The sequence below is a fragment of the Brevundimonas sp. FV2ps16 genome, assembly GCF_058681075.1.
In genome coordinates, this window is sequence record NZ_CM178728.1 from 2,072,318 (window position 1) to 2,129,802 (window position 57,485).

A 57,485-nucleotide genomic window follows, 5' to 3' on the forward strand; every position below is an offset into this window, starting at 1 on the left:
AGGGCGGCGAGGATGTCCGACATCCAGCCGTTCAGGGCGCTGGGCAGGGCGGGATCGATTCCCTGTCGGCCGCCCAGGGCGGCGCAGCCGGCCAGCAGAGGATCGGCGGCGCGAGTCTCATCGTCCAGGGTGTCGAACAACAGACCCTCGCGCACGCCCCAGGCGGACATCTCGATCCGCTTCAGGTTCAGATGCTTGATCAGGCCTTCCAGCACCAGGCCGGCGTAGGGCAGGGTCTCGGCGCGCTTCTTGGACACGCCGGGCAGTTTCGCCAGACCGGCCGCCGACTGATGCGCCACCAGACGCGCGGTCTCCAGCGCCTCGTCCGCCGTCATCTCGTACTGGTGGACGACCTTCAGCGGATAGGATTTCAGCGCCATATGGACCTGGGCCAGGGTGCGCCAGGCGCCGCCGACGGCGTAGAGGCGGTCGGTCTGGAACCGGTCCGCGACCGGTTCCAGCCGCTCGTCGATGCGAGCCTTGATCCGGTCAGCGTCGAAACCCTTGCCCTCGGCCAGGGCGAAGGGGCCGAGCGGCAGGGTCAGGCCGTGTTCGACCCCATCACCGCTCAGGCGCGTCAGCTCCAGACTGGCGCCGCCCATGTCGGCCGAGACGCCGCGGGCGTCGGGCGCGCCGGCGAGCACGCCCATGGCGGCGTATTTCGCCTCTTCTTCGCCCGAGAGGACACGGATCTGCAGGCCGGTTTCCGCCGCGACCCGCTGGCAGAACTCAGGCCCGTCCTCGGCCTCGCGCACGGCGGCGGTGGCGGCGATCAGGGTGGCGTCGGGACGGACCCCTTCCAGCACGGCGGCAAAGCGACGCAGCGCCGTCATGGCCATGACCACGCCTTCCGCGGACAGTTTGTTGGTCGTCGGCAGGTCGCGGCCCAGGCCGGCCAGGACCTTTTCGTTGAACACGGTCCAGATGGCGCGGCCTTCCAGCCGGTAGAGCACCAGACGGACCGAGTTCGAGCCGATATCGATGGCCGCGACGTCGCGGCCGATGAGCGCCAGATCCGGCATCAGCGGCCGGGACGCTCGTAGCTGAGAACGGATGGCAGGGTCTTCACCTTGCGTCCACGGCCCGACAGGCTGGGATTGGTCATGAAATATTTGTGGGCCGAGAACGGCCGCTCCGGATCGGCGGGGATGACGCGGGTATAGCGCCCTTCGGCGTCCAGCACCCAGCTTTGTGCGTCGTCCTTCAGATTGGCGACCATGATCTGGTCCAGCACCTGGTCGTGGACGGTGGCGTTGCGGATCGGGGTCATCAGCTCGACGCGGCGGTCCAGGTTGCGCGTCATCCAGTCGGCCGAGGAGATGAAGAGCTTGGCCTTGTCATGCGGCAGGTCCTTGCCGTTGGCGAAACAGACGATGCGGCTGTGCTCCAGGAAGCGACCGACGATGGATTTGACACGGATGTTCTCGGACAGGCCCGTCACGCCCGGCCGCAGGCAGCAGATGCCGCGCACGACCAGGTCGATGCGGACGCCCCACTGGCTGGCGCGGTACAGGGCGTCGATGATCTCGGGATCGACCAGCGAGTTCAGCTTGACCCAAATGGCGGCCGGCTTGCCCATGGCTGCGGCCGACATCTCCTTGCCGATCAGTTCGATCAGGGTGGACTTCATGTTCAGCGGCGAGACCACCAGGGCTTCAAGCTCGTCCGGGGTGGCGTAGCCGGTGATGTAGTTGAACACCCGGCTGGCGTCGCGGCCCAGGACCGGGTCGCACGAGAACAGCGACAGGTCGGTGTAAATCTTGGCCGTCACCGGGTGATAATTGCCGGTGCCGAAATGGCAGTAGGTGCGCAGGGCCTCGCCCTCGCGGCGCACCACGACGCTCAGCTTGGCGTGGGTCTTGTATTCGACGAAGCCGAAGACGACGTGGACCCCAGCCCGCTCCATCGCCCGGGCCCAGCGCAGATTGGCCTCCTCGTCGAACCGGGCCTTAAGCTCGACCAGGGCGGTGACGTTCTTGCCGTTCTCGGCCGCCTCGATCAGGGCGGCGACGATGGGGCTGTCCTTGGAGGTGCGATACAGGGTCTGTTTGATGGCGATGACGTTTGGATCCCGCGCCGCCTGACGCAGGAACTGCACCACCACGTCGAAGCTCTCGAACGGGTGGTGGATCAGCATGTCCTTCTCGCGGATGGCGGCGAAGATGTCGCCGCCGTTGTCGCGGACCCGCTCGGGATAGCGCGGCTCATAGCCCTTGAACTTCAGGTCCGGATGGCCGCCGGGGATCAGATCCGACAGTTGGGCCAGGCCCAGCATGCCATCGACCAGCACCACGTCCTGGGGCGCCGCCTCCAGTTCGCCGACGATGAAATCGCGCAAGTCGGTCGGCATCGAGGCCTCGATCTTGACCCGCACGACTGAGCCCAGGCGACGCTGTTTCAGCGCCTCCTCGAACTCGAGCACCAGGTCTTCGGCCTCTTCCTCGATCTCGATGTCGCTGTCGCGGATCAGGCGCAGCAGGCCCTTCTCCAGAACCTCGCAGCCGGGGAACAGATGGTCGATGAACAGCAGGAGCACGTTTTCCAGCGTGATGAACCGCTTGCGGCCCGGCGCCGAACGGCCGTCGGTCGGCAACTCCCAGAAACGCCGCACCTGGGTCGGCACCGGCACTAGGGCGTAGAAGGTCTTGGTCTCGCCCTTGCGCTTCAGCTTCAACGCCAGGGAGAAGCCCAGGTTGGGCAGGAAGGGGAAGGGATGGGCCGGGTCGATGGCCAGAGGGGTCAGGACGGCGAACAACTGGTTCAGGAACTCGGGCTCCAGCCGGTCCTTCTCGGTCTTGGTCAGACGGTTACGGTCGACCACTTCGATGCCCGCTGTGACCAGTTCCTTCTTTAATTGGCGCCAGCGGACCTGTTGTTCGGCCATCAGTTCGCCGGCCGAGATGTTGATCCGCTCAAGCTGTTCGGCGGGGGTCAAACCGTCGGCCGACAGGACCCGGACACGTTCGCGCAATTGGCCCTTAAGTCCCGCCACGCGGGTCATAAAGAACTCATCGAGGTTATTGGCCGAGATGGAAACGAACCGCAGCCGCTCGAGCAGGGGATGGTTCGGATTGGCCGCTTCTTCCAGCACGCGCTCGTTGAAAGCCAGCCAGGATATCTCTCGATTGAAGAACCGGGTGGGCGAGGCCATCAGCTCCTCATTCAGCGCCAACTGAGGGGCGCGGGAGGCGGGGACTTCTTCACCCCGTGTGGCGTCGTGGATCGCGGCGTCGGTCATGACCCGGTTCTCGCGCGCCACTGTGACGGCCGCAAGCGGGCTTTGACATTTTCATCAACTACCCTTCGCAGATGCGAAAGAGCTTCTCGCACTTGCGAAGTTGTGGTTAAGATTCAGGCTCCCGTAAGTAGATCGACGTGGAGGCCTTAGTGGCGTTTTTGTTCATAGCCTTGGTCGTCGGAACGGCGGCTATTGTGATTGGCTGGGACATGTTGGGACAGCCGACTCCGAAGCGGATTTACCGCAGATTGAAGCGCCGCCTGCGGCGTGGGATCTGACGGATATCTCAGTCGGTCTCGGCTTCAGCGTCCATCTGGTCCAGCGCCTGCCGAGCCAGGACCCGGGTCACGGGACCGTGCAGGGCGTCCAGGCGGGCGACGACGGTCGCGGCTGTGTCGGCCGAGCGGTCCAGGCGGCGCACCAGATAATCGATCACATCCTCGGACGGGGTGATGCTGCGCTCGGCGAAACGGGCGCGCAGTATGGCGGACAGAACCACGTCGTCGGGCGCTTCGATGGCGACAGTGCGGACCGCGTCGAGGCGCGAGCGCAGGTCGGGCAAGTCCGCCGACCAGGTCCTGGGCGGCGCGCGATCCACCAGCAGCAGTGCGCCCCCGCCGGCCTGGGCCAGGTTGATCAGGTGGAACAGGCTTTCGTCGTCGGCGTCGCGTGCGCAATCCAGCAGTATGGGCCGGCCCTCCAGCTCCAGCGGATCGACCAGGGCGGCTTCGACGCCGTTCAGCGGCACGCCGCCGACCCGTTCGGCCCAGTCGGCCGCGATCCGGCTCTTGCCCGAGCCCGCAGGGCCGTAAAGGGCCAGGACCGGTCCGGCGCCGTCCGGCCAGCGGGACAGGACACGCACGGCCTCGGCGTTGCTGTCTGACGCGACAAGGGCTTCGCCCACGAGCGGGCGTTCCAGCGGCAGGCGCAACTGTTCGGCGTTCGGTCGGATCAGAGCGCTCTGCGCGGACATGGGTCTGTCATAGCAGAGGCCCGGACGAACCGCGTCACGCTGGACCTGTTGGTAGCGGGGAGGGACAGTCCCCACTGTGGATGAAATCAGGCGAATTCGGCCAGGGCGGGGTTCAGCTTGCCCGCCTTGAACTCGGTGACCACGTAGTCGGCCAGGCCGTGGACCTGGAAGGGATCGTCCTTCAGCAGGGTCTCCAGCGCTTCCTTCGTGCCGCCGCTACGCACGACAAGGATGCCCCCGGTGCGCGGAACCATGGGACCGGCGGCGATGATCAGGCCGCTGGCGACATGAATGTCCAGCCACTCGCGATGCTCGACCGTCTTCGCCTCGATGGCCTCGATGGGCTGGGTGTAGGTGATGGTGACGATGAACATGGCGCGGCCTCGAACGGATGACTGAACCGCTATCGCGCGCGGAGGCGGGGTTTGCAACGGCTGAAACCTTGACTTTCCGGGGCGATGATGCGCCCTACGCCGCTTCGATTTCAGGCGCCTGAGGCGTCGGATTCCACCGCCAGATTTCCAGACGGTCTGTTCATGCACGCCTACCGCTCCCATACCTGCGGCGCCCTGCGCGCCTCCGACGCCGGTTCCACCGTCCGCCTGTCCGGCTGGGTGCACCGTAAGCGCGATCACGGCGGCCTGCTGTTCATCGATCTGCGCGACCACTACGGCCTGACCCAGCTGGTGCTGCACCCTGAGACGCCGGGCTTCGCGGCGGTCGAGCGTCTGCGCGCCGAGAGCGTGATCAAGATCGACGGCGAAGTCGTCGCCCGAGAGGCGGGGGTGGTGAACCCGAACCTGCCGACCGGCGAGGTCGAGGTCCGCGTCCAGGGCGTCGAGGTTCTTTCGGAAGCCGCCGAACTGCCGATGCCGGTCTTCGGCGAGCAGGAGTATCCAGAGGATATCCGCCTGGCCAACCGCTTCCTCGATCTGCGTCGCGAGCGGCTGCACAAGAACATCGTCCTGCGCTCCAGGGTCATCTCCTCGATCCGCCAGCGCATGGTCGCCCAGGGCTTCCTGGAATACCAGACGCCGATCCTGACCGCCTCGTCGCCGGAAGGCGCGCGCGACTTCCTGGTGCCGTCGCGTCTGCACCCGGGCAAGTTCTATGCGCTGCCGCAGGCGCCGCAGCAGTTCAAGCAACTGCTGATGGTCTCGGGCTTCGACCGCTATTTCCAGATCGCGCCGTGCTTCCGTGACGAGGACCTGCGCGCCGACCGTTCGCTGGAATTCTACCAGCTCGACGTCGAGATGAGCTTCGTGACCCAGGAAGACGTCTTCGCCGCCATCGAGCCGCTGATGCACGGCGTGTTCGAGGAGTTCGGCGAGGGCAAGCCGGTCTCGCCCATCGACGGCGTCCACACCTTCACCAACGACTTCGGTGAAACGTTCGAGCACAAGGGCTTCGAGCGCCTCACCTACGCCCAGTCGATGGCCTGGTATGGTTCGGACAAGCCGGACCTGCGCAACCCGATCAAGATGCAGGTTGTGTCCGACCACTTCCGCGACGGCGGCTTCGGCCTGTTCGCCAAGATCCTGGGCGCGGACGAGAAGAACGCCGTCTGGGCCATTCCGGCGCCGACCGGGGGATCGCGCGCCTTCTGTGACCGCATGAACTCGTGGGCTCAGGGCGAGGGCCAGCCGGGCCTGGGCTATATCTTCTGGTCGGACGACCAGGGCGCCTGGGGCGGTCCCATCGCCAAGAACCTGGGTCAGGAGCCGACCGAGGCCCTGATGTCGTCGCTGGGCCTGGGCAAGGGCGACGCCGCCTTCTTCACCGCCGGTCTTCCGTCGGTCTTCGCCAAGTTCGCCGGCCTGGCACGCAGCCGCGTGGGCACGGAGCTGAAGCTGGTCGATGAGAACCAGTTCAAATTCTGCTGGATCGTCGACTTCCCCATGTTCGAATGGTCGGAAGAAGAGAAGAAGGTCGACTTCAGCCACAACCCCTTCTCGATGCCGCAGGGCGGGCTGGAGGCGCTGGAGACCCAGGATCCGCTGACCATCCGCGCCTTCCAGTACGACATCGTCTGCAACGGCTACGAGCTGTGCTCGGGCGCGATCCGGAACCATAAGGCCGAGATCATGCTGAAGGCGTTCGAGATCGCCGGCTACGACGCGTCTGTGGTCGAGGCGCAGTTCGGCGGCATGCTGAACGCCTTCCGCTTCGGCGCGCCGCCGCACGGCGGTCTGGCCCCCGGCATTGACCGGATCGTCATGCTGCTGGCCGGCGAGACGGCCATCCGCGAGGTCATCGCCTTCCCGCTGAACCAGCAGGGCGAGGATCTGCTTATGAACGCCCCGACCGAGGCGGAAGAGCGCCAACTGAAGGACGTCCACATTCGCACGGCCGTGCCGATCAAGGTGTGATGGGCTGACATGGCCGAAGACGACAAAGGGGACGCCGCGAGGCGTCCCCTTTTTTGCGGTTCGCGTTCGGGTGCGGCTTAGTTGTCGGCGTTGACGATGTGGCGCACGGCAGGGGGAGCCGGCGGCGCGGGCGGGGTGCGGATCACCCGGATCGTCCCACGACAGGCCTGGGCCGTCAGGCGGCCGGGCAGGCGGGTGGAGCCGTCGCCGCAGGCTTCGCTGATCTGGTCCTGGGTCAGGTTGCGCGCCCCGGACAGGTCTGCGCCCCGGATGTCGGTGCGGCGCATCGAGGTGTCGCTGAAATCGGCCCTTGCGAAGGTTCCACCGGTCAGGCGCGCGCCGTCCAGGCTGGCGTCGCGGAAGGAAGAGTTCGAGAAGTCGCCGCCGGACAGGTTGGAAGCATTGATCTCGGCGTCGCTGAAGTCGGCCCCGACGGCGTGAACATTGGCCAGGGTCGCCCCGAACAGTTCGCTGCCCGAGAAGTCGGCGCCGGCCAGGGTCGCGCCGTTGAAGTTGACCCCGTGCAGCTCTCCTCCCGAAAGATTCGCACGCGTCAGGTTGGCGCGAACGAAGGACGAGCCCTGGGCCTCGGCCCCGTTCAACTGGGCGCCGGTGAAGTTGGCGGAGGTGAAGTTGGCGCCCACGATCTCGACGCCTTGCATATTTGCCCGGCTGAAATCGCTGCCGGTGAAGTTCGAACCGACCATTTCCGCGCCGCGCAGATTGGCCCCGACCAGGGTGGCGTTCATGAAGCTGGCGCCGGTGAAGGTGGCCCCTGTCAGGTTGCGGCCGGAGAGTTCGCAGCGGTTGCAGGACCCGCCCAGGGACACCGATCGGGCCACGTCGCGATCCTGCATCGACATCTCGACCCCGGCGAAGGCGGGGGTGGCGAGCATCAAACCGGCCGCCGCGATCAGGGCGGTTTTCAATCGGATGGGGGTGAGGCGGGCGATCTGTTTCACGCAGTCTGAATGCCCCGAAACGCTGGGCATACCTACTTAAATCGAGGTAATTTCGTTAAAACGAGGCAAGGTGAAAGGCAATCAACAGGCGGGAATACGTAGGTTTCCGGACAGAATCGTCGATGAGTCGCCGCAAGCGCGGTTAAGTTGACCCTGGGTCAGGCCTGTCGCCCGCGAAAGGTCCGCGCCGGACAGGTTGGTTCCAATCAGCTTGGCGCCCGAGAAGCTTGCGCCCCGCAGATAGGCCCCGACGAAACTGGCGTTGGTCAGGTCTGCGCCCGAGAAGTTGGAGCTGGAGAAGACCCCGCCATAGGCCTCGACGTCGCGCAGATCGGCGTTGGAGAAGCGGGTGCGGTTCATCACGCTGAGGCTGAGGTCCGCCTGGCGCAGGCGCGCCCCGGTCAGGTTCAGGCCGCGCGCCTCAAGCCCTGAGAAATCGCCCTGGAACAGGTTGCAGCCGGGGCAGGAGGCGCCGCGCTTCACGCCGGCGATCTGGCCGGCGTTCTGCGCCAGAACAGGGGTTGCCACGGTCGCCAACACAGCGATGGCGATGGACAGGGCGGTCAGGCGGGACATGGGGTCGCTCCAGCGAAAACGTCGCGTAGCGGCAGCCTAGAGCCCAGCCGTTAACTTAGCCCTGATCGCCGCCGTGAACCGCGCGCGCGTCGCCGCAGGTGTCGCAGACCCAGACGCCGCCGCGATTCTGCAGGCTGAAGTCGCCGCACGACGGGCAGGCGACGGCCTCGGTATTGGCGGCCACCTTCGGCTCGGGCTCTGCTTTCTTGCCGAAGGGCAGGACCACCAGATTGTCCGGCGCGGAGCCGCGGGCGAAACCCTTCGAGATGAACCGCGCGGCGGGAACCGCCTCTCCGCCCTCCGGCTTGCCGTGGCCCAGGCCGTCGGCGTTCAACTCGTCGGGGCCGGCGTTGGCCAGTTCGTGGCGGTCCAGATAGGAGACGCCCAGCTCGCGGAAGATATAGTCCAGGATCGAGGTGGCCGAGCGGATCGAGTCATTGCCCGTCACCCGTCCGGCGGGCTCGAACCGGGTGAAGACGAAGGCGTCCACAAACTCCTCCAGCGGCACCCCGTATTGCAGGCCTATCGAGATGGCGATGGCGAAATTGTTCATCAGGCTGCGGAAGGCGGCGCCTTCCTTGTGCATGTCGATGAAGATCTCGCCCAGTTCGCCGTCGTCGTATTCGCCGGTGTGGATATAGACCTTGTGCCCGCCGACAGCCGCCTTCTGGATATAGCCCTTGCGGCGGTCGGGCAGTTTGCGGCGGGCGCGGGCCCGTTCGACGACTCGTTCGACAACCCGTTCCGGCGGCGGGACAGGCGCGGGGCGGGGGGTGTCGAAGCGCGGCGTCGCCTCCGCCTTGGGCAGGGTCAGCAAGGGACCGGCCGGAGGTGCGGCGCGGCGTAGGCGAACGGCGCGGCGTCCGTCGCCGGCGGCCAGGCTGAGCCGGCGCGCGGCCTGGGCGGCCGTGGCGCGCCAGTCCAGGATTTCGACGGCGGCGTAGGGGACGTCGCTGAATGGCTCCAGCACTTGACGCAGCGCCGCCTCGGCGCCGGCGGGGTCGGTCAGGAGCGTGGCGACGGCGGGCGGCGCCTCGGCCCAGTCGCTCAGGTCGCCGTGGCCGAAGACCCAGCGCGCGGCCTCCGCCTCGGCCTCTTCCGGCACGCCCAGCAGGTTGAGCAGCGGGCCGTCGCCGTCTTCCAGGCCCAGGACGTCGCGGATGAAGCCCGGGTCCAGCACCGGGGCGGCGAACACCGCATCGAAGCTGTCGGCGTGGGCCAAGGCCTGTTCGACGGAGGCCAGTTCGATGTCGGTGAAGCCGAAGCCGCGCAGGGCGGCGTGATCGACCCCGGGCGCTTCGACCAGGGTGCGACGGCCGAACAGCCGGCGCTCGGCGGCCTGGACGTCGCCGCCCGCGTGAGCCAGAGCGGCCGCAAGCCCGGGCGCCAGACGGCGGCCGATCAAGCCGTCCGCCGTCTGGAACACATCGACGACGGACGGGGCGCCAAGGCCCAGACGCAGCCGGGCCTCAGGATCATCGACGAACAGGCCGATGGCCGCGTGACGGCGCGGCGTTCCGGGCTTGGCCATGGTCCTGGACGCGACGGCGGCCAACGGGTCCGGGTTGGCCTTCAGGCGCGTGCGGCGCAGCCTGTCTGCATCGGCCGCCTGGCTCTTGAGCCCGTCCCACTCGGCGCAGGCGCCGCGCAGTTGCGCCAGTTCGGCGGACATCTGGCCGGCGACGGCGGCCGTCAGACCGGCGACCGCTTCGGCCCGGATGGACAGATCCCCGCCGGTCGGCGCGAGCGCTGTTGAAAGACCTTCGAGACCCAGGACGATGGAGGCGTTTTCGGACTGGAGATCCAGGGCTATGGTCCACAGACGGACCAGATCGGGCAGGCGGTCGAAGGACCCGCCGTCGAGAGCGGCGACGGCGGACAGGTCGAGCATGGCGCGGCTGACGCCGCCCTCGGCCAGGACGTCGGCCTCGCGCGGATCGAAGGTCAGGATCAGGCCGCCGTCCAGCGCCGCCTCGGCCGCCATCAGGGTCTCGGGCGCGCCGGCGGCGGTCCGGGTGCGGTCGGCCAGGGCGATCAGGGGGGCGGTTTCGTGGAAGGGGCGCAAGGCCAGGGCGGGCCTTTCGCCGTCGATGGCGCGCAAGATGTCCGCGTCGGTCGCGCCGCGACGTCGCGCGGTGGCGGCCGCCCGACCCAGGGCCGGGTTGCGCGACGGATCGGCGCAGTCGCCTTCACGCCCTTCGCAGCGGTCCACGGCGTCGGCGACGGCGCACAGGGCGTCGGCCAGGGCCTCTGCCGACTGGAGCGCCAGCCGCGCCGTCATCCGGTCGGCGCGGTGTTCGGCCAGGCGCTTGGGCGCGGCCGGGTCGGCTAAGTCGACGATCTCGGCCGCAGCCGTGGACGCCGCCGGCGAGACCAGACCCAGCTGGATTGTCGCCGCCAGTTCTGCGGCGAAGACATAGGCCTCGGCGCGATCCGCAAAGACGCCCTCGGCCAGACCACGGCCTGCCAGGCGTTCCGCCCAGGCGTCGATTCCGCCGTTCAGCCAGCCGCCGGTCGGCAGCAAAGAAGGGCTGAGGGATTCGGCCCAGTCCAGCCAGGCCTCGATCCGCGCGTCTGACCAGGCGGCCGGCGCCAAAACCTCGTGAACCGCATCGGCGCGCTCTACCGCGCGGGTGTCCATAGAGACGCGTCGGGCCTGTTCGACGAAGCCGGATTGAATGCGCATGGACAGCGTCTCCGCGAATGCTTCAGACTAGATTACGGTGTTCTGATTGAGCGCGCCACTAGATGTAGTAGTTATCAACCGCTGAATCGGCGCCCTCCCGCCAAGCCTGTCTGCTCAACCGGGGGTGCGACGTGAGCGCGCAATCCCGCCTCAATCCGAAATAATTCACACAATGCCGATTGCGGCCCGCATTGCACCTGTGTCATGTAACCGATTACATTCTTTATCGACAGACCTTCGATAAGAGGGCTGGGACGATGACGTTCAGAGAGGAACACGTGGAAATCTCCGCCCCGTCAGGCCTGAACGGACATGCGCCGGCCGCCAAGGCCGCGACCATCCGTGATGTGGCGGAACGGGCGCAGGTGTCCGTGGCCTCGGTGTCGCGGGTGCTGAACGGCTCCGACGCCATCACCGAGACCACCCGCCGTCGGGTGCTCGATGCGGTCGAACATCTCCGCTACGTCCCCCATGTCGGCGCGCGCAGCCTGTCCACCAGCCGGACCGACACAATCGGCGTCATCCTGCCGGACCTGTACGGCGAGTTCTTCTCCGAACTGATACGCGGCATGGATCTGGCCGCGCGGGCGCACGGCAAGCACCTGATCGTGTCCAGCTCCCACGGCGACACCGAAGAGACGATGGCGGCGCTGCGCTCGATGCGGGGTCGGGTGGACGGCATGATCGTGCTGTCGCCCCATCTGCGGGCCGCCAATCTGGCCGCCGACGTAGCGGGCCGGACCCCGGTTCTGGTGATGAACGGCGGCCTGGATGAGGGCGGTCGGCCTTCTATCGCGGTGGACAACCACGGCGGCGCCGTGACGGCGGTCCAGCATCTGATCTCGACCGGCCGTCGCCGCATCGCCCACATCCGGGGCGCCGCCGGCAACCTGGAAGCCGACATCCGGGCCGAGGGCTACGCCAGCGCACTGGACGGGCAGGAACCGATCATTGTCGAGGGCGACTTCACCCAGGCGGCCGGGCATCGCGCCGCGACGCAGCTTATGGCGCTCGATCAGCGCCCGGACGCGGTGTTCGCGGCCAATGACATGATGGCCCTGGGCGCCATGCTGGCCTTCCAGGAGGCAGGCGTGCGCTGCCCCGAGGACGTGGCCGTGATCGGATTCGACGACGTGCCGCTGGCGGCCCTGGTCCGGCCGACGCTGACCACGCTGAGAGTGAATATTGCGGAAATGGGTCGCCGGGGCGTCGAGCGCCTCATCGGCCTGGTCCAGGCCGGCGCCAACGCCGACCCGGACACCGCTTGTGAAATCGTTCGACCGGCTCTGGTCGTTCGTCAATCCACCGCGGCGGCCGCAACCGCCGGGTCAAACCCCGATCGTACAGCGGCGTCGCCGTCGTGAATCGGGTCCATCAGGAGGGGACTCAAGGATGATCAAGTTCAATACGCGTAGCGCGGCCCTGGCCGCTGTATCCGCCTTCGCCATTGCTGTAGGTTTCGCCGGCGCGGCGTCGGCGCAGAGCGCCACATCAACCCTCCGGGGCACGGTCTCTGACGGCCAAACCGCCGGAACCGGCACCGTCACCGCCACCGAGGTGGCGACCGGCTATGTCACCCGCGGCCGCATCGGCGAAAATGGCCAATACGTCATTCCTGGGCTTCGGCCCGGCACCTTCCGCATCCAGGTCACCACGAGCGACGGTCGGACGACTGAAGACACGGTAACGCTCGCACTGGGCCAGGTCGGCACCCTAGACCTTGACCTGACCTCGACTGGGGATGCCGCCACGAACGTCGGCGAAATCGTCGTTGTCGGTCGTCGCACCTTTAACGTCCGTACGTCGGAAGTGGGGACAAGCGTCAGCCAGCAACAGATCAATAATCTGCCCCAGATCAACCGTAACTTCCTGAACTTTGCGGCCTTGGCGCCTGGCGTCCGCGTGACGGAAGGCGACACGGAGCGCACCATCACCGCAGGCGGGCAGCCTTCCAGCGCCATCAACGTCTTTATCGACGGCCAGAACCAAAAGTCGTTGATCAACGACGGCGGCATCGCCGGTCAAGACGACAGCCGTGGGAATCCCTTCCCCCAAGCCGCTGTGCAGGAGTTCAGGGTGCTGACCCAGAACTTCAAAGCCGAGTACGAGCAGGCGTCGTCCGCCATCATCACCTCGGTCACGCGTTCGGGCACCAATGACCTGAGCGGCGACATGTTCGTCACCTATCAGGACTCCAGCTGGATCGCCCAGAACGTCTTCTCCAAGGCGCGTGGCGAAGAAAGGCCGCAGCTCGATCGTCTGCAATACGGCGGTTCTGTCGGAGGGCCGATTATTGAAGATACGCTGCACTACTTCCTTTCCTACGAGCGGAAAGAAGAGACGCGCGGGAGTTCAGTGTTCCTACGCCGCACCGAATATACGCCGCTATTTGAGGATCAGCTCGGAACTTTTGAAGGACCGTTCGAGCAAGATCTGGTCTTTGGTAAGCTGTCCTGGGCGATCAATGATCAGCAGCGGCTGGACCTGAGCGGTACGTATCGCAAAGAAGAAGATATCCGGAACTTCGGAAATGGGCCCGACGCCTTCTCGCGTGCGAACGCCATCAATGGCGAGACCCAGTCCCTTCAACTGCGACACCAGTTCCAGGGGAATGGCTTCCTGAACGAGGCATCCGTAGATTATCTGAAGTCGCAGTATAATCCCCGTGCGGTGAATTTTGATCTCTCGGGACAGCGGTATGTTTCTTACCGCGATGCGAGCGCCACAACACCGGGATTCCAGTTCCGATATGATCAGAGCGATGGAATATTCAATGCGGGCGGCGGTACGAACAATCAGGATCTGACGCAGGAAAGCCTGACGTTCAAAAATGATTTGACGTTCAATGACGTCGAGGCGTTCGGGCTTCACACCGTTAAGATGGGTGTGAAATACTCGATCCAGACGTTAAGCGTTTTCAAGCAGTTCAACCGGAACCCCCAGTTTACTTACGACGTCGACGCTAGGCCCGAAGTGGTTGGGTCGAATGCCATACCCACCGTGGTGAGTCTGAACCTGCCGGTCGATGCGACGTCTGTGGATAACAATGTCCTGGGCCTTTATATCCAGGATGACTGGCAGATCACCGACAAGCTCGAAGTGAACATGGGCCTACGTTGGGACTACGAGGACAATGCTGTAAACAACGACTGGCGTACGCCCGACGATATTCGTCGCATGTTGACCGCCATCGGCAATGCGCCTGGCTTCGACTACCCATCCTATATCAATATCGATGACTATATCTCTGACGGCGATCGTCCTGCGTTCAAGGACGCCTACCAACCGCGCTTCGGCTTCTCCTATGACTTCTTCGGCGACGAGCGGACGGTTCTGTTCGGGGGCGCAGGCCGCTACTACGACCGGATCGGCTTCAACTTCGCCTTTGACGAGCGGTTCAAGCCTTACCAGCTGTCGCGGACCATCTACTTCTCGCCGTCCGGCGGCGCCTATGGCGGTCGCACGGACACAGTCGCCTGGAATCCGAGCTACGCCACGGCGGAGGGCCTGGATTCACTGCTTGGAGGCACGGTCGGTCGCGGCGAAGTCTTCCTGATCAAGAATGACGCGCCGCCGCCGGTGACAGACCAGTTCAATCTGGGCGTTCGCCAGAAGATCGGCGACTGGCAGACGGCGCTGACCTTCTCCTACGCCAAGACCAAGAACGAGTTCGCCTGGTACCGCGCGAACCTGGATCCGGCGACCAACAGCGTGCCTGCTGCAGCCCAGCCGGCGAACCTCATTGATCCGGTCACCGGCGTGGCCTTCCCTTACAACGCCGGTGTTTTCGTCTCGAACCATGACCGCGAGCGGGAGATGCACGCGATCTATTTCACGGCGGACAAACCCTTCAACACGGCTAGCGGTTGGGGCGTCAACATCGCCTACACCTTCATGGACGCCACACAGAACGGCAGCCGCGATCAGGGGTTGGGCAACTTCGACTTCGATTATCCCTGGACCAGCTATTCTCCGACGTTCACGACGCCGGGTGTCGAACGCCACCGTCTGGTTATGTCCGGTACGGTCGCCCTTCCGCTGGACTTCCAGCTGTCGTCGATCATCACCCTGGGGTCGGGTCTGCCGTACACCCGGAACAACGTCGGGAATGGCGCCAAGCCGGACTGGTTCTCGGCCTATCCCGAGAAACACGCCTTCATCATTCCCGCTTGGGAATGGGCCTATCGTCAGGTCGACCTGCGGCTGGCGAAATCGTTCGAGATTTTCGGAGGCCAAGAGATCGAGTTCACGGCTGACGCGATCAACGTGTTCAACTTCAAGAACTATTCCGGCTTTAATCAGACCTACCGGACATCCAACACAGGCGAGGCGCCGCTGAATCCGACCTTCGGTCAGCCTACCGCCCAGTTCCTGCCGACCCGCAGCTTCCAGGTCGGTCTGCGCTACGCCTTCTAACTCCCCCTGAGCCTGGGCCGCCTTCCGCTTGCGCGGGAGGCGGCCTTCTTCTTGATACAGACCCAGTGAGCGTGCCCATGAACCGCCGAAACTTCCTGATGCGAACCACGGCCGGGGCTGCGGCCCTGGCGGTCTGCGGCATGGTCGCGGACCAGGCGGCGGCGCAGCAGGCGGTGACGGGCGCAGTCAACGGGACCGAACGCCGACCCCTGCGGCTGGACCGCGAGATCAACGAGCTTCAGGAACGCACCTTCCGCTGGTTCGAAAAGGTCACGGATCGGCGCACCGGCCTGACGCCCGATCGCTGGCCCAGTCCGTCCTTCTGCTCCATCGCCGCGGTCGGCTTCGCCCTGACCTGCTGGCCCATCGGCGTCGAGCGCCGCTGGATGAGCCGGGACGAGGCGCGCGAACGCACCCTGACCACCGTCCGCTATTTCTACAGCCTGCCCCAGGGACCGGAGCCGACCGGCACGGCGGGGCACAAGGGCTTCTTCTATCATTTCCTCGATATGGAGACCGGTCATCGCTACCGGACCAACGAGCTGTCGACCGTGGACACGGCCCTGCTGATGGCCGGCATGCTGTTCGCCGCCCGCTATTTCGACAGCGATCACCCGGACGAGGTCGAGATCCGCAGCCGGGTCCAGGCCCTGTACGAGCGGATCGAATGGGACTGGGCCGTCGTGCGCGACAACCGGATCACCATGGGCTGGCATCCCGAGAGCGGCTTCATCCCCTCGGACTGGCACGTCTATAACGAGGGCATGCTGGTGCTGCTGCTGGCCATCGGCAGCCCGACCCATCCGGTCTCGGTCAATGTCTGGCACGAATGGGCCGCCAGCTATGACGAGAGCTGGACCGACCGCTGGGGCAGCTGGCACCTGAATTTCGCGCCGATCTTCGGCCACCAGTACAGCCATATGTACGTCGACTTCCGCGGCATCCAGGACGCCTGGATGCGGGGCCAGTCGGCCCAGATGGGCGAGTATCTGGACTATTTCGAAAACAGCCGCCGCGCCGTCTACGCCCAGCAGAAATACGCCCACGATAATCCGGGCCAGTGGGTCGGCTATTCGTCCGAGACCTGGGGCCTGACGGCCTGCGACGGGCCGGGCGATTTCAAGCAGACGATCAACGGGGTCGAGCGCGAGTTCTTCAGCTATTCGGCGCGCGGCCCCGGCGACCGGGACGACGGCACCATCGCCCCGACGGCGGCGGCAAGCTCCATCGCCTTCGCGCCCGAGATCGTCGTGCCCTGCATCAAGGCGATGAAGAGCCGGTTCGGCGCGGGCATCTATACCGAGTGGGGCTTCCTCGACAGCTTCAACCCGACCCTGACCCAGCGCGACGGGCCCTTGCAGCACGGCAAGATCATTGACGGTGTGGGCTGGGTCGCCGACGACTATCTGGGCATCGACCAGGGTCCCATCGTCGGCATGACCGAGAACCATCGCTCCGACTTCATCTGGCGCTACATGCGCGGCGAGCCGCACATCCGTAAGGCCCTGGAGACAGCGGGCTTCACCGGCGGCTGGCTCAACGCATGACCTCTGGCCCGCACAGGCGGGGCGCCCTGGCGCTGCTGGCGGGCTGGGCGGCGGCGGCCTGCACGCCGCGTCGTGACGGCGAGACGGTGCTGCGCTTCTGGGCCATGGGCAATGAGGGCGGGACGGTGGGCCAGTTCATGCCCGAGTTCGAGCGCCGCAACCCCGGCGTCCGCGTCGCGGTCCAGCCCCTGCCTTGGACGGCGGCGCACGAGAAACTGCTCACCGCCTACGCCGGCGATTCCCTGCCGGACGTCAGCCAGATCGGCAACACCTGGGTGTCGGAACTGACCGCGATCGGCGCCCTGTCGCCGACCCCGCCGGCGGCCGCCGATCTGCTGACCGATCAGTTCGAGGCGGTGCTGGAGACCAACGAGGTGGCCGGCCGGGCCATGACCACGCCCTGGTATGTGGACACGCGCCTGCTGTTCTACCGCACGGACCTGCTGGCGCGCGCCGGCTTCGACGCGCCGCCCCAGAACTGGGCCGAATGGAAGCGGGCCATGCACGGGGTCAAGCGGGCGGCGGGCGGCGACAATTACGCCATCCTGCTTCCGTTGAACGAGTTCGAGCAGCTTCTGACCTTCGGCCTTCAGACCGAGGAGCCCTTGCTGCGTGACCGCAATACGCGCGGCAACTTCTCCAACCCCGGCTTCATCTCGGCCCTGGCCTTCTATCGCAGCCTGTTCGCCGAGGGCCTGGCGCCCCTGGCATCGGCGGCGCAGATCTCCAACGTCTGGACCGAGTTCGCGCGCGGCTATTTCAGCTTCTACTTCTCCGGCCCGTGGAGCGTGGGCGACTTCCGTTCGCGCCTGCCGGCGTCGTTCCAGCCGAACTGGGCCACGGCCGGCGTGCCGGGGCCGACTGGTCTGGGCGCCTCGGCGCCGGGCGGGTCGAGCCTGGCGGTGTTCAAGTCCTCGCCGCATCAGGAGGCGGCCTGGGCCCTGGTGCGCTATCTGTCCGAACCCGCCGTCCAGGCCCGGTTCAACACCATCGTCGGCGACCTGCCGGCGCGCCAGAGCGCCTGGGACATCGCCCAGGTCGAGCGCGACCCTATGCTGGCGCCTTTCCGGGGCCAGCTGGAACGCGCCAAGGCCGTGCCCAAGGTTCCGGAATGGGAACGGATCGTGACGGAGATGCAGATCGTCGCCGAACGGATGGTGCGCGGCGAATATACGCCCGAGACTGCGGCGGCGGAGATCGACCGTCGGGCGGACCGACTGCTGGAGAAGCGCCGCTGGATGATGGAACAGGGCAGGGCCGTATGACCGTCGCCGATCCCGCAATATCTGCCGTCCGACGTTCACGTGGCCTCGCAGCCCGCGAACGCGCCGCCTGGGGCTTCGTCGCCCCGGCGATGATCGCCATCGGCCTGTTCTTCGCCCTTCCGGTGATCGCGGCCCTGCTGCTCAGCCTGACCGACTTCGACATCTACGCCCTGGCGAACCTCGACAATCTACGCTTCGTCGGTCTGCAGAACTACGAGCGGCTGATGACCAATCCGCTGTTCTGGGGGGCGATGAAGAACACCCTGACCTTCGCCGTCCTGGGCGTGCCCCTGTCCATCGCCGCGTCCCTGGCGGCGGCGGTGATCCTGAATGCGCGGGTGGTGAAGTGGCGGCCGATCTGGCGGGTCATGTTCTTCGCCCCCTATGTCACCACCCTGGTCGCTACCGCCGTGGTGTGGCGCTATCTGCTGCACACCCGCTACGGCGTCATCAACTGGGGGCTGGAGAGCATCGGCCTGCCCGCCGTCGACTGGCTGGGCCAGCCCTCGACCTCAATCCCCGCCATCCTGATGTTCGTGGTCTGGAAGATCTTCGGCTACAATATGCTGATCTTCCTGGCGGTGCTTCAGACCGTGCCGGACGACCTGTACGAGGCCGCCCGCATCGACGGCGCCGGGCCGTGGAAACAGTTCCGCCATGTCACCCTGCCGGCCATTGCGCCGACCATGCTGCTGGTCTCGATCATCTCGGTCGCCAGCTTCTTCCAGCTGTTCGCCGAACCCTATGTGATGACCCAAGGCGGCCCGGCCCAGAGCACGGTGACAGTGCTCTACTTCATGTACGAAGAGGGCTTCAAATGGTGGAACCTGGGCTCCGCCAGCGCGGTCGCCTTCGTCCTGTTCCTGTGCATTCTGGCCATCACCCTGGTGCAGCTGGCCGTGGCCAAGCGGGTGGGGGCGTATCAGTGAAACTCCGCGCCATCTTCCTCAACCTCGCCGTCGCCCTGATCGCCCTCATCGTCCTGTTCCCGCTGGTCTGGATGGCGTCGGTCAGCTTCATGCCCACCGGCGAAGCGGCGACCTTCCCGCCGCCGCTGGTCCCGTCGCGCTGGACGCTGGAGCATTATCAGGACCTGTTCCTGAACCAGGGCATGGGCCGCTATCTGTGGAACAGTTTCGGCCTGGCGACCCTGGCGACGATCCTGGCGCTCAGCTTCACCGTCCCGGCCGGCTACGCCTTCGCCAAGCTGAAGTTCACCGGGCGTGAGCGGCTGTTCCAGCTGCTGGTCGCCGCCCTGGTGGTGCCGGCCCAGATCGGCACCCTGCCGCTGTTCCTGATGCTGAAGGGGATGGGGCTGGTGAACACCTATGCCGGGGCGCTGGTGCCGTGGCTGGCCTCGATCTTCGGCCTGTTCCTGGTGCGCCAGTATGCGCTGAGCATTCCCGACGAGATGCTGGAGGCCGCTCGCATCGACGGCGCGAGCGAAGGCCAGATCTTCCGCCGCATCGTCCTGCCGACGCTGCAGCCGATCATCGTCACCCTGGGCCTGTTCGTCTTCCTGGGCAGCTGGAACGACTTCCTGTGGCCGCTGATCATCCTGACGGACCAGTCGAACTACACCCTCCCGGTCGCCCTGGCGGCCCTGTCGCGCGAACATGTGCAGGACATCGAGCTGATGATGGCCGGCGCCGTCGTCACGGTGGCGCCCGTCCTCATCCTCTTCCTCGCCCTGCAACGCTACTACATCCGCGGCATGCTCGCGGGCAGCGTGAAGGGGTGATCCGTGTAGCCCTCTACTGCCGTCATCCTGGGCCTTGTGCCTAGGATCCATAGACTCCGTCGAGGACGGGACGCACGCCTTCGACACCGGGCGTATGGATACTCGGGACAAGCCCGAGGATGACGGCAACAGAGGAAATTGGAGTAATCCGAATGCGTATCCTGACCTCCGCCCTCGCGCTCAGCGCCGCCCTGATGGCCGCCCCCGCCGTCGCCCAGGACACTCGCGTTCTCGACAGCATGGACGACGCCTCGCGGTGGCAGGCGGGCGCCTCGACCGACGTCCACGCCGCCGTCTCCGCCTTGGCGGGGCATGACGGTCGGGCCGTCCGGCTCGACTACGACTTCGACGGCAAGGCCGGCTATGCGGTGCTCAGCCGGCCCCTGCCGTTCGACCTGCCCGACAACTACGAGATTAGCTTCTGGGTGCGCGGCGCCGGGCCGGTCAACACCTTCGAGGTCAAGCTGACCGACGCCTCAGCCGAGAACGTCTGGTGGAAACAGACCGCCCGCTACGACTTCCCCGACGGCTGGACGAAGTTCGTGATCAAACGCCGCCAGGTGTCCAAGGCCTGGGGCCCCAGCCCGGAGACGGTGCTGCGCCGCGCCGAACGGGTCGAGTTCGTCGTGGTGGCGGCCGAGGGCGGCAAGGGCGCCGTCGAGATCGATCAACTGAGCCTTCGCGCCCTGCCGGTCGATCCCGCCGTGCCGCCGCAGCCGGTCGCCGCCGACGGCCGACCGCAGACGACCGCCGCCAACGCCGTCGATCTGGACCCGAAGACGGCCTGGACCCCGCCGGTGGGCGAACCGTCGGCCCTGACCCTGGACCTGGGATACGAGCGCGAGTTCGGCGGCCTGACTCTGCGCTGGGGCGAGCGGGGGGCGGCGGCGGACTATCGGATCTCGGCCTCGACCGACGGGCGCGACTGGCGGGACCTGGCGACAATTCAGGGCGGGAACGGCGGCGTCGACTGGCTGCGAACGCCGGAGGCCACGGCGCGGTGGCTGCGGCTGGAGCCGCTGAACCCGGTCCCCGCGTCGGACGTTGTCGGATCCTCCGGCGCCGGCCAGCGGCTGGGCGCGGGGCAGGCGACAACCTATGCGTTGGACGAGATCGAGGTCGAACCCCTGGCGTTCGGCGAGGACGCCACGGCCTTCGTGGAGGCGGTGGCCAAGGAGAGCCGGCGCGGCCTCTATCCACGCGGCTTTTTCGGGGAACAGCCCTACTGGACCCTGGTCGGCCTCGACGGCGGTGGCGAAAGCGGCCTGATCGGCGAGGACGGCGCCATCGAACTGCGCCGCGCCGGCCCCAGCATCGAACCCTTCGTCGTCGACAACGGGCGGCTGATCACCTGGGCTGACGTCAATATCGAACAGGGGCTGAGGGACGACGACCTGCCCATGCCGTCCGTGACCTGGACCGCCGACGACTGGACGCTGAAGATCACCAGCTTCGCCGACGGCGCGCCGGACCAGGCGCGTCTGTGGGGCCGCTATGACCTGACCAACACCTCGAACCGGCCGCGCAGCCTGACCCTGGCCCTGACGGCGCGACCGTTCCAGGTGAATGGACCCGTGCAGTTCCTGGCCATTCCCGGCGGCGTGGCGCCGGTCGAGCGGATCGCCTGGGACGGCGCGAGCCTGACGCTGAACGACGACGTCCGGGTCCAGCCCCTGACCGCGCCGGACGCCGTGGCGGCCTCCAGCTTCGACGCAGGAGCTGATCCTCAATCATTGATTTTGCCGACTGCGCGACGGCCCGCGGGCGAGCCGGTCGCCGTCTCCGACGCCACGGACCTGCCGGCCGGCGCCCTGCTGTACGAGGTGACGCTTCAGCCCGGCGAGACACGCACCTTCGGCTTCCTGTCGCCGCTGGCGGGCGATCCGCCGCAGTCCGGGCAGAGCCTCGCCGCCCTGGATCAGGCCGAGCAGGCGCTGGCCGCCGAATGGCGCGAGAAGCTGGACCGGGTGGACCTGACCCTGCCGCCCGCCGCCCAGCGGATCGAGGACGCGTTGAAGTCGTCGCTGGCCCATATGCTGATGTCGCGTCAGGGGCCGATCCTCCAGCCCGGCACCCGCAGCTACAACCGCTCCTGGATCCGCGACGGCGCCATGATGGCCGAGGGGCTGAACCGGCTGGGCATGGCCGAGCACTCCGCCGACTATCTGCGCTGGTACGCCCCCTATGTCTTCGACAACGGCAAGGTCCCTTGCTGCGTCGATGCGCGGGGCGCCGATCCGGTGCCCGAGAACGACAGCCACGGCGAGTTCGTCTTCCTGGCCGCCGAGACCTATCGCTACACCGGCGACGAGGCCCTGCTGCGCCAGGTCTGGCCACAGGTGCAGAAGGCCATCGCCTATATGGACGAGCTGCGCGCCTCCACCCGCACCGCCGCCTTCCAGACGTCGGACCAGCGCCACCTGTACGGCCTGCTGCCGCCGACGATCAGCCACGAGGGCTATTCGGATAAGGCGGCCTATTCCTACTGGGACGATTTCTGGGGCCTGCTGGGCTACAAGGACGCGGTCTTCATCGCCCAGACCCTGGGCGACGCCGAGGCCGCCGCTCGCTACGCCGCCGCACGCGATCAGTTCGCCGCCGACATCCGCGCCTCCATCGTCGCGACGGCTGAACATCACGACATCGACTGGATCGCCGGCGCCGCCGACCGCGGCGATTTCGACGCCACCTCGACCACCATCGCCCTGTCGCCGCCGGGCGAGCAGGGTAATCTCCCGCCGGAACTTATGGCGCGAACCTTCGATCTTTATTGGGAAAACTTCCAGAACCGCCTGACCAATCGCACTGCGTGGAAGGACTATACCCCCTACGAATGGCGGCTGGTCGGCGCCTATGTGCGGCTGGGTCAGAAGGACCGGGCGTTGGCGGTGCTGGACTTCCTGATGGCCGACCGCCGGCCCGAGGCCTGGAACGGCTGGGCCGAGGTGGTGGGGCGCGACAAGCGCGAGCCGCGCTTCATCGGCGACATGCCGCACGCCTGGATCAGTTCCGACTATATCCGCTCGGCCCTGGACCTGTTCGCCTACGAACGCGACCGCGACCACGCCCTGGTGCTGGCGGCAGGCGTGCCTGAGATCTGGCTGGATACGAAGGAGGGCGTGGGGGTGAAGGATCTGCGCACCGCCTATGGGGCGCTGACCTACGCCTATCGCAAACAGGGGGCGGCCTACGTGCTGACCCTGGGCCAAGGGGCGACGCCGCCGGGCGGCTATGTGCTGCAATGGCCGGCGGGGGAGGGGCGGCCTGAGCGGGTCCGCATCGACGGGCGGGCCGCGCAATGGTCCGGCGACGAGCTGGCGATCCCAGTGGGCGCGCGGCGGATCACCCTCAACTGATCCTTCTCCCCTTGCGGGAGAAGGTGGCCCGTAGGGCCGGATGAGGGGTTGCTCCGTCGTCAATGGAAAAGGGCCGGTCATGCACTGACCGACCCCTCATCCGACCTCGCTGCGCTCGGCCACCTTCTCCCGCAAGGGGAGAAGGAAGTCAGTCTTCCGCCTTGGCCTTCTTCGCCGGCGCCTTCTTGGCCGCCGGCTTCTTCGCAGCCGCAGCCTTCTTGGGCGCAGCCGCCTTCTTGGCCGCCGGAGCCTTCTTCTTCGGCGCGGAGCCAGCCTTGGCGGCGAGCAGGGGCAGGGCGTCTTCCAGGGTTAGGTCTTCGGGCGCCGTGCCCTTGGGCAGGGTGGCGTTGATCTTGCCCGACTTGACGTAGGGACCGAAGCGGCCGGCCATGACGTGGATCGGCTCGCCCGTCTCCGGGTGGGCGCCCAGGTCCTTCAGCGGGGCGGTGGCGGCGCCGCGACCCGGACGACCGGCGCGCTTCTCGGCCAGCAGGGCGACGGCGCGGTTCAGACCGACCTCGAACACCTCGTCGATGTCCGAGACATTGGCATAGGTGCCGGCGTGCAGGACGAAGGGTCCGTAACGGCCCAGCCCCGCCGTGATCATCTTGCCGTCCTCAGGGTGAACCCCGACCTCGCGCGGCAGGGCCAGCAGGCGCAGGGCCTGGTCAAGCGTCAGCGAGGCGGGCGACCAGCCCTTGGGCAGGGACGAGCGTTTGGGCTTGTCGCCCTCGGGCGGCGTGATTTCGACATAGGGTCCGAAACGCCCAATCTTCAGCTGCACCGGCTGGCCGGTCTCGGGATCCATGCCCAGTTCGCGATCGCCGCTTTCCGCCGAACCGTCTTCAGCCGACGGGCTGGCGACGGGGCGGGTGTATTTGCAGTCTGGGTACCGTTCGCAGCCGATGAAGGCGCCGAACCGGCTGGTCTTCAGGCTGAGCTGGCCCTGGTGGCACAGCGGGCATTCGCGCGGGTCGGACCCGTCTTCCTTGGCCGGGAAGATATGGGCGCCCAGCGACTCGTTCAGGGCGTCCAGAATAGCCGTGGTGCGCAGTTCGCCGGCGGCCTGGGTCGCGGCGTGGAAGTCCGACCAGAACTCACGCAGCAGCACCTTCCAGTCCAGCTGACCGGCGGACACCTCGTCCAGACGCGTCTCCAGGGCGGCGGTGAAGTCGTATTCGACCCATTTCCGGAAGAATTGCTCCAGGAAGGCCGTGACCAGCCGTCCCTTGTCCTCGGGATAGAAGCGGTTCTTGTCCACCCGCACATATTCGCGGTCCCGCAGGGTCGACAGGGTCGAGGCGTAGGTCGACGGCCGGCCGATGCCCAGCTCTTCCAGCTTCTTGACCAGGGTGGCTTCCGAATAGCGCGGGGGCGGTTCGGTGAAATGCTGGTCGGTGCGGATGGCGTCGACCTTGGCCTTGGCGCCTTCCTTCAGCGCGGGCAGGCGGCTGGTGTCGTCGCCCTCGTCCTCTTCCGCGCCCTTCTGTTTCTCGTCGCGGCCTTCCTCATAGACGGCCAGGAAGCCGTCGAAGGTCACCACCTGGCCGGTGGCGCGCAGGCCGGTCAGACCGTCCGAGGTTTCGATATCGACCGTGGTGCGGTCCATGCGGGCCGCCTCCATCTGCGAGGCGACCATCCGCTTCCAGATCAGCTCGTACAGACGCTGAAGATCGGATTCGAGGCGCAGGCTGTCGGGATGACGGGCGATGTTCGTCGGCCGGATCGCTTCGTGCGCTTCCTGAGCATTCTTGGCCTTGGTCTTGTAATAGCGTGGTTCCTGCGGAACGAAGGCCGGGCCGAACTCCTTGCCGATGACCTCGCGCGCCTGGGCGATGCCCTCGGGCGTGGTCTGGACGCCGTCGGTCCGCATATAGGTGATCAGGCCGCCGGTCTCGTCGACGCCCTCATACAGTTTCTGCGCCGCCTGCATGGTGCGCTGGGCCGAAAAGCCCAGTTTGCGCGAGGCTTCCTGTTGCAGGGTCGAGGTGGTGAAGGGCGGGGCCGGGTTGCGGCGGACGGGCTTCTTCTCGACCGAGTTGATGGTGAAGTCGCCGGCGTCGATGGCCGCGCGGGCGGCGGCGGCGGTCGCCTCGTCCTTGATGTCCAGTCGCTGGACCCGCTTGCCCTCATGCTTGACCAGGCGGGCGGTGAAGGGCGGGCTGTCGGCGTTCAGGTCGGCCTCGATGGACCAGTATTCCTGCGCCTTGAACTTCTCGATCTCCATCTCGCGATCGACGACGATGCGCAGGGCGACGGACTGAACCCGCCCGGCCGAGCGCGCGCCCGGCAGCTTGCGCCACAGGACGGGCGACAGGGTGAAACCGACCAGATAGTCCAGGGCGCGGCGGGCCAGATAGGCCTCGACCAGCTCCATGTCGATCTGACGCGGATTGGCCATGGCTTCCAGCACGGCGGATTTGGTGATGGCGTTGAAGGTGACGCGCTCGACGTGCGTGTCCTTCAGCGCCTTCTTCTTGTTCAGCACTTCGAGCACGTGCCAGCTGATGGCTTCCCCTTCGCGGTCGGGGTCGGTCGCCAGTATGACGCGGTCGGCGCGCTTGGCGGCCTCGGCGATTTCGGACAGCCGCTTGGCGCCCTTGGCGTCGGCCTCCCAGTGCATGGAGAAGTCGTCGTCGGGCAGGACCGATCCATCCTTCGACGGCAGGTCGCGGACGTGGCCGTAGGACGCCAGAACCTCGTAGCCGGAGCCGAGGTATTTATTGATGGTCTTGGCCTTTGCGGGGCTCTCGACGATAACGAGGTTCATGCGTGTTCGGTCTCGGGAAGGGGCGCGAACGTGGTTGGAGCGGAGCCATGTGTCAATGCACCGGCCGCCGGACGCCCGTAAACTAGCCCGTCATCTGGGAGTGGGATCAGGCGCTGACTATCACGGATTGAACGCGAGTCCGGAAGAGACTTCACTATATCGACGCCACTATATCGACGCGAGGCCGCCCGGCAGCAGCTCCGCACGGCCCGCCAGGCTCAGCTCCAGCAGGGCGGCGGCCACCTGGCCCATGGGGGCGTTCAGGGCGCGGGCGATCTCGTCGCGCGGCGTCGGGGTGGGTGAGAGCAGGGCGGCGACCCGGTCCAGGAAGCCGTCGTCCACCTCGTCATAGTCGATCGGCTGCGACGGCGGCGCCCGCAGGGTGCGCAGGGTGTTGAAGGCGCGCTCGATATCCTCGATCCCCTCGCACAGAATCGCGCCCTGACGCAGCAGTTCGTTGGGGCCCTTGGCGCGCGGGTCCAGCGGCGAGCCCGGCACGGCGAAGACGTCGCGCCCCTGTTCGGCCGCAAGGCGGGCGGTGATCAGCGAGCCCGACTTGATCTCGGCCTCGACCACCACGACGCCGCGCGACAGGCCGGAGATGATGCGGTTGCGCCGAGGGAAGTCGCGCGCCTGGGCGCGGGCGCCGATGGGGCTTTCGGACACGACGCAGCCCTGATCGATCAGCCGGTCGTAGAGGTCGACGTGTTCGGGCGGATAGACGTCGTCCACCCCGCCGCCCAGCACAGCGACAGTCCCGCTCGCCAGGGCGCCTTCATGCGCGGCGGCGTCGATGCCCCGCGCCATGCCCGAGACGACCACATGGCCGGCCTGACCCAGTTGCAGCGCCAGGCCGCGCGCGATCCGCTGGCCGCCGGCCGAGGCGATCCGGGCGCCGACGATGGCGACGCTGGGCGCGTTCAGCAGTTCGACCCGACCCCGGGTCCACAGGATCGGCGGGGGCGGATCCAGCGCCGCCAGCACCTCGGGATAGTCGGGATCGCCCAGCACCAGCAGGCGCGCGCCGACCCGCTCGCCGTCGGCCAGTTCGCGCTCAATGCTTGCGACGGGCGGGGGAATGGAGGCCGCGCCGGACTTGCGGACCAGGTCGGGCAGGACCTCCAGCACGCGAACGGCCGAGCCGTAGCGGTCCAGCAGCTGGGAAAAGGCGACGGGACCGATGCGGTCGGTGCGGGCGAGCCGCAGCCGGGCGAACCGTTCGTCCGCCGACAGGCTCACGCCTTCTTGGCCCCGATGCGCGGTTCCTCGCCCTTCAGCAGCCGGGCGATGTTCTCGTGGTGGCGCACCCAGATCAGCACGGCGGCGAAGACGGTCAGGGCGAGGATCGGCATTTCCACCGGCAGGCCGACGGCGGCGAGCGGCAGCAGGGCCAGAAGCGGGGCGGTCGCCGACGAGATCAGGGCCGCCAGCGACGAATAGCGGAAGACGAAGGCGCTGATCAGCCAGACCGCGCCGGCCATCAGGCCCAGGGGCCAGGCGGCGGCCAGCAGCAGACCATAGAAGGTGGCCACGCCCTTGCCGCCCTTGAACTTCAGCCAGACGGGAAACAGGTGGCCCAAGAAGGCCGCGCCGCCGGCGATGGCGCCCGCGACCTCGCTGTCGAACAGCGCCCGCGCGATCAGCAGGGCGACGGCGCCCTTGCCGGCGTCCAGCAGCAGGGTGGCCAGGGCCAGGTCCTTGCGCCCGGTGCGCAGCACATTGGTCGCACCGATATTGCCAGAGCCGATATTGCGCACGTCGCCGGCGCCGGCGGCGCGGGTGATCACGACGCCGAACGGAATCGAGCCGAGCAGATAGCCGCCCAGCGCAACCAGCGCCAAGGTCCCGATCGCGGGGCCCACCAGATCCTGCACGTTGATTCTCTCCCCACGGAATGCTGTGGCAAAATGCGTCGGCGCGCCTTGCGGAGCAAGGGCGATCCGACCTCTTGACCCAATGATTGCCGCAGGGTCAGGTCCGCCCGCCCTGCCGGAGTGCGCCATGACCCGAATCCCCACCGCCGCCGCCCTGATTTTGCTGATTTCCACCTCGGCTTGCGTCGGCGCCTCGCCGTCTCGCCCGACGGCGACAGCCGGGCCGGCCATGGCCGCCTATTTCGACTGTGTCCGAGACGGCGGCGTGGCCATTTCGGCGCACCGGGCGGTCTCGGCCCCGGACCAGCCCGAGAATTCCATCGCCGCTATCATGGCGACGGGCCGCGCCATTCCGGGCGCCATCCTCGAGCTGGACGCCGTCCTGACCAAGGACGGCCATCTGGTGCTGATGCACGACGAGACCATGGACCGGACCACGACCGGCCAGGGCCGCGTCGCCGACCTGACCCTGGCCCAGGTCAAGGCTACGCGTCTGAAAGCCTCGAACGGCGCCCTGACCGACGCCGCGCCCCCGACCCTGGCCGAGGCTCTGGACGCCGCCGGGCGTGTCGGCGCCATCGCCAGTCTGGACCTTAAACCGGCCGACGGCGGGACCACGGTCGATCTGGCGCGCGCCGTGATCGACCAGGTGCGCCGCTCGGGCGCCGCCAACCGGGTCATTCTGATCACCTATAATGACGCCGACGCCCGCGCCGTCGCGGCCCTGGCGCCGGAGATGATGATTTCCGCCGGTCTGAACGGCGTCGAAGATCTGGACGGGCTGAACGCGTCGCAGATCCTGGCCTGGACCGGCACGCGCGAGGAAAGGCCCGCCCTGTGGTCGGCCCTGCGTCAGGCGGGCGTCGAGGTCCAGTTCGGCACCCTGGGCGCCGAGGGCCGCCGCCGCGACGACCGCTACGCCGCCGACGGCGACGTCTCGGAATATCGCGACCTGTTCCGCCAGGGCGTCACCGTGATCGCCACCGACACGCCTCTGGCGGTCCAGTCGGTGCTGGGCGCCGAGGTGGCCAAGGCCGCAACCTGCCGCCGCCCGCGCTGACGCGACGATTTGCGCTCGATCAAGGAGCGGACGAACCGGCTAGGGCAGGAGGAAGATCAGGAGTTCAGCATGCGCGATGATCTGATGTTCGACGTGGCCGTGGTCGGGGCCGGACCGGCGGGCCTGGCCTTCACCCGGTCCCTGGCCGGAACCGGGCTGACGATCGCCGTGATCGAGGGCCAGGACGAGGATGCTCTACGCGATCCGGCCTTCGACGGCCGCGAGATCGCCCTGACCCACAACTCCATCCGCCTGTTGAAATCCCTCGGCGCCTGGGACCGGATTCCGGCCGAGGACATCTCGGATCTGCGCGAGGCGCGGGTGCTGGACGGCGGCTCGCCCTTCGCCCTGACCTTCGACGCCGGCGGCGCCGACCGGCTGGGCGTCCTGATCCCCAACCACCTGATCCGCCGCACCCTGTTCGAAGTCGTGGAAGGCCAGCCGGGCGTGACCCTGATGGCCGGGCGACGGGTGTCGAGCTGTACTGTCCAGGGCGCCGCCCCGCGCGGCCGGGTCGTGCTGGACGACGGCGCGACGGTCCGGGCGAAGCTGATCGTGGCGGCGGATTCCCGCTTCTCCGGCGTGCGCGACCAACTGGGCGTCGGCGTCGAGATGAACCGTTTGGGCCGGTCGATGATGGTCTGCCGGATGCGTCACGATCAGGCGCACGGCCATGTCGCCACCGAATGGTTCGACCACCGTCAGACCGTCGCCCTGCTGCCGGTCGCGGATCCGCAGGAACGCGTCTCCTCCGTCGTTCTCACCCTGGCCGCCCCCGCCATCGCCGACCTGATGCGTCTGTCGCCCGACGCCTTCGCGGTCGAGATGGAACGGCGGCTGAAGGGCCGGCTGACCGGGCTGGAATTGGTCAGCGAACGCTGCGCCTATCCCCTGGCCACCACCTGGAGCCGCCGGTTCGCGGGCGAGGGTTTCGCCCTGATCGGCGACGCCGCCGTGGGCATGCATCCGGTCACCGCCCACGGCTTCAACCTGGGTCTGCGCGGACAGGATACCTTGGCCAAGCAGGTGAAGTCGGCGCGGGGCGGGGACATCGGCTCGGAACGCCTGCTGGCCCGTTATGAACGCGACCACCGCCTTGCCAGCTGGCCCCTGTACCAGGGCACCAACGCCCTGGTCCGCCTGTTCACCCAGGAAACGCCCCCGGCCCGTCTCGCGCGCGGCGCCGCCCTGCGCGCCGGCCAGGCGACGGCGCCGTTCAAACGGGTGGTGAAGCGGATGCTGACGGCGTGATTTCTTCTCCCTTCTCCCGTGGGGAGAAGGTGCCCCGCAGGGCCGGATGAGGGACCGGCGGTGGGCCAACTCGCACCACCTGACCCCTCACCCTTTGGCTGCTTCGCGCCGCCCTCCGGGTCGCGCCAGGACGATCGCTACGCTCTCGTGCGCTCAAGCCCTCTCCCGACGGGAGAGGGAAGGGTGGGTCAGAAAACCTTCCGGCCGCCCACCCAGGTCCCGATCACCTTGCCCTGCAGCCGTCGCCCGTCGAACGGCGAGTTCTTGGACTTCGAGCGCAGCTTGTCCGCATCGACGATCACCGGCGCGCCGGGATCGAACAGGACCAGGTCGGCGGGCGCGCCTTCGGCCAGCACCCCGGCGTCGAGGCCCAGCAGGGCCGCCGGTCCCTGGGTCAGGGGCCGCAGCACGTCCAGCAGGTCCAGCCCGTCCTCGTGGTGCAGGGTCAGTGCGGCGGGCAGCAGGGTCTCCAGACCCACGGCGCCGGGCGCGGCCTCGGCGAAGGGGCGGCGCTTGTCCTCGGCGGGGGCGGGGGCGTGGGCCGAGGTGATGACGTCGATCAGGCCTTCGCGCACGGCCTCGATCAGGGCCTGGCGATCCGCCTCGGAGCGCAGCGGCGGGTCCAGCCGGTAGAAGGTGCGATAATCGCCGATGTCCACCTCGTTGAAGCACAGGTGGTTGATCGAGACGCTGACGGCGACCTCCAGCCCCTTGGCGCGGGCCCGCGCCAGGGTCTCCAGCGCGCCTTCGGTCGAGATCTGATCGACCAGGAACCGGGCGCCCGTCTGTTCGACCAGGGCCAGGTCGCGTTCCAGCCCGATGCGCTCGGCGATGGCCGGGCTGCCGGACAGGCCCAGACGCGTGGCCAGTTCGCCGGACGCCGCCACGGCCCCCTCGGTCAGCCAGGGATCAGACGGACGACACGCGATCAGGGCGTTGAACGCGGCGGCGTAGCTCATCACCCGTTGCAGGGTGCGGCTGTTGACGATGACCTTGTCGCCGTCGGTGAAATACAAGGCGCCGGCTTCGTCCATCAGGCCGATCTCGGCCATCCGCTGGCCGTCCAGGGCCTTGGTCGCGGCGCCGGCGGCGCGGACATTGACCAGGTTCAGGGCCGCGCCGCGCCGCTGGATGAAGTCGATCATCGCCGGATCATCGACGGCGGGGTCGGTGTCGGGCTGGACGACGATCGTGGTCACGCCCCCGGCTGCGGCGGCCAGACTGGCGGACTTCAGCGTCTCCTTGGGCTCGGCCCCCGGTTCGCCGGTCTTGACCCGGATATCGATCAGGCCAGGCGCGAGGCACAGGCCGTCTGCGTCGATCACCTGGTCGGCGTCGATCGGCGTTGCGCCGTGGACGACGCGAACGATGTGGCCGTCCGCGATCAGCACGCCGCCGGGGCCGTCATAGTCGGTGGCGGGATCCAGCAGGCGGGCGTTGATGATTGCGACGGTGGTCATCACTTGTCCCCCCAACGGGCGGAGAGGGAGGCCAGCACGGCCATGCGGGCGGCGACGCCCATCTCGACCTGATCCTGGATCAGGGAGACGTCCAGGTCGTCGGCCACGTCGGAATCGATCTCGACGCCCCGGTTCATCGGCCCAGGGTGCATGACCCGGGCGCCGGGCTTGGCCCAGGCCAGCTTTTCGCGGTCCAGGCCCCAGAAGCGGAAATATTCGCGGGTCGAGGGCACCAGGGCGCCGGCCATACGCTCCAGCTGAAGCCGCAGCATCATCACCACGTCGCAGCCGGCCAGCCCCTCGCGCATGTCGTGGAACACCTCGCAGCCCCAGCGGTCGGCGTCGCCGGGCACCAGGGTCGGCGGCCCGATCAGGCGCACCCGCGCCCCCATCATCTGCAACAGGGCGACGTTCGACCGCGCCACGCGGCTGTGGGTGATGTCGCCGCAGATCGCGACCGTCAGGCTGGTTACGTCGCCAAAGGCGCGCCGCATGGACAACAGGTCCAGCAGGGCCTGGGTCGGGTGTTCGTGGCGGCCGTCCCCGGCGTTGACGACGGCGCAGCCGACCTTCTGGCTCAGCAGCTCCGCCGCGCCCGAGGCCGAGTGGCGGATGACCAGAATGTCCGGCTTCATCGCGTTCAGCGTCACCGCTGTGTCGATCAGGGTCTCGCCCTTCTTCACCGAGGACGAGCCGACCGGCATGGTCACCACATCGGCGCCCAGCCGCTTGGCCGCGATCTCGAACGAGGAACTGGTGCGGGTCGAGTTCTCGAAGAACAGGTTCACGACCGTGCGCCCGTGCAGCAGGTCGAGCGCCTTGGACGACTGGCGATTGAAGTCGACGAAGGCGTCGCCGAGATCCAGCAACTGCGGCGTGACGAAGGGGTTCAGGTCCGAGGCGGCCAGGAAATGGGCCTTGGGGAACGGGACCAGCCGGTCGCGAATGGTCTGGTCGGTGACGTCGTGGGGGTGGGTCATCGAGACGCGCCTATAGGCGGGAGTCGGCGCAAACGCCAGTGTCGGGCGCGAGTCAGGTTAAGTGGAACAGCATCAGAAGGATCGGAATCACCACGGCGCTGCCGACGGTGGTCAGGGCGATGACCCCCGCGATCAGCGGCGCATCCCCGCCCATCTGACGGGCCAATATATAGGAGGCGGCCGATCCCGGCGCGGCTCCGCAGATCAGGGCGATCCCCTGGGCCAGGCTGTCGCCGCCCAGGGCCCAGGCGATGAACCACATCAGGGGCGGCATGACCCCCAGCTTGACCAGGGTCACGGCGGCGATGGTGGTGCGGCTTCGCTTGACCTCGGCAAACGAAAGCCCCGCCCCGGCGACGATCAGGCCCAGCGGCAGGGCGGCGGCGCCCAGCAGACCCAGCGCGTCCGACAGGCCGGGGATCAGGGGCACGCGCAACAGGTTCAGCGCCAGTCCGATCAGGCAGGCCAGCAGGATGGGATTGGCGAGCATCGACTTGGCCAGGCCCAGCGCCGAGGGCTCGCGTTTCAACGACCCCCATTTGGCCAGCACCGCGACACAGGCGATATTGGTGACGGGAATGATGAAGGCGATGGCGACCGCCGCCATGGCCGTGCCTTCCGAGCCATAGACCGACTGGATCACCGGCACGAAGACGAAGCTGTTCCAGCGGATCACCCCCTGGAAGACGCTGGTGTAGGCCGGCCCGTCCAGGGTGATCAGGGGCTTGGCCGCAAGGGTCGCCGCCGCCACGATCAGGGTCGCCCCCACCGCCGCCGCGCCCGCCACGGTCGCCCCGCCGCCGGCCAGGTCCGCGTGCCAGATCGCGGGGATCAGGAAGCTGGGATAGAAGATGTTGATCGACAGCTTCTCGATCGGCCGCCAGGCCTCATCGGGCAGGAAGCCGGATTTTCGCAGCCCATAACCCAGGGCGATCATCAGAAAGACCGGCAGGACGCCGGCGATCAGCCCGGTCAAACCCAGGTCGCCTGATCCCGCACCCGATCCAGCGCGCCCTGCAAGATCCAGGCGGCGGCGGTGCGGTCCACGACCTGCGCCCGGCGCTTGCGGTTCAGGTCCAGGTCCTCGATCAGGAACCGCTCGACCGCGCTGGTGGACAGCCGCTCGTCCCAGAAGGCGACGTTGATCGGCCGCAGCCGCTCCAGATTGCGGGCGAAGGCGCGGCACGACTGGGCGCGCGGCCCCTCGGTCCCGTCCATATTGGCGGGCAGGCCGATCACCAGGGCCGAGACCTTGCGATGGGCCATCAGCTTGAACAGCTGCTCGGCCTCCAGCGTGAACTTGGACTTGCGGATCAGCTCCAGCGGTGAGGCGATCAGGCGGGTGGAGTCCGACACGGCGACCCCAATGGTCTTCTCGCCCAGATCCAGCCCCATCCACGGCGTGTCGGGCGGGCAGGCGGCGGGCAGGTCGAGGAGGTCAAGAACGGGCACGGCCTGCGGTTAGGACTGGCGGGCGGGGAAGTCAAAGGCGATGAGTTGAGGAAGCGGCGTCAGGGCCGACAGTCCCGGCTGTAGGCTTCGTCATAGGGCTTGTCGAAACAGGCCAGAAAACCGTCGAGCACATCGAGGTTGAGCGGCCAGCTCAGTTCGCGGCCATATCGAGCTTTGAACTCCGCCGCACCCTCTTCGAACCCTTCGGGAGGCGGAATGGCTGCGAGACGGTCGCGGGCGGCTTGCAACGCGGCGCGGTCCTTGAGCAGGAAGGCCACCGTTCCGATTGCATAGTCCGCCTTACCGTCGCCGACGGGATCAGGACTGACCCCCGCCAGCAGCAGCCGCACGGCATGATCCGTCTGGCCCAAGGCGGCTCGGACTTGGCCCTCGTGCCAATAGTTGGTGTGAAGCTGGTCGCTGGTCATGTCTCTCCAGCGCGCCTTGCGATAGGCGGCCAGAAGCTCAACGGCCGTGTCGCGGCATTCGCGCCTGTTCCCGAGCGGACGCCAGCCTCCCTCCATGTCCTGATCGAAAGCTTGAGGCGACAGGGCCAGCATCGCCTCCCTGTCATAGGTGCAGGGCGTGGGCGCGGGGGCAGACTGCAGGACGGCGGCTGCGATGGCGGCGAGGAACATGGCGTGCCCTGTAGTTGCGCGAAACCAAAGCAAGACGTGTGACTGTGGCGTCAATGCGGCCGGACGTTTGGCGCTCGCCGCCCATGCCCCATCTCGTCCTGCTGAGGCGCAGACCGTGTCGGCGGAGCGACATGGCAGGCCCGGAATTTATTTGTCGATCATGCCGATGTGCGGCGGGGCAAGGCTTTCAGGCTCATTTTGCGTGCCCAATCCATCGGCCTTCCTGGCGCGGCTATAGTGTCCGGTCGTAAACGCGGGAGGGTGCGATGAGGTGGATTTGGCAGGTTTGGCGCGTTTGGCGCTTTGTCACCCTGTTTTCACGCCAAGGCGCCCGGCACGACCTGGGTACAGGCGAACACCGCCTCGTTCTTGTGAATCCGCGCCTGTGCCGCTAATCCCGCCCCCTAGACCCCTTTATCGACGTGCATTGGAGGGCCGCATGGCCATCGACGCTGCGACGGTGCGCAAGGTTGCGCATCTCGCCCGCATCAAGACCCCCGAGGATCGGCTGGAGCCGCTGGCCCAGGAGCTGAACGGCATCCTGCAGTGGATCGAACAGCTGAACGAGGTCGATGTCGACGGCGTCGAGCCCATGACCTCGAACGTCGCCCAGCCCCTGCGCCTGCGCGAAGACGTGGTCACCGACGGCGGCAAGATCGACGCCGTCCTGTCCAACGCCCCGAAGTCGGCTGACGGCTTCTTCGTTGTGCCCAAGGTGGTCGAATAGTCATGAGCGACCTGACCAAACTGACCCTAAAGGGCGCCGTCGACGGCCTGAAGGCCAAGGACTTTTCCTCGGCCGAGATCACCCAGGCCTTCCTGACCAAGATCGAGGCCGCCAATCCGACCCTGAACGCCTATGTCGAGGTGACGGCGGACAAGGCCATGGACATGGCCCGAGCGTCCGACGCCCGCATCGCCGCTGGCGAGGGTGGGGTGCTGGAAGGCGCGCCGCTGGGCATCAAGGACCTGTTCTGCACCGAGGGCGTCCAGACCACGGCCGGCTCGAACATGCTGCGCGGCTTCGTGCCGCCGTATGAATCGACCGTCACCGCCAATCTGTGGCGCGACGGGGCGGTCATGTTGGGCAAGCTGAACATGGACGAGTTCGCCATGGGCTCGTCGAACGAGACCTCGGCCTTCGGTCCGGTCAAGAATCCCTGGAAATCGACCGGCTCCAACGCCGATCTGACGCCGGGCGGATCCTCGGGCGGTTCGGCCTCGGCCGTCGCCGCCGACCTGTGCCTGGCCGCGACCGCGTCCGACACCGGCGGTTCGATCCGCCAGCCCGCCGCCTTCACCGGCACGGTCGGGATCAAGCCCACCTACGGCCGCGCCAGCCGCTTCGGCATGGTGGCCTTCGCGTCTTCGTTGGATCAGGCCGGCCCGATCACCAAGACGGTCGAGGACGCGGCCCTGCTGCTGCAATCCATGTGCTCGTTCGACGCCAAGGATTCGACCAGCCTGGACGTCCCGACGCCCGACTGGACCGCTTCGGTCGGCAAGTCGGTCAAAGGCTTACGCATCGGCGTACCGCGTGAATATGTCGTGGACGGCATGCCCGCCGAGATCCAGGCCCTGTGGGACCAGGGCGTGGCATGGCTGAAGGACGCCGGCTGCGAGATCGTCGAGATCAGCCTGCCGCACACCAAATACGCCCTGCCGACCTATTATATCGTCGCCCCGGCCGAGGCCTCGTCCAACCTGGCCCGTTATGACGGCATGCGGTTCGGACACCGGGCGGATCAGTTCAGCTCGCTGGACGACCTCTACGCCACCTCGCGCGCCGAGGGCTTCGGCAAGGAGGTTCAGCGTCGCCTGACCATCGGCGCCTATGTGCTGTCGGCCGGTTTCTACGACGCCTATTACGTCCGCGCCCTGAAGGTTCGTCGCCGCATCGCCGAGGACTTCGACAATGTCTGGGGTCAGGTGGACGCCATCCTGACCCCCTCGACCCCGTCGGCCGCCTTCGCCATCGGGGACAAGCAGATCGACCCCCTGACCATGTATCTGAACGACGTCTTCACGGTCACGACCAACCTGGCCGGCCTGCCGGGCCTCTCGGTCCCCGCCGGCGTCGATTCCGGCGGCCTCCCGCTGGGCCTCCAGGTCATCGGCAAGGCCCTGGACGAAGCCACCGTCTTCCAGGTCGGGGCCGCGCTTGAAAAGGCGGCGGGCTTCACGGCCAAGCCTGGGCAGTGGTGGTGAGTTGACGACAATCCAGGATTGAGGTCAGAGGGGCTAGCTGGTTTAATTTTTGGGGGGATCGAGCCATGAAGAAGCTTGCAGTTATCGCGGGGGTTCTTGCCCTTACAGCCCAAGGGGGCTCGGCCTCGGCAGGCGTCTATGCGGACGATCTGACGCGCTGCGTAGTCAGCTCGACAAGCGCGTCTGATCGTATCAGCTTCATCCGGTGGATGTTTGGAGCGATGTCAGCGCATGACGAGGTTGCGCCCCTTTCAACGGTCACGCCTGAACAACGCGCCTCCATGACCGAAGAAGCGGCAAAAATTGTTCAGCGCCTCATTCTCACAGATTGCCGTGAGCAATCCTCGAATGCCTTGAAGTATGAAGGTGAGACGGCGCTGAAGAGCAGTTTCGAAGTCTTCGGTAAGGTCGCCATGGGCGATTTGATGGGCGATCCGAAGGTTTCCACTGCCTTCGGCGGTATGGATTCCTATTTTGACGTCGATCTTTGGGAAGCGTTTTCTCAGGAAGTCGCGGCGCGCGACTAGCGCTAAGGTGATCGGGCCCTTCCCTCTCCTCGAAGGAGAGGGAAGGGCCGGCGTTTCCGCCGACCCTTCATTTCATCAGGCCGCCGGAAGCGCCTTCAGATCGGCGTCGATGGCCGCGATCTTCTCGTCGGTGATGGCTCCCTGGGAGTAGGGGGCGACCTGCCGAAGGGTCATCGCTTTGAACTGGCCATAGGCGGGATGCTTGTCCATGCCGGGCAGGTGCTTCTCCAGCACCGCCTTGGTCGCCGGATCGTTCACCAGGGCCTCGATCGGGCTTTCGATGGTCGGACGCTGGGCATGATGTTCGTCATGGGCGTGATCTTGCGCCGGAGCCGGGGCGGTCTGGGCCGAGGCGGCGCCGACCAGAAGCAGGGAGGCCGCAGCAGCGGCGAACAGGGTCTTGGACATGGGATTCTCCATTGAGGCGACCGATGTTGAGCGCGATTTCGCGACACCCTCAAGACAGCCTCTTTCTCGCCGCCGCCGACGGCGCTAGGACGACCCCATGACCGACACTGTTCCGAACTCGAAAACCATCAAGGGCCGCACCGGCGATTGGGAAATCGTCATGGGGCTGGAGATCCACGCCCAGGTGGCCTCCAAGGCCAAGCTCTTCTCCGGCGCCGCCGTCGGCTTCGGCGCGGGGCCGAACGAACAGGTGTCCCTGGTGGACGCCGGCTTCCCCGGCATGCTGCCGACGCTGAACAAGCACTGCGTCGAACAGGCGGTGAAGACCGGCCTGGGCCTGCGCGCGCAGATCAACAAGCGCAGCCAGTTCGACCGCAAGAACTACTTCTATCCCGACCTGCCGACCGGCTATCAGATCAGCCAGCTCTATTATCCGATCGTCGGTGAAGGCGTGGTCGAGGTGGAGGCCGAGGACGGCAGCTTCTTCAACGTCGGCATTGAGCGCCTGCACCTGGAACAGGATGCGGGCAAGCTGATCCACGACCTGTCGCCGACCGAGAGCTACGTCGACCTGAACCGGGCCGGCACCGCCCTGATGGAGATCGTCTCGCGCCCCGACCTGCGCACGCCGGAAGAGGCGGTCGCCTACGTCAAGAAGATCCGGACCATCCTGATCTATCTGGGCACCTGCGACGGCGACATGGAGAAGGGCAATCTGCGCGCCGACGTGAACGTGTCGGTCTGCCGCGCGGGCAACTACGAGAAGTTCAAGGCCAGCGGCGATTTCAGCTTCCTGGGCACGCGCTGCGAGATCAAGAACGTCAACTCGTTCCGCTTCATCTCCCAGGCGATCCAGTACGAGGCGCGCCGCCAGATCGAGATTCTGGAGGACGGCGGATCGATCACTCAGGAGACGCGCCTGTACGACCCGACGGCCGGCGAGACGCGCTCGATGCGGTCCAAGGAAGAGGCGCAGGACTATCGCTACTTCCCCGATCCCGACCTGCTGCCGCTGGACCTGGAAGAGGCCTGGATCGCCGAGATCAAGGCCTCCCTGCCTGAGCTGCCGGACGAGAAGCGCAAGCGGCTGATGAGCGAGTACGGCCTGTCCCAGTACGACGCCATCGTCCTGATCTCGGAACAGGCCAAGGCGGACTATTTCGAGGCCGCCGCGAAGGGGCGCGACGCCAAGCTGGTGTCCAACTGGGTCACCAACGAGGTCTCGGCGCGTCTGGCCGCCGACGGCAAGGACTTCGGCGAGAACCCGCTGCCGGCCGCCCATGTGGCCCAGCTGGTCGAGCTGATCGAGACGAACGTCATCTCCTCCAAGATCGCCAAGGAGGTCTTCGACCATGTCTGGAACGGCGAGGGATCGCCGGCCGAGGTGGTCGAGAAGCACGGCCTGAAACAGGTGACCGACACCGGCGCCATCGAGAAGGCCATCGACGACATCATCGCCGCCAACCCGGACAAGGCGGCCGCGGTCGCCGAGAAGCCCCAGGCCCTGGGCTGGTTCGTCGGTCAGGTCATGAAGGCCACCGGCGGCAAGGCCAATCCGGCCGCCGTCAACGACATCCTGAAGGCCAAGCTGGGTTTGTAAAACCCAAGGCCCTCGGCAGATAGTGTGAAGGCCCGGAGATCGCTCTCCGGGCCTTCGATCTTTGCGGGTCTACCAGCGCCAGGCGTCCCGAATGACGTCGATGATATAGCCGTCGTACTCGTCGATCAGATAGATCGTATTGTCGACCAGCACCCAGCGCGTGCCTTCGGGCGGATAGCCGAGACCATAGGTACGCCAGTCGTCCAGTCGGTAGCGCCAGAAGACGTCCGGCAGATAGTTCCCAACGGACCAATAGCGACCCCAATAGGAGCGCGGCACGCTGTAGTAGCCCCACCCCGGCGCGAAATAGAAGCCGACGCGCACACCGCTGTAGCCGTGGAAGCGCCGGTCGTTCCGCCACCAATCGGACCGGTGATTGCGATAGAAGTCGCGCCGCCATTGGTCGCTGTTGAAGCGGCGACGGAAGTCATCGTGCCGGTCGCGGTTCTGGTTCCAGCCCGAGCCGGGACGATCTGGGCGACCCGGGCGGTTCCAGTTGTCGTTCGGCCGATCCGGACGGTTCCAGCCGCTGCCAGGACGGTCTGGGCGGCTTGAGTCGCCACCCGGTCTGTCGGGCCTGCCGCCATTGCCGGGCCGATCCGGTCGGTCTGGACGGCCGACATTGTCGCCCGGGCGATCGGGCCGTCCGCCATTGGTGGGGCGGTCTGGCCTGTTCGGACGCCCAGCGCTGTCTCCGGGCCTGTCCGGTCGGTTCCAACCGCCCTCAGGGCGGTCAGGACGGGAAGGGCGGTCGCCGCCGGCGGGACGATCAGGTCTGCCTTCTCCGTTGGACGGGCGATCTGGTCGTGAGGGGCGGTCTTCCGTCCTTGGCCGCTCGGGTCGTGGGGCGCTGTTCTGCGGACGCTCGGGCGGTGAGGTTTCCGGTCTGGACGCGTTCGGCCGGTTCGGAGCCGGGCGTTCTCCGCGTGAGATCTGCGGGCGTTGGGGGCGGTCGGCGTCGCGCTGTTCGCGACGGGGCTGATCGTCCTGAGCGAGAGCTTGGATTGGGGTGGCGAGCGGCCCTGCGACGGCGGCGACGGCGGTGAAAGCCATCAGGAGGCGTTTCATGGTCTTTTTGTTCCTGCACGCCGGTTCTCCGGCGGCTTAAGAGGATGATCGCGCCGCGTCGATGAACCCGAACTGAACAAGGTCTCGTATCGAAACTTGCCTGTGAAACGCCCCGCGAGCGGGTGTCGCGGGGCTTTCCGGTTCAACGACTCAGCGTCCTCAATAGACGTTGGACAGGACGCTTGCGATCAGGCCGGTGGCGACCGCGATCAGCACAATGTCGCTGCCCGCATGGACATAGCGGTAGCCGCGCGGCGCCGGCCGCAGATTGTAGAAGTAGGGGTCGCTGACATAGTAGCTGCGGTACTGGGCCGGCAGATACCCGCCGGTTCTCCAGCGATAGGCGGAGTAGCGCGGCTCAACCCGATAGTAGCCGTAGCTAGGGGCGTACCAGTAGCCAGAACGAGGGCCGTTGTAGCCGCGGAAGTCAGGCCGCCCGCGCCACCAGTCGCGATTGTTCCGGTCCCAACGGTCGTTACGATAGTCACGTCGGTCATCCCTGCGCTCGTCGCGATAGTCGCGGCGGTCGTCACGGCGGTCCTGACGATAGTCCTGGCGATTGTTGTAGTCGCCTTGACGCCAGTCGCGACGGTCGTCCCGACGTTCGTTGCGATAGTCACGCCGGTCGTCGCGGCGATCCTGGCGGTATTCCCGGCGGTCGCGGTTCTGCGCCTCGGCCAGCATGGGGACGGCCGTGGTGGACAGGGCGATGGCGACGACGGCGGCCTTGGTGAGGCGGTTCATCTGCTTGCTCCATTCTGGGCCGCCGACGGAAACGACGAACTGGCCCGTTAATGACGCTCAAGCTCAGGTTTCTCGCCTGAACGCCTCCTGAACGATCGTGTCAGGATTGAAACCTGCGTTGCGGTAGCGGGCGCACAGGCCCAAATGTCGGTCTTCACCTAGAGGAGGCCGCCGCATGACCGCACCGATTCAGCTCTGGTATTGGCCCACGCCGAACGGGTGGAAGGTCTCAATCGCGCTCGAGGAAATGGGTCTCGCCTATGAGGTCAAGCCGGTGAACATCGGCGCCGGCGAGCAGTTCGAGCCCGCCTTTCAGGCCATTAGTCCCAATGGTCGTATGCCGGCCATCGTCGATCCTGACGGACCCGACGGCGAGCCGATCTCCATCTTCGAGTCCGGCGCGATCCTTCAGTATCTTGGGAACAAGTCGGGGAGGTTCTATCCGACCGGAGTGCGCGCTCGGGTCGAGGTCGATCAATGGCTATTCTGGCAGGTCGGCGGACTGGGGCCGATGGCGGGTCAGACGCACCACTTCCGCCAGTATGCGCCGGCCATGATCCGTGATCAGCGTCAGATCGCCTACGGCGTGCGGCGCTATACGAACGAGACCCACCGCTTGTATGGCGTCATGGACCGTCGCCTGCGGGACCGTGAGTATCTGGCCGGCGACTACTCCATCGCCGACATGGCGGCCTGGCCCTGGATGCTGCCGACGTTGCAAGGGCAGACGCTGGCCGACTTCCCGAACTTGGCGGCCTGGATCGAGCGTGTCGGGGCGCGGCCGGCGGTCAAGATCGGGCGCGCCCTGCTGGAAGAACGACGCGGGAATGCGGGCGGATCGGGCAAGGATGCGGAGGCGGCGAGGGCGGTTCTGTTCGGTCAAAGGGCACCGAAGGCGTAAACAAGAGATTTCCAACAGATTTCAGACTTCTGAATAGCTAGAGGAGTATTCATTTCTGCTTTACTGAAAAGTTTGGCGATGGCTTTCGCTGTTAACTTTAACTTCAAACCGGCGGTATTTGATGCGGTATCAGAGACGGGCCCAGAACGGCGCCCGTTCAGGAGATACGGTGATGAACGCGCAAGAAATGGCGCACGACCTGCAGGCCGCCTCGGACACCGAAGGCCTGCCTCTGCCGACGACCGACATGTCGGGCGACGACCTGTTCAAGCTGGGCATGATGTATTCGGCCGGATCGGGCGGTTGCCCAATGGACCGGGTTTCGGCCCACATGATCTTCAACCTGGCCGCCATGAAGGGCTCGATCGAAGCGCGCGTCTATCGCCGCGAGATGAGCCTGGAGATGGAACGCGAAGAGATCGCCGAGGCGCAGAAGGCGGCGCGCCGGTACATCGACATGGGCGTGGTGCGGCTGGCCGCCTGACCTGAACCTTAGAAGGTGGCGTAGCCGTTGCCGTTCGATCCGTTGATCGAATAGCTGAAGCCGATCGGCATGGCGGCGCGCACCTGGGTGAAGAAGGCGGCGAGTTCGCCGAGCGTCGAACGCGGTACGAAGATGATGTCGCCGCGACGCAAGGCCACGACCTCGCCGCGACCTGGGCGTAGATCGACCACCCGCATCATGCGCGACCCGCCAGGGCCGCGCCGGATCAGGGCGACGCGATCCGGTTTGCCCGAGGGCAGGAAGCCGCCCGCCTGGACGACGGCCTGATAGGCGTCCAGGTCGCCGGTCATTTCGATGACGCCTGGGGTTCGCACCTCGCCGTCAATCCAGACGCGGATCGGGCCGGCCTGCCTCAAGGTTACTTCAACGACCGGACGCACCAGTTGCGCGGCGTAGGCTGATGAGGCCTCCTGCTCCAACTCCGGCAAGGTGCGGTCCGCCGCCATGATCTGGCCGATCAGCGGCAGGGCCACGCGGCCGTCGGGACCGACCTTCAGGGTGCGGGTCAGTTCGGCGGCGGTAGGCATGGCCACCTCGATCTCGTCGCCGGGATAGAGCAGATATTCCGGCTCTTCGTCGGTCCAGTCGGCGAACGGGATCGTGGGGAAGTCGTCACGGCCGGCAGTCTGGACCCTGTCGGTGCGAGAACCAGGGCGCGGCATGCGGGCGGCGTTGCCCCCGCCGCAAGCGGCCAGGGTCGCGGCGGCCGACCCGAGGGCCAGCAGGAACAGTCGGCGATCTGGCGTCATGGAATCGGTTTGGTCCGACGAGAACAGGTTGATCGCAACCTCGCGCCTTATGGGTAACCGATGGTTAACGCCGGTGGGCGAAAGGTGAAACGGACCAAGAGTTTCCTGGATTCGCCCGCCCATGCGTTCGACGGCCTATGTCACGACCCGACCGCGTTACGGCGTGCTGGATGTCGTCGGCCTGCTGTTCCGCGAACTGCTGCTGATGATCGTCGTCTTCCTGGTCATCTTCGCGCTGGGCGCCGCGGCGGTGTTCACGCTGAAGAAGACCTACACGGCCCAGGGCGCGGTGTTTGCGGGCGTGGGCCAGGAGTATGTTTATCAGCCGCGTGTCGGCACGGCGGAGCGGGGGCAGGCGCCGCAGGGTGACGAGGTCGCCAGTTCCGAAGCGGCGATCCTGAGTTCGGGGCAGGTGCGCCAGCGGGTGGTCGAGGCCCTGGGGCCGGCGGCGATCCTGGGCAAGACGCCGACGGGATCGAAGGCGCAGGCCGAGGCGGCGGCGCGCAAGCTGGTCGGCGGAAGCCTGGGCGTCGGCACGGCGCCCGGCAGCGCGGTCATCCGCCTGAGCTACGAGGCCGACGATCCCGAACGGGCGGCGCGGGTGCTGAACACGGTGATCGAGCAATACCTCGCCTATCGCCGCGAGGTGTTTCAGGACAAGACCCCGGCCATTGCCACCCAGAGACTGGCGTTCGAAGGCGATCTGAGCGCGGCGGATCAGGCCTATGAGCAGTTCCTGACCAGCAACGACATCGGCGACTTCACAGCGGCCAAGACCACGCTGGCGGCCGTCTATCAGACGGTCTTCACCGACCGGCTATCGACCCAGAGCCAGCTGAACCAGACCAGCCAGAGGCTGAACACCCTGGTGGCGCAGCAGGCGGCGACCCCGGCGGAGGTGGCGCTTCAGCAGGACCTGAACATCTCGGCCCAGGATCAGGTGCTGCAACTGCGGACCGAGCGCGAGCAGCTGCTGTCGCGCTATCAGCCGGACGCCCAGCCGGTGAGGGACATCGAGGCGCGGATCGCCCAGCTGCAGGCCTATGTGGGCACAGGTACGGCGGTGGGGGCCAAGGAGGTCCGCACCGGGCCGAACCCTGTCTGGACCGAGCTGGAGACCAACCGGATCAACACCCAGGCCGACCGCGACGCCCTTGCGGCGAGGCTCTCGGCGCTAGATCGTCAGTTAACGGACATTCGGTCGCGGCAGGCCCGGCTGACGGCGCTGGAGTCCGAAAACGCGACCCTGGCCGGCAATCGCGAAGTCCTGACCGCCAATATTCGCGAGTTCCAGCAGCGCGAGAGCCAGAGCCGGGCGGACAACGCCCTGGTCGCCGCCGGCGCCGACAATGTCACCGTCATCGAACGCGCCCAGCCCCCCTCGACCGGCAAGAGCCTGAAGGCGCCGGCCCTGGCGGCGGTCTTCCTGTTCGCCGCCTTCACCGCCCTGTGCATCGGCCTGCTGCGGATCTTCTCGCGGCGCGGCTTTGCAACGCCGGACTCGGTGCGGCGGACGCTGGATATGCCGGTCCTGGCCGTGGCTCCGGCGAAGGCGCACTAGCCTCATGCCCGTGTTAGGCTGAGCCGATGGAGCGCGTGGCGATTCGATGGTCGATCTGACGTCCGAAATGGCGGGCCTGTGGGCGGCGCTGGGTCCGGCGCCGGCGCACCGCGCCCGCGTGATCCAGTTCGCCGCCGCCACGACCGGAGAAGGCGTCTCGACCGTGGCGCGGGAGTTCGCGCGCCTGGCCGCTGTCCGCGCGCGCAAGCCGGTCTGGCTGGTGGACGGGGACCTGGCCCAGCAGGGGCAGCTCGAAGCCATCGCCGCCGAACCGGACCGGTTCGGCCAACTGGGCAAACCGGCCCAGGCCTCGCCCGACGGCTCCAGCTTCTTCGCCGTCACGCCGGCGCCGACGGGACGGGATGGCAAGCCGATCCCACCCGCGCGCCTGCTGACTGCGCGACCCTGCCTGGGCGGCCGGTTGTGGATCACGCGCTTCCACATGGAGGCCCTGCGCTCTGGCCACCGGGTCGAGGCGATCGGCGAGGCCGGTTATTGGGACGCCCTGCGGCCGCACGCCGACACCATCGTCATCGACAGCCCGGCCGCCGACCGCAACGACATGGCGATCATCCTGGCGCCCTTCGTGGACATGACGGTTCTGGTGGTCGCGGCCGGCGGCGCGACCGCGAGCGGACCGGTGATCCTGCGCGACGAGATCGAGGCCGTCGGCGGCCGCATCGCCGGGGTGGTCATGAACCGCTCGACCTACAAGCCGCCCAAGTTCCTGAGCCGGCTGGCGGGCTAGGCGCGCCTTCGCAACATGGCCGCGCCATAGAGTTTCGGCTCGAACCCCTTGGTCCAGAACAGCTTGCCCAGGCCGCGCGCCGCGCGGTCCAGGGTTTCGGCGCGGGCGGGGCGGCGGAGCAGGGCGAGGGTCAGGGAGGCGAGACCCCAGACGGCGGCCTGGGCGGCGCCGATCAGCATCCAGCGGGCCACGGCGGGCCAGTCGCGGCGGGCGGCGGCCATCTGGCTGGGGCTCTGGCCATAGGCGAAGGCGCGCAGCAGAGCGTAGTTCAGGGTGGCGCGATCGGGGGGCGCGAACTCGTCCACCCAGGCGTCGGCGGCCCAGCCGAACCGGCCGCCGCGCGCTTGCAGGGCGGTGAACAGGCGGTCGTCCTCGCCGCCGGTCTGGTCCATGGCGGCGTCGAACGGCGCGGGGCAGGGCAGGGCCGTGGCGCGGACCATCAGACTGTTGCCGCAGCCGTGGATCTGGTCGGTCAGGCCGGTCTGGGTCGGGCCGTCGCGGCCGAAGAACCGTTCCAGATAGGCGGTGGTCCAGCCCGTGCCGTCGGGCACGCGGCCTCGGATGGGGCCGAACAGGACATCGGCGCCGGTTTGAACCTGAGCCTGCAACAGGGCGGCCAGCCAGCCGGGGGAGGCGGCCTCGTCGTCGTCGAGAAAGGCGATCAAGGGGGCGTCGGTGGCGGCCATGCCGATGTTGCGGGCCGTGGCGACGCCGGGGACGGGGGCATGGGCATAGGTCAGGGGCACCGGCGCCTCGGCCCGCAGACGGTCGATCAGGGCGGCGGCTGAACCATCGGGGTCATTGTCCGCGACGACCACGGCGGCGATCCGGTCCAGCGACCCGACTTGGGCGAAGACCGAACGCAGGGCCCGCTCCAGCATGGCCGGGCGACGCAGGGTCGGGATCAAGACGGCGACGTCCCGCATCAGATCGCATCCGCATAGACGGCCGCGCGGTACAGGCGCAGGGCGAAGGCGCGGGTGCGGGTCGGCAACAGGGGCGACAGGGCGGCGCCCCGGGCCATGCGACGGATCAGGGGCAGGGACGGCAGGCGTTTCAGGGCGCGGGCGGCCTTGTAGCTGGGGTAGGTCTGGACGATGGCCGGGTGCAGGGCGACGACGCGGGCGAAGTTGGCGGCGCCCTGGTCAAACTTGCGCGCCAGGTCCGGCACGGTGTCGAGGCCCATGTGGGTGGCCGGGTTGTCGATGTGGACCACCTGAAACTGGCGGGCGACCCGCATGGCCCATTCCACATCCTCCCACCCCCAGCCGGTGAAGCCGGGGTCGAAGGATTCGACGGCGAAGACGTCGCGCCGGACCAGCAGGTTGGAGGTGTAGACGTATTTCTCGGGCGTCCTGGCGCGCTGGGCGGCGCGGACGCATTCGCTGGCGCCGGACAAAGCGCGGTGGACGGCGAAGCGACGGTCGCGCGGCGCCTGTTTCAGCGAGAAGCCGCCGAAGGCCACGGCCGGATCGTCGCGCGCGATCAGATCGACCCAGGTCTGGAGGAAGCGCGGGCTGTCCGGCTTCATGTCGCTGTCGAGGAACAGCCAGGAGCCGGCGCGGGCGGCGATGGTCAGTCGGTTGCGCCCCCGCGCCCGGCCTTCGTTGGCGCACAGGGTGACGAGGCGGGCAGGCAGGGCCAGGGCGTCCAGCGTGGTCTTCAGCCGGGCGGTCAGGGCGGCGTCGCCGGTGCCGTCGTCCAGCAGGATCAGCTCGACCCGGCCGGCCAGGGCGGGGCCTTCGGTATCCAGCCGGCGCAGCAGGGGTTCGGGATCGTCGCGCAGGAAGGGGATCAGGACCGACAGTTCGGGCCGGGCGGCGGCCCAGCCGGGGTTGTCGTGAATATCGGCGCGGGAGCCGCTCATGCCGGGGCTCCCCGTCGGGCCTGGATCAATCGGTTCAGCACGTCGCGCACCCCGGCGGCGTTGAGCGTCAGCGCCAGGGCCGCATAGACCAGTCCGCCGACGCTCGCGTCCAGCATCAGTTCGACGAAACCGCCCAGCGGCGGAAGGCGCCAGACCACCAGGGCCATGCCGGTCGAGGCGACGCCGCAACGGATCAGGGCCTCCCACGGGATGGGCAGGGCGATGGCGCGGCGGCTGATCAACAGGCAGGCGACCAGGCCTATGGCGAAGCTGAGGGCCGTGGCGACGGCGGCGCCCAGCACGCCCAACCGGGGGATCAGGACCAGGTTCAGCAGGATGTTGGCCAGGGCCGGAATGGCCATGGTGACCAGCAGCAGGCCGGTCTTCTTGCCCAGGGTGAAGCCGAAGCCGAAATAATAAGCGATCAGGCCGGACATGAAGGCCGAGGCCGCGATCCAGGGCGTGACCAGGGCGGCGGCGACGCGCAACTCGGGGCCGATCATCAGCTCGGCCAGAGGGCGGGCGACCAGGGACAGGCCGACGGCGGCGGGCAAGCCGATCAGGATCAGGGTCGAGCCCTGTTCCAGGGCCGTCTGGCGCAGGGCTTCGCGGCCGCCGCGCTCCAGCGCCATGACCATGGCCGGGGCGCCGGCCGCCCCCAGCCAGATGAACATCACGTCCAGGGTGCGGTTCGCCAGGCTGTAGCTGGCGTGATAGGCGCCGACCGCCGCCGCATCCATGAAGGCGGCAAGCAGGAAGCGGTCGGTCGAGGCTAGAATCAGGGCCAGGGTCAGCGAGGCCGCGATCGGATAGCCGTAGGCGGCGTAGGCTTTCAGCCGGGCGCGATCCACGGTTCCGCCCGCCGACTGGCGCAGCTCGCCCGGCAGGATGAAGGGCAGGGCGAACAGGGGGGCGATCATCAGCCCCAGCATGGGCGAGGATGCGCCGGCGCCGGCCAGGGCGAAACCGGCCCCGACCAGAAAGCCCAGCACGGCGACGCCCATGTCCACCGAGGCGGCCTTGGACACTTCGCCGGCCGCGCGATACCGCTCCTGCGCCAGCTTGGCCAGGTTGCGGATCGGCGCCCCGGCTAAACCAAAGCCGACCGCCAGCTTGAAGGCCGGGGTCAGGGGCAGGAGCCAGACCACCAGGGCGGCCAGCGGCACGAAGACGGCGATGACGGCGAAAGACGTCCGGTACAGGCTGGCGAAATGGGTCGCCAGGCCGCCCGGCGTGCGCTCGGCCGCCCAGAAGCGGGCCATAGAGGCCTCCAGCCAGCTGAAGCTGACCGTATGGGCCAGGCTGGTGACGGAGAAGGCCAGGGCGTAGTGGCCGAAATCCTCGGGGCTGAGCAGGCGGGTGAAGACGACGATGGTCAGGAAACCGACCACGCCCTGGACGATCTGGGCCGGCAGATAGCCCCAGACGCCGCGCCAGAACATGCGCGTCTCGCTCACCTGACGGCGGCCCGGTCGCCCAGCAGGACGGGCACGGTGATCAGGATGATCCACAGGTCCAGCCAGAAGGACTGGCGCTGGATATAGTCTACGTCCAGCTCGACCCGGCGGCGCACCTCGGCCTCGGTGTGGACCGGGCCGCGAGAGCCCTTGATCGCAGCCCAGCCGGTCATGCCGGGCTTGATGCGGTGACGATGGGCGTATTCGGCGACCAGAAGCGCGGACTCGGTCTCGCCCGTCTTCATGCCGATGGCGTGGGGGCGGGGACCGACCAGGGACATCTCGCCGGTCAGGACGTTGAAGATCTGGGGCAGCTCGTCCAGGCTGGTGGCGCGGATGAAGCGGCCGACGCGGGTGACGCGGTCGTCGTCGGCGGTGATCTGGCGGCTGGCGGTGGCGTCGGCGGCGGCGTGGCGCATCGAGCGGAATTTCCACACCACAATGGCCTCCTGGTTGAAGCCGTGGCGACGCTGGCGGAAGAAGATCGGGCCCGGGCTGTCCAGGCGGATGGCCAGGGCGATCAAGGCCATGACCGGGGCGGCGGCGATCAGGGCCAGGGCGCCGATGACGATGTCCTGCAGCCGTTTGACGAAGGCGCGGGCGTCGGCGCTGGCTCCGCCGCCGATCTGGGCCAGGGGAGCGGCGGCCAGCCGGGTCAGGACCGCATCCCGCCCGGTCTCGGAATCGACGAGAATAGTCAGAGGATTGGGCAGGGTCTCGAGCCGGCGCGTCAGTTCGCGCACCCGCGGCCCGGCCTCGGCGTCGATGGCCAGGACGATCCGGTCGACATAGGGCAGCATCCGGTGGGTCAGCAGGGCCTCGGCGGCCCCGAGCACGGGCACCCCGGCCAGGCTATCGGGCGAGCGGGCCAGACGGTCGTCGAACACGCCCAGCACATTGAGGTCACGCCGCTCCAGCGCCCGCTCGATCAGGGCCTCGGCGTTACGGGTGGCGCCGACGATGACGATATTGGGCGACAGGGCCCCCTGACGACGCCAGCGCGCCACCAGCGTCAGCCACAGGCCGTGTAGGGCGATCAGAACCAGGGTCGTCCCCACGCCCCAGGGAATCACGGGGCCCAGACCTTGACCAAGCGCGAAGCCCAGGCCCGCTGCCGCACCGGTCGCCAGCCCGCCGGCCAGAACTACGCAGGCCAGATGGATCAGGGGCGCCGGGTTCGGGCCGAATCGATACAGGCCCAGGCCGCGTAGAAGGGCCAGAACCGCGACCGCGCCCACGGCCAGGGGGATGACGGCGCCCAGGGTCAGGGTCCGGGGATCCAGATCGCCCAGCGCCCACAGGGCCGCGAGGCCCAGGCCTGCGGCGACCGCCACGTCGGCGGCGCGGAAATAATAGACCGCCAAGCGCACGCTCGACCGCTGGCGGGCGTTCAGCCAGACCTCCGGCCGGAACGGGCCCCGCCCGGCGCGTCCGGCGAGGCCGGGCGCCGCCCCGTCGATCATGGTCGCGGGGGCGAGGGAAGAGGCGCAGTCAGGCATGGCGATCCGTGGTCTGGAAGAGCCGCAATAGTGCACAGCCCGCCTCTATGTCGCGTTAACAACAGGTCTTTGGTTCGAAGCGGATTGCACGACGCATCATGCTCGGCTATCGAGCCCTTCGCTGGAGACGTGGCCGAGTGGCTGAAGGCAACGGTTTGCTAAATCGTCGTACCCTGTAAGGGGTACCGAGGGTTCGAATCCCTCCGTCTCCGCCACCCCGTCCTCCGCTAAACGGCAAGTCCGCGAGAGCAGGGAAATACCCCCTACATTCCGGTGCATTTCCGGCGCTGTCAGGGTAACGGCGCCAAGTCGCAATCGCCCCAGCCAAGTTCGATTGGGGCGGTCGCCGCCGCCTAGGCGGCATCAGGCTCGGCGTGGAAACGGCGAAGGCGCGTTTGACAGATCAGATGACGCTGGACGTTGAAGGGATTGTAGATAGCGGCGTCGGTTGTGAGTAAACGTTGGGCGTAGGCTTGGGCTTGAAGCCCTGCTGCTGCCGCTCTCGTCGTAGGATGGGACATGTGCGTTCCCGACCCGGCTGTTCTCTTTGGGCGGCCTGGGCGGTGAACCCGGGTGAGGTTCAGCACTCGAAGAGCGGCGCCATATGACGCGAGGCCGTCAGTCGTGATCGTGCAGGCTGAGACTTAAACGGAAGTAGAGTCAGACAGCATTGCTGATCACCTCTGCCGTGAGGCCGTGGCGTTTGAACGAAAGCGGCTTCAAGAATGTCGTCTCCTGTCAGCCCTCTACTGCGACCTTCAGTGGAGACAAGTTGGCGGCAGACTGACGGCATCCCCCCGTTGACATCGGACGGGATACGTCGAGCGTAGGTGGGCAAACAGATTGCCGATAGCGCTGTCTTTACTGCTACGCGACATGAGAAGCCTGTTTCGACAAGGTCTTTTTGGCCCAGGGTCGCGATTATTGGGGGAGGGGAGGGATGAGTCAGGCAGAGACCGGACCGTTCGGACAGCGGCAGATCTATTTCCTGGCCAGCTATGTGCTGGTCTTTGTCGCCGCATTCGTCGCCCTCACGCCTGTGCTGCAGATCATCGTGCCGCTTCACGCAGGACGCATCGATCCAGCCGACAAGACAAGAATTCTGAGCCAGGCGATGTTCTGGGGGGCGGCGACAGCCGCGATCTCAAATGTCGCTGTCGGCGCGCTGAGCGATCGAACCCGATCGCGATTTGGACGTCGGCGGCCATGGTTGGCGGCCGGCGCCCTGCTGATGGTCGTGGCCTATGTCGGAATCGCCCAGTCGCGGTCGCCCCTGCAGCTGACCTTGGCGGTCATGGCCTTCCAGGTGGCGTTCAACATGATGATGGCGCCGATGCTCGCCCTGTTCGCCGAAAGAGTGGGCCTGGCGCAGCGCACGACCATGTCCGCGCTCCTGGGGATCTGCTATCCCCTGGCCGTGGCTGTCGGCTCGGGGCTGATGGCGCTGGGGCCGGCGACGGAAAATGGACGGCTCATTCTGCTGTCCCTGATCCTGTTGGGGGTCGTGCTGCCCTTCGTCTTGTTGTTTCCGGAGCCAATCGGCGAGGCCCCCGTCCCCGCGCCGGGGCGTGACCGCCCGGAGTTCACGGGTTTTCTGGCGCCTTTTAAATCACGGAATTTCTCGCTGGTTTGGGGGGGGCGGCTTTCGCTTTCGACAGGGTACGCACTGGTCAGCGCCTACCTCCTCTATTTCGTCGCCGAGGCGTTCCGCGCCGAGAATCGCAGCGCCGAGCTATCTCACTCCATTCTCACCTCCGTCGCTCTGGGCGGCGTATTTGTCGTCGCCGGCGTCGTGGCCGTCCTAGGAGGCCGTTTGAAATCAAGAAAGTTCGCCGCCCTGGTGGGGGCGGTGTTGCTGTGCGGCGCGACAGGGGGCGCAGCCCTTTCCGAGCAGTGGGGCTTCGTGGTCGCATGTTTCTTGATCTACGGCATCGGCCAGGGGGCCTATGGGGCGGTGGAGATGGGACTGATGGCGGATGCTCTCCCCGACCGGCGGGGTCAGGGCAAGGACATGGGACTGATCAATCTGACAGTCGCTCTTCCTCAGGCCCTGGCGCCGGTCATTGCGGTTGTGGTTCAACAGAGCGGCGGGGAGACGCGCGCTCTGTTTCTGGGCGCGGCGCTCTGTTTCGGCGCCGGCGCCGTTCTGATTTCGGCCCTTAAGCCCCTGCGGGGGGCTTGAAGGGGGATCCGGGGGCGAGAGGGCCTGCGACCCATGCTTGCGGACAGCACGCGGCGCGGACTAGGAGGGTTTGCTGGATCGACGCCTCGCCCGGCGGCGGTTGTCGGCAGGTCGGGGGAAACAATGTCGGGTGCGACGATCTATGATGTGGCGGCCGCTTCCGGCGCGTCCATCAAGTCGGTATCAAGGGTGCTGAACGGCGAGGCCAATGTCAGCGCCGCATTGCGTGAGCGCGTGCTGGCGGCTGTCGAGAGCCTGGGATACCGGCGCAACATGTCCGCGCGCGGCTTGGCCGGAGCGACCTCGTCGATCATCGCCGCCTTGGTGGACGCTCAACTGACGATCGAACACTGGCGCAGCGGGCGAGGAAACGACTACCTCAGCCGGCTGGAGATGGGCGTTTTGATGGAGGTTCGGCGAGCCGACCACCATCTGATGGTCGAACTGATCGACCACGCGTCACCCAATCTTCGGCGCGATCTGTCGGCGCTTTTGGCCTCCGTTCGTCCGCGGGGCGTCATTCTCACGCCCCCCAATTCCGATCACCCCATCGTTCTCGACACGCTGGAGAAGGCGGGGATCGCCTATGCGCGGATCGGTCCTGAGCGCAACCTGAGCCAGGGCGTCTGCGTGGCGATGGATGAGCGCCAGGCCGCTTTCGACATGACCAAACACCTGATTGAGCTGGGTCACCGTCGGATCGGGTTCGTGACAGGGCCGATCGCCTACGCCGCCAGCCAAAGGCGTCTCGAAGGATTTAGAAACGCCATGGCCGATCATGGTCTGCCGATTATGGAAGGAAGCGTCGCCCAGGGCGACTTCACCTTCCAGTCCGGCCTGGCTGCGATCGCTGGCTTTCTTGTTCGGAATCTGCCGCTGACCGCCGTTTTCGCAAGCAACGACGATACGGCCTTGGGTGTGCTTCAAGGCGCCGCAGCGCGCGGGTTGCGCACGCCGCAGGATCTCTCGATCGCAGGTTTTGACGATACGCCGGGGGCGATGTTCGCCACGCCCTCGCTGACGACGATCCGCCAGCCTGTGACCGAAATGGCCGCTCTGGCCGCCCGGCGTCTCATCCCCGGTCATCAGGACAAGGACGCGCCTGCCCCCCTTTCGCCGGGCGGGTGCCTGCTGGCGCCCTATGTTCTGGTCGTGCGGAATTCGACTGGAGCGGTCACGCCCTGACCCCTTGCCGGTTGACAGCGCTGTCAATTTGCCTAGGCTTCATGCTAGGGGGACGAAGTTTCTCGAGAGACGACACCCTTCGGGCCCTCAGCTCAGCCCGCCTCATCTTCGGCATCGCGTCTTGGATGACGGGTCGCCTTGTCTTCCGTGGAATCCGCCATGCGCAATGCCGTTTCCTTCCTCTCTCTCATCCTGGCGGTTCCCATGTTAGCCGGCGTCCCGATGCCGGCTGAGGCTCGAACGCCGACCCAAGCCTCTGACGAGGTCGTCCAGAACGCTCAGGCTCACCCGGAGCTGTGGCCCCATGCCTCCTCTCCGGCGGCGATGACGGACGCCGCGACCGAGGCCTTCGTCACCGAACTGATGGCGAAGATGACCGTGGAAGAGAAGGTCGGTCAGACGATCCAGGCAGACATCGCCTCGATCAAGCCCGAGGACCTGCTGACCTATCCGCTGGGGTCGATCCTGGCTGGCGGCAACTCCTCTCCTGGCGGAGACGAGCGATCAAACGCCCAGGCCTGGGTCGATCTGGCGCGCGAGTTCAGGGTCGCCAACGCCCGTCGCAGAGGAACCGTCGTCCCGCTGATCTACGGCATCGACGCCGTTCACGGGCACAACAATGTCGTGGGCGCGACGATCTTCCCTCACAATATTGGCCTGGGCGCAGCGCGCGATCCGGATCTGATTCGGCGCATCGGCGCGGCGACGGCGCTGGAAGTCGCCGTGACCGGCGCGGACTGGACCTTCGGTCCGACCCTGGCTGTGCCGCGCGACGACCGCTGGGGACGCGCCTACGAAGGTTATTCGGAGAATCCCGAGGTTCAGCGGGCCTACGCCGCACCCATGACCCTTGGGCTTCAGGGCGAGCTATCGACGGACGGGCCACTGGTTGCGGGCCATATCGCCGGATCGGCCAAACATTTCCTTGCCGACGGCGGCACCGCAGAAGGCAAGGACCAGGGCGACTTCCTGGGGACTGAACAGGAACTGATCGACACCCACCTGTCCGGCTATCCCCAGGCGATCGACGCAGGCGTGCTTTCGATCATGGCCAGCTTCTCCAGCTGGAATGGCGTCAAACACTCCGGCAATGAGACCATCCTGACCGACGTGCTCCGTGGGCCCCTGGGCTTTGACGGTTTTGTCGTGTCCGACTGGAACGCCCATGGGCAATTGCCGGGCTGTTCGAACGAAAGCTGCGCCCTGGCCTTCAATGCCGGGATCGACATGTTCATGGCGCCCGACAGCTGGAAGCCGCTCTATCAGAACACCCTGGCCCAGGTGCGGTCGGGCGAGATTCCAATGGCGCGACTGGATGAGGCGGTGCGCCGGATTCTGCGGGTCAAGGTCAAGACCGGCCTGTTCGTCGATCGCCGGCCGGTTGAGGGCCGACTGAACGAGCTGGGCTCTCCGGCCCACCGCGCCATTGCGCGCGAGGCGGTGCGCAAGTCGCTGGTCCTGCTGAAGAACGAAGGCTCAGTCCTGCCGATCAGATCCGGCGCGCGGGTCCTGGTCGCCGGCCACGCCGACGACATCGGCCAGGCTTCGGGCGGCTGGACCCTGACCTGGCAGGGGACGGGCAACACCAACGCCGACTTCCCCAACGGCCAGTCGATCTGGGGCGGCATTCAAGAGGCGGTCGCCGCCGGCGGCGGTCAGGCGACGCTCAGCCCTGACGGCACCTTCACGCAAAAGCCCGATGTCGCCATCGTCGTCTTCGGCGAGACTCCCTATGCCGAGTTTCAGGGCGACGTCGATACGCTGGACTTCCTGCCGACCGAGCCGCTGGAAACGCTGAAGCGCCTCAAGGCTGCTGGGATTCCGACCGTGTCGGTCTTCCTGTCCGGCCGTCCGATGTGGACCAATCCTGAGATCAACGCCTCTGACGCCTTTGTCGCCGCCTGGCTGCCGGGCACGGAAGGCGGCGGCGTGGCCGACGTCCTGATCGGCGACGCTGCGGGCAAGCCTCGCACCGACTTCAATGGCAAGCTGTCGTTCAGCTGGCCCAAGAACGCCAAGGGCGAACCGCTGAACGTCGGGCAGCCGGGCTATGATCCCCAGTTCGCCTACGGTTACGGCCTGACTTATGCTCAGGGCGGGCGTGTGGGCCCGCTGTCGGAAGAGAGCGGAATCCTCGGCGCCGTCGGCAGCATCGATCGCTATTTCGTGGACGGCCGCTATGTCGCGCCGTGGGCGCTCATGCTCGACGACGCCGGCGGTCAGCATAAGCCGGGTTTGGCGCGCACGGCGGCGAGCCCGCGCGGCGGCGTCTCGGTTCGCCCCGTCGATGATCTGGCGCAGGAGAGCGGTCAGCAGTTCACCTTCGCCGGACTCGGTCCAGCCAGTGCGAAAATCTGGGGCACGCCGATCGACGTGACCCGTCACGCCAATGGCGAGATGGCTCTGGGCTTCCGCTACAAGGTCGACGCGGCGCCGACAGGCGTGGTCGGTCTGGCCTTCGGTCAAGCGTCGGTCGATGTGACGCGTCTGTTCACGGAAGCCTCGACCGGGGAGTGGCGAACGGTGAAGATCCGCCTGTCCTGCTTCCGAGACGCCGGCGCCGACCTGTCGGCGGTGGACACGCCGTTCCAGATCGCCACGGACGGCGCCCTAACCCTTTCCGTGTCGGAAATTCGTCTGATGTCGAATGAGGGCGACGCGAGCTGCCCGGCGGTTTAGGTCGCGCAGTGGCGGGCGATGTAGGCCGAGTGGGTCGGCATCGCCTCCGCCGTCTTGCGGATAATGGCGCGAAGGCCCGCCAACTGTTGTCGGACGACGGAGGCCGGCAGGGCGTCCGCCAACGGGTCATGGCCTACCGGGTGGATGTTCTGCCCCACAAGGACCGCGATCCAGCTGGCCTCGCTGAACAGCTCGTCGCCCTCCTTGAAAACGCGGCCACCCGACAGGAACAGGTCGATCCGTCGCGCCAGCGAGTCAGGGATATCCATGCCGGCCACATGACGCCAGAAGGCGGTGTCCGACCGCTGGGTGGCCTTGTAGTGCAGGATGATGAAGTCCCGAATCTGCTCGAACTGCAGCCGGGATTGGCGATTGTACTCGTCGCGCAGCCGGGGATCGAACCCCGCATCGGGGAAAAGACGCATCAGCCGCGATATGCCGCTCTGAATAAGGTGGATGCTCGTCGATTCCAGTGGCTCGAGAAAGCCCGAGGACAGGCCCAGGGCGACGCAGTTGCCGATCCACTGACTGCGCCGCCGGCCCGTGACGAAGCGCAAGGGCCGAACTTCGCCCAAGGCCGGACCGTCAAGGCCGTTGAGCAAGGCGGCTTCTGCTGCGGCGTCGGTCGTAAAGCTGGAGGCGTAGACGTGGCCGTTGCCGGTCCGGTGCTGCAGCGGAATGCGCCAGCGCCAACCGGCTTCATCGGCCGTGGCCCGAGTATAGGGTGTTAGCGGATCGGTGTTGGCCGAGGGAACGGCCAAGGCGCGATCGCAGGGCAGCCAACTGCTCCAGTCCTCATAGCCGGCGCCGAGCGCATCTTCGATCAACAGGCCCCGGAACCCGGTGCAATCGATGAAGAGGTCCGCCTCCAGCCTCCGTCCATCCGCAAGATGAACCGCGCGCACGAAGCCGTCGCCCGGGCGGAGCTCGACGCCCTCGACTCGACCCTCAAGCCTTTCCACCCCGCGAGGTTCGGCGTAGCG

General features: G+C 67.2%; 45 protein-coding genes and 1 tRNA gene (2 of these 46 running past the window's edge). 22 read left to right on the forward strand and 24 right to left on the reverse strand.

What is annotated here, in order from left to right; genetic code table 11:
• From ACW170_RS10100 to ACW170_RS10115, 4 genes are all read right to left on the reverse strand, one after another.
• Positions 1 to 1,022, reverse strand: the 5' portion of a protein-coding gene (locus tag ACW170_RS10100; RefSeq protein WP_492086564.1) for a Ppx/GppA phosphatase family protein. The gene continues 466 nt to the left of window position 1, outside the view; only the first 1,022 of its 1,488 coding nucleotides appear in the window; the start codon lies at positions 1,020 to 1,022; its stop codon lies off the left edge, out of view.
• Positions 1,022 to 3,238 carry an RNA degradosome polyphosphate kinase gene (locus tag ACW170_RS10105; RefSeq protein WP_492086565.1) on the reverse strand — a complete coding sequence of 739 codons (2,217 nt, stop codon included), beginning with the start codon at positions 3,236 to 3,238 and terminating at the stop codon, positions 1,022 to 1,024. Before ACW170_RS10105 ends, ACW170_RS10100 begins: the two co-directional genes overlap by 1 nt.
• Positions 3,239 to 3,524: 286 nt before the next feature.
• On the reverse strand, positions 3,525 to 4,211 hold the full coding sequence (locus ACW170_RS10110) for a P-loop NTPase family protein (RefSeq protein WP_492086566.1): 687 nt from the start codon (positions 4,209 to 4,211) through the stop codon (positions 3,525 to 3,527).
• Positions 4,212 to 4,297: 86 nt separating this feature from the next.
• Positions 4,298 to 4,585 carry a YciI family protein gene (locus ACW170_RS10115; RefSeq protein WP_492086567.1) on the reverse strand — a complete coding sequence of 96 codons (288 nt, stop codon included), beginning with the start codon at positions 4,583 to 4,585 and terminating at the stop codon, positions 4,298 to 4,300.
• A 162-nt stretch (positions 4,586 to 4,747) separates the two neighbouring features.
• Here ACW170_RS10115 and aspS point away from each other — a divergent pair, with 162 nt between their 5' ends.
• Entirely contained in the window at positions 4,748 to 6,580 is a 1,833-nt protein-coding gene (aspS, locus tag ACW170_RS10120) for an aspartate--tRNA ligase (RefSeq protein WP_492086568.1), read from the forward strand.
• Positions 6,581 to 6,657: 77 nt separating this feature from the next.
• On the opposite strand, the gene ACW170_RS10125 is transcribed toward aspS, so the two are convergent.
• From ACW170_RS10125 to ACW170_RS10135, 3 genes are all read right to left on the reverse strand, one after another.
• Positions 6,658 to 7,542 carry a pentapeptide repeat-containing protein gene (locus ACW170_RS10125; protein WP_492086569.1) on the reverse strand — a complete coding sequence of 295 codons (885 nt, stop codon included), beginning with the start codon at positions 7,540 to 7,542 and terminating at the stop codon, positions 6,658 to 6,660.
• Positions 7,543 to 7,623: 81 nt separating this feature from the next.
• Entirely contained in the window at positions 7,624 to 8,118 is a 495-nt protein-coding gene (locus ACW170_RS10130; RefSeq protein ID WP_492086570.1) for a pentapeptide repeat-containing protein, read from the reverse strand.
• A 55-nt stretch (positions 8,119 to 8,173) separates the two neighbouring features.
• A complete protein-coding gene (locus ACW170_RS10135) occupies positions 8,174 to 10,804 on the reverse strand; it encodes a TSCPD domain-containing protein (protein ID WP_492086571.1) in 2,631 nt (876 codons plus the stop codon).
• Between the two features lie 278 nt (positions 10,805 to 11,082).
• Here ACW170_RS10135 and ACW170_RS10140 point away from each other — a divergent pair, with 278 nt between their 5' ends.
• The 7 genes from ACW170_RS10140 to ACW170_RS10170 all read left to right on the forward strand — a co-directional run bounded on the left by ACW170_RS10140 (position 11,083) and on the right by ACW170_RS10170 (position 23,129).
• Positions 11,083 to 12,168 (forward strand): LacI family DNA-binding transcriptional regulator, encoded by a 1,086-nt coding sequence (locus ACW170_RS10140; RefSeq protein WP_492086572.1) that lies wholly within the window; start codon positions 11,083 to 11,085, stop codon positions 12,166 to 12,168.
• 28 nt (positions 12,169 to 12,196) lie between these two features.
• Positions 12,197 to 15,220, forward strand: coding sequence for a TonB-dependent receptor (locus ACW170_RS10145; RefSeq protein WP_492086573.1), 3,024 nt, complete (start codon positions 12,197 to 12,199; stop codon positions 15,218 to 15,220).
• A gap of 77 nt (positions 15,221 to 15,297) precedes the next feature.
• Positions 15,298 to 16,767 carry a glucoamylase family protein gene (locus tag ACW170_RS10150; protein ID WP_492086574.1) on the forward strand — a complete coding sequence of 490 codons (1,470 nt, stop codon included), beginning with the start codon at positions 15,298 to 15,300 and terminating at the stop codon, positions 16,765 to 16,767.
• Positions 16,764 to 18,032 (forward strand): sugar ABC transporter substrate-binding protein, encoded by a 1,269-nt coding sequence (locus ACW170_RS10155; protein WP_492086575.1) that lies wholly within the window; start codon positions 16,764 to 16,766, stop codon positions 18,030 to 18,032. The genes ACW170_RS10150 and ACW170_RS10155 overlap by 4 nt, the downstream gene beginning before the upstream one ends.
• Positions 18,029 to 18,961, forward strand: coding sequence for a carbohydrate ABC transporter permease (locus ACW170_RS10160; protein ID WP_492086576.1), 933 nt, complete (start codon positions 18,029 to 18,031; stop codon positions 18,959 to 18,961). The genes ACW170_RS10155 and ACW170_RS10160 overlap by 4 nt, the downstream gene beginning before the upstream one ends.
• Positions 18,958 to 19,773: a carbohydrate ABC transporter permease gene (locus ACW170_RS10165; RefSeq protein WP_492086577.1), complete on the forward strand. Its 816-nt coding sequence runs from the start codon at positions 18,958 to 18,960 to the stop codon at positions 19,771 to 19,773. Before ACW170_RS10160 ends, ACW170_RS10165 begins: the two co-directional genes overlap by 4 nt.
• Positions 19,774 to 19,925: 152 nt before the next feature.
• Positions 19,926 to 23,129 (forward strand): discoidin domain-containing protein, encoded by a 3,204-nt coding sequence (locus tag ACW170_RS10170; protein WP_492086578.1) that lies wholly within the window; start codon positions 19,926 to 19,928, stop codon positions 23,127 to 23,129.
• 148 nt (positions 23,130 to 23,277) lie between these two features.
• Here the strand turns inward: ACW170_RS10170 and topA are convergent, their stop codons facing one another.
• The 3 genes from topA to plsY form a co-directional block, all read right to left on the reverse strand.
• A complete protein-coding gene (topA, locus tag ACW170_RS10175; RefSeq protein WP_492086579.1) occupies positions 23,278 to 25,899 on the reverse strand; it encodes a type I DNA topoisomerase in 2,622 nt (873 codons plus the stop codon).
• Between the two features lie 168 nt (positions 25,900 to 26,067).
• A complete protein-coding gene (gene dprA / locus ACW170_RS10180) occupies positions 26,068 to 27,138 on the reverse strand; it encodes a DNA-processing protein DprA (protein WP_492086580.1) in 1,071 nt (356 codons plus the stop codon).
• Complete coding sequence (gene plsY, locus ACW170_RS10185; protein ID WP_492086581.1) at positions 27,135 to 27,773, reverse strand: glycerol-3-phosphate 1-O-acyltransferase PlsY; 639 nt, start codon at positions 27,771 to 27,773, stop codon at positions 27,135 to 27,137. The genes dprA and plsY overlap by 4 nt, the downstream gene beginning before the upstream one ends.
• 127 nt (positions 27,774 to 27,900) lie before the next feature.
• On the opposite strand from plsY, the gene ACW170_RS10190 reads away from it, so the two are divergent.
• Both ACW170_RS10190 and ubiM read left to right on the forward strand, forming a co-directional pair.
• Complete coding sequence (locus ACW170_RS10190) at positions 27,901 to 28,833, forward strand: glycerophosphodiester phosphodiesterase family protein (RefSeq protein WP_492086582.1); 933 nt, start codon at positions 27,901 to 27,903, stop codon at positions 28,831 to 28,833.
• 69 nt (positions 28,834 to 28,902) lie between these two features.
• On the forward strand, positions 28,903 to 30,084 hold the full coding sequence (ubiM, locus tag ACW170_RS10195; RefSeq protein WP_492086583.1) for a 5-demethoxyubiquinol-8 5-hydroxylase UbiM: 1,182 nt from the start codon (positions 28,903 to 28,905) through the stop codon (positions 30,082 to 30,084).
• Between the two features lie 188 nt (positions 30,085 to 30,272).
• On the opposite strand, the gene pyrC is transcribed toward ubiM, so the two are convergent.
• The 5 genes from pyrC to ACW170_RS10220 are packed head-to-tail and all read right to left on the reverse strand — an operon-like array spanning position 30,273 to position 34,614.
• Positions 30,273 to 31,544 (reverse strand): dihydroorotase, encoded by a 1,272-nt coding sequence (gene pyrC, locus ACW170_RS10200; RefSeq protein ID WP_492086584.1) that lies wholly within the window; start codon positions 31,542 to 31,544, stop codon positions 30,273 to 30,275.
• The gene (locus ACW170_RS10205; protein WP_492086585.1) at positions 31,544 to 32,524 is read right to left on the reverse strand and encodes an aspartate carbamoyltransferase catalytic subunit; all 981 of its coding nucleotides are present in this window, start codon (positions 32,522 to 32,524) and stop codon (positions 31,544 to 31,546) included. The genes pyrC and ACW170_RS10205 overlap by 1 nt, the downstream gene beginning before the upstream one ends.
• A gap of 52 nt (positions 32,525 to 32,576) precedes the next feature.
• Positions 32,577 to 33,500, reverse strand: coding sequence for an AEC family transporter (locus ACW170_RS10210; RefSeq protein ID WP_492086586.1), 924 nt, complete (start codon positions 33,498 to 33,500; stop codon positions 32,577 to 32,579).
• Positions 33,497 to 33,976, reverse strand: a complete 480-nt coding sequence (gene ruvX, locus ACW170_RS10215; protein ID WP_492086587.1) for a Holliday junction resolvase RuvX — start codon at positions 33,974 to 33,976, stop codon at positions 33,497 to 33,499. The genes ACW170_RS10210 and ruvX overlap by 4 nt, the downstream gene beginning before the upstream one ends.
• A gap of 59 nt (positions 33,977 to 34,035) precedes the next feature.
• Positions 34,036 to 34,614 (reverse strand): hypothetical protein, encoded by a 579-nt coding sequence (locus ACW170_RS10220; RefSeq protein ID WP_492086588.1) that lies wholly within the window; start codon positions 34,612 to 34,614, stop codon positions 34,036 to 34,038.
• A gap of 439 nt (positions 34,615 to 35,053) precedes the next feature.
• On the opposite strand from ACW170_RS10220, the gene gatC reads away from it, so the two are divergent.
• From gatC to ACW170_RS10235, 3 genes are all read left to right on the forward strand, one after another.
• The gene (gene gatC / locus ACW170_RS10225) at positions 35,054 to 35,341 is read left to right on the forward strand and encodes an Asp-tRNA(Asn)/Glu-tRNA(Gln) amidotransferase subunit GatC (RefSeq protein WP_008261275.1); all 288 of its coding nucleotides are present in this window, start codon (positions 35,054 to 35,056) and stop codon (positions 35,339 to 35,341) included.
• 2 nt (positions 35,342 to 35,343) lie between these two features.
• Entirely contained in the window at positions 35,344 to 36,822 is a 1,479-nt protein-coding gene (gatA, locus tag ACW170_RS10230) for an Asp-tRNA(Asn)/Glu-tRNA(Gln) amidotransferase subunit GatA (RefSeq protein WP_492086589.1), read from the forward strand.
• Positions 36,823 to 36,887: 65 nt separating this feature from the next.
• Positions 36,888 to 37,349 carry a hypothetical protein gene (locus ACW170_RS10235; RefSeq protein WP_492086590.1) on the forward strand — a complete coding sequence of 154 codons (462 nt, stop codon included), beginning with the start codon at positions 36,888 to 36,890 and terminating at the stop codon, positions 37,347 to 37,349.
• 75 nt (positions 37,350 to 37,424) lie between these two features.
• On the opposite strand, the gene ACW170_RS10240 is transcribed toward ACW170_RS10235, so the two are convergent.
• On the reverse strand, positions 37,425 to 37,757 hold the full coding sequence (locus tag ACW170_RS10240) for a hypothetical protein (RefSeq protein ID WP_492086591.1): 333 nt from the start codon (positions 37,755 to 37,757) through the stop codon (positions 37,425 to 37,427).
• A gap of 97 nt (positions 37,758 to 37,854) precedes the next feature.
• Between ACW170_RS10240 and gatB the strand changes: the two genes are divergently transcribed.
• Positions 37,855 to 39,357 carry an Asp-tRNA(Asn)/Glu-tRNA(Gln) amidotransferase subunit GatB gene (gatB, locus tag ACW170_RS10245; protein WP_492086592.1) on the forward strand — a complete coding sequence of 501 codons (1,503 nt, stop codon included), beginning with the start codon at positions 37,855 to 37,857 and terminating at the stop codon, positions 39,355 to 39,357.
• Positions 39,358 to 39,426: 69 nt separating this feature from the next.
• On the opposite strand, the gene ACW170_RS10250 is transcribed toward gatB, so the two are convergent.
• Both ACW170_RS10250 and ACW170_RS10255 read right to left on the reverse strand, forming a co-directional pair.
• A complete protein-coding gene (locus tag ACW170_RS10250; RefSeq protein WP_492086593.1) occupies positions 39,427 to 39,681 on the reverse strand; it encodes an RcnB family protein in 255 nt (84 codons plus the stop codon).
• Between the two features lie 903 nt (positions 39,682 to 40,584).
• Positions 40,585 to 41,169, reverse strand: a complete 585-nt coding sequence (locus tag ACW170_RS10255) for an RcnB family protein (RefSeq protein WP_492086594.1) — start codon at positions 41,167 to 41,169, stop codon at positions 40,585 to 40,587.
• A gap of 175 nt (positions 41,170 to 41,344) precedes the next feature.
• On the opposite strand from ACW170_RS10255, the gene ACW170_RS10260 reads away from it, so the two are divergent.
• A complete protein-coding gene (locus tag ACW170_RS10260) occupies positions 41,345 to 42,070 on the forward strand; it encodes a glutathione S-transferase N-terminal domain-containing protein (protein ID WP_492086595.1) in 726 nt (241 codons plus the stop codon).
• A gap of 172 nt (positions 42,071 to 42,242) precedes the next feature.
• Entirely contained in the window at positions 42,243 to 42,554 is a 312-nt protein-coding gene (locus tag ACW170_RS10265) for a sel1 repeat family protein (protein WP_492086596.1), read from the forward strand.
• 8 nt (positions 42,555 to 42,562) lie between these two features.
• Here ACW170_RS10265 and ACW170_RS10270 read toward each other — a convergent pair whose 3' ends face one another.
• Positions 42,563 to 43,324, reverse strand: coding sequence for a polysaccharide biosynthesis/export family protein (locus ACW170_RS10270; protein ID WP_492086597.1), 762 nt, complete (start codon positions 43,322 to 43,324; stop codon positions 42,563 to 42,565).
• A gap of 121 nt (positions 43,325 to 43,445) precedes the next feature.
• Between ACW170_RS10270 and ACW170_RS10275 the strand changes: the two genes are divergently transcribed.
• A complete protein-coding gene (locus ACW170_RS10275; RefSeq protein ID WP_492086598.1) occupies positions 43,446 to 44,885 on the forward strand; it encodes a GumC family protein in 1,440 nt (479 codons plus the stop codon).
• Between the two features lie 46 nt (positions 44,886 to 44,931).
• Positions 44,932 to 45,633 carry a P-loop NTPase family protein gene (locus ACW170_RS10280; RefSeq protein ID WP_008261560.1) on the forward strand — a complete coding sequence of 234 codons (702 nt, stop codon included), beginning with the start codon at positions 44,932 to 44,934 and terminating at the stop codon, positions 45,631 to 45,633.
• Here the strand turns inward: ACW170_RS10280 and ACW170_RS10285 are convergent.
• Genes ACW170_RS10285 through ACW170_RS10300 form a run of 4 tightly spaced genes read right to left on the reverse strand, consistent with a single transcriptional unit; the run spans position 45,630 to position 50,456 of the window.
• A complete protein-coding gene (locus ACW170_RS10285; protein ID WP_492086599.1) occupies positions 45,630 to 46,559 on the reverse strand; it encodes a glycosyltransferase family 2 protein in 930 nt (309 codons plus the stop codon). The genes ACW170_RS10280 and ACW170_RS10285 overlap by 4 nt on opposite strands.
• Positions 46,559 to 47,500: a glycosyltransferase family 2 protein gene (locus ACW170_RS10290; RefSeq protein ID WP_492086600.1), complete on the reverse strand. Its 942-nt coding sequence runs from the start codon at positions 47,498 to 47,500 to the stop codon at positions 46,559 to 46,561. The genes ACW170_RS10285 and ACW170_RS10290 overlap by 1 nt, the downstream gene beginning before the upstream one ends.
• The gene (locus ACW170_RS10295; protein ID WP_492089167.1) at positions 47,497 to 48,942 is read right to left on the reverse strand and encodes a lipopolysaccharide biosynthesis protein; all 1,446 of its coding nucleotides are present in this window, start codon (positions 48,940 to 48,942) and stop codon (positions 47,497 to 47,499) included. Before ACW170_RS10295 ends, ACW170_RS10290 begins: the two co-directional genes overlap by 4 nt.
• Positions 48,943 to 48,953: 11 nt before the next feature.
• Complete coding sequence (locus ACW170_RS10300) at positions 48,954 to 50,456, reverse strand: exopolysaccharide biosynthesis polyprenyl glycosylphosphotransferase (protein ID WP_492086601.1); 1,503 nt, start codon at positions 50,454 to 50,456, stop codon at positions 48,954 to 48,956.
• Between the two features lie 123 nt (positions 50,457 to 50,579).
• Here ACW170_RS10300 and ACW170_RS10305 point away from each other — a divergent pair.
• The 4 genes from ACW170_RS10305 (at position 50,580) to ACW170_RS10320 (ending at position 56,502) form a co-directional block, all read left to right on the forward strand.
• Positions 50,580 to 50,671: transfer RNA gene (locus ACW170_RS10305), tRNA-Ser, on the forward strand.
• A 725-nt stretch (positions 50,672 to 51,396) separates the two neighbouring features.
• Positions 51,397 to 52,638, forward strand: coding sequence for an MFS transporter (locus ACW170_RS10310; RefSeq protein ID WP_492086602.1), 1,242 nt, complete (start codon positions 51,397 to 51,399; stop codon positions 52,636 to 52,638).
• A 123-nt stretch (positions 52,639 to 52,761) separates the two neighbouring features.
• Positions 52,762 to 53,823: a LacI family DNA-binding transcriptional regulator gene (locus ACW170_RS10315; protein ID WP_492086603.1), complete on the forward strand. Its 1,062-nt coding sequence runs from the start codon at positions 52,762 to 52,764 to the stop codon at positions 53,821 to 53,823.
• Positions 53,824 to 53,982: 159 nt separating this feature from the next.
• Positions 53,983 to 56,502, forward strand: a complete 2,520-nt coding sequence (locus ACW170_RS10320) for a glycoside hydrolase family 3 protein (protein WP_492086604.1) — start codon at positions 53,983 to 53,985, stop codon at positions 56,500 to 56,502.
• On the opposite strand, the gene ACW170_RS10325 is transcribed toward ACW170_RS10320, so the two are convergent.
• Positions 56,499 to 57,485 carry the 3' portion of a tryptophan halogenase family protein gene (locus ACW170_RS10325; protein WP_492086605.1) on the reverse strand. Its footprint extends 453 nt past the window's final position, so 987 of the gene's 1,440 nt are visible here — the last part of the coding sequence; its start codon lies off the right edge, out of view; it ends in the stop codon at positions 56,499 to 56,501. The genes ACW170_RS10320 and ACW170_RS10325 overlap by 4 nt on opposite strands.

What these genes read in the sequence shown, in the direction of transcription:
- ACW170_RS10105 (WP_492086565.1), bottom strand. Translation starts at nt 3,238, where the DNA reads ATGACCGACGCCGCGATCCACGACGCCACACGGGGTGAAGAAGTCCCC.
- ACW170_RS10110 (WP_492086566.1), bottom strand. Translation starts at nt 4,211, where the DNA reads ATGTCCGCGCAGAGCGCTCTGATCCGACCGAACGCCGAACAGTTGCGC.
- ACW170_RS10115 (WP_492086567.1), bottom strand. Translation starts at nt 4,585, where the DNA reads ATGTTCATCGTCACCATCACCTACACCCAGCCCATCGAGGCCATCGAG.
- aspS (WP_492086568.1), top strand. Translation starts at nt 4,748, where the DNA reads ATGCACGCCTACCGCTCCCATACCTGCGGCGCCCTGCGCGCCTCCGAC.
- ACW170_RS10130 (WP_492086570.1), bottom strand. Translation starts at nt 8,118, where the DNA reads ATGTCCCGCCTGACCGCCCTGTCCATCGCCATCGCTGTGTTGGCGACC.
- ACW170_RS10135 (WP_492086571.1), bottom strand. Translation starts at nt 10,804, where the DNA reads ATGCGCATTCAATCCGGCTTCGTCGAACAGGCCCGACGCGTCTCTATG.
- ACW170_RS10145 (WP_492086573.1), top strand. Translation starts at nt 12,197, where the DNA reads ATGATCAAGTTCAATACGCGTAGCGCGGCCCTGGCCGCTGTATCCGCC.
- ACW170_RS10150 (WP_492086574.1), top strand. Translation starts at nt 15,298, where the DNA reads ATGAACCGCCGAAACTTCCTGATGCGAACCACGGCCGGGGCTGCGGCC.
- ACW170_RS10155 (WP_492086575.1), top strand. Translation starts at nt 16,764, where the DNA reads ATGACCTCTGGCCCGCACAGGCGGGGCGCCCTGGCGCTGCTGGCGGGC.
- ACW170_RS10160 (WP_492086576.1), top strand. Translation starts at nt 18,029, where the DNA reads ATGACCGTCGCCGATCCCGCAATATCTGCCGTCCGACGTTCACGTGGC.
- ACW170_RS10170 (WP_492086578.1), top strand. Translation starts at nt 19,926, where the DNA reads ATGCGTATCCTGACCTCCGCCCTCGCGCTCAGCGCCGCCCTGATGGCC.
- topA (WP_492086579.1), bottom strand. Translation starts at nt 25,899, where the DNA reads ATGAACCTCGTTATCGTCGAGAGCCCCGCAAAGGCCAAGACCATCAAT.
- ACW170_RS10190 (WP_492086582.1), top strand. Translation starts at nt 27,901, where the DNA reads ATGACCCGAATCCCCACCGCCGCCGCCCTGATTTTGCTGATTTCCACC.
- ubiM (WP_492086583.1), top strand. Translation starts at nt 28,903, where the DNA reads ATGCGCGATGATCTGATGTTCGACGTGGCCGTGGTCGGGGCCGGACCG.
- pyrC (WP_492086584.1), bottom strand. Translation starts at nt 31,544, where the DNA reads ATGACCACCGTCGCAATCATCAACGCCCGCCTGCTGGATCCCGCCACC.
- ACW170_RS10205 (WP_492086585.1), bottom strand. Translation starts at nt 32,524, where the DNA reads ATGACCCACCCCCACGACGTCACCGACCAGACCATTCGCGACCGGCTG.
- ACW170_RS10220 (WP_492086588.1), bottom strand. Translation starts at nt 34,614, where the DNA reads ATGTTCCTCGCCGCCATCGCAGCCGCCGTCCTGCAGTCTGCCCCCGCG.
- gatC (WP_008261275.1), top strand. Translation starts at nt 35,054, where the DNA reads ATGGCCATCGACGCTGCGACGGTGCGCAAGGTTGCGCATCTCGCCCGC.
- gatA (WP_492086589.1), top strand. Translation starts at nt 35,344, where the DNA reads ATGAGCGACCTGACCAAACTGACCCTAAAGGGCGCCGTCGACGGCCTG.
- ACW170_RS10235 (WP_492086590.1), top strand. Translation starts at nt 36,888, where the DNA reads ATGAAGAAGCTTGCAGTTATCGCGGGGGTTCTTGCCCTTACAGCCCAA.
- ACW170_RS10240 (WP_492086591.1), bottom strand. Translation starts at nt 37,757, where the DNA reads ATGTCCAAGACCCTGTTCGCCGCTGCTGCGGCCTCCCTGCTTCTGGTC.
- gatB (WP_492086592.1), top strand. Translation starts at nt 37,855, where the DNA reads ATGACCGACACTGTTCCGAACTCGAAAACCATCAAGGGCCGCACCGGC.
- ACW170_RS10255 (WP_492086594.1), bottom strand. Translation starts at nt 41,169, where the DNA reads ATGAACCGCCTCACCAAGGCCGCCGTCGTCGCCATCGCCCTGTCCACC.
- ACW170_RS10260 (WP_492086595.1), top strand. Translation starts at nt 41,345, where the DNA reads ATGACCGCACCGATTCAGCTCTGGTATTGGCCCACGCCGAACGGGTGG.
- ACW170_RS10265 (WP_492086596.1), top strand. Translation starts at nt 42,243, where the DNA reads ATGAACGCGCAAGAAATGGCGCACGACCTGCAGGCCGCCTCGGACACC.
- ACW170_RS10270 (WP_492086597.1), bottom strand. Translation starts at nt 43,324, where the DNA reads ATGACGCCAGATCGCCGACTGTTCCTGCTGGCCCTCGGGTCGGCCGCC.
- ACW170_RS10275 (WP_492086598.1), top strand. Translation starts at nt 43,446, where the DNA reads ATGCGTTCGACGGCCTATGTCACGACCCGACCGCGTTACGGCGTGCTG.
- ACW170_RS10280 (WP_008261560.1), top strand. Translation starts at nt 44,932, where the DNA reads ATGGTCGATCTGACGTCCGAAATGGCGGGCCTGTGGGCGGCGCTGGGT.
- ACW170_RS10285 (WP_492086599.1), bottom strand. Translation starts at nt 46,559, where the DNA reads ATGCGGGACGTCGCCGTCTTGATCCCGACCCTGCGTCGCCCGGCCATG.
- ACW170_RS10290 (WP_492086600.1), bottom strand. Translation starts at nt 47,500, where the DNA reads ATGAGCGGCTCCCGCGCCGATATTCACGACAACCCCGGCTGGGCCGCC.
- ACW170_RS10295 (WP_492089167.1), bottom strand. Translation starts at nt 48,942, where the DNA reads ATGTTCTGGCGCGGCGTCTGGGGCTATCTGCCGGCCCAGATCGTCCAG.
- ACW170_RS10300 (WP_492086601.1), bottom strand. Translation starts at nt 50,456, where the DNA reads ATGCCTGACTGCGCCTCTTCCCTCGCCCCCGCGACCATGATCGACGGG.
- ACW170_RS10310 (WP_492086602.1), top strand. Translation starts at nt 51,397, where the DNA reads ATGAGTCAGGCAGAGACCGGACCGTTCGGACAGCGGCAGATCTATTTC.
- ACW170_RS10315 (WP_492086603.1), top strand. Translation starts at nt 52,762, where the DNA reads ATGTCGGGTGCGACGATCTATGATGTGGCGGCCGCTTCCGGCGCGTCC.
- ACW170_RS10320 (WP_492086604.1), top strand. Translation starts at nt 53,983, where the DNA reads ATGCGCAATGCCGTTTCCTTCCTCTCTCTCATCCTGGCGGTTCCCATG.